Raw genomic sequence first — 53,111 nt, 5'->3', positions numbered from 1 at the left:
GTCGCCGCCAGTCCAGAGGACGGCGGGGTAGTGGAGGGCGACGAGCGTGACCAGCATCCCCGCCAGGTAGCCGAGGGTCGCGCCCCAGAAGACGCGGCGGCGCGTCGCCGTGGCGCGGCGCAGGCGGTGGCCGAGCCAGAGGAGCACGGCGGGGACGATGAACAGCCCCGCCACCAGAGCCAGCTTGGACCCCATCACGACCGCGCCCGCGGATAGAGCCACAGCCACAGACCGCTGATCACCAGCACGGCCAGCGCCACGGCGGCGATGTCGCTCAGCAGCGTCCAGCCGTCGCCGAAGATCGCGCCGGAGTGCAGCTTTTCCAGGAACACGTCGTTGCGCAGGCCCACGTGCAGCACGCGGCCGCTGGCCAGGTCAACCGTCACCTCGTGCACCTCGCGGTCGTCGAAGCGCACCTTGACGAAGCCGTCGCCGGGGCGCACGTCCATGCGGTCGATGCCGGTGGCCGCCACCTCCGGCCGCACGGCCCCTTCCGCGCGGGCGGCGAGTTCCGCGATGGGCAGCGAGGCGGGGAGCGCGCCGGGGGACTCGTTGGGGACGTCGGGCATCAGCCCCAGCGGGCGCTTGTGGTTCAGCAGCACACCGGTGACGCAGATGATGAGGACCAGGCCGGTGGTGATGACCCCCAGCCACAGGTGCGAATAGAACATCCACCGCGCCCAGCCGCGGGAGCGGTCCCGCGGCTTGCGATCGGCGGCGGCAACGGGACGGGTGCTTGCGGAGACGGGCATCCGGGTGCAGGCTAAGGGGACAACGGCCGTATACAGAATACGGGTGCGACGCTACACCGCTCGCCCGGCGGCGGCAAGTCCGCGCGGGGTGGCGAGAAACCTGCGGCGCCCCCGCGCACACCGTCCGGCGACCCCGCGCCGGAGGTGGCCCGCCGTACGTCCTTACCACCAGCCTGGATCCATGCACCCACTCCGCAGTGCACTCGTCGCGCTCGCCCTGCTCGCCGCGCCGTCCCTGGCGGCGCAGGTGGAGCGCAACACACCGCCGGAAGCCGACAGCGTGCGGTACCGCGGGCTCGCCTGGCGCAACCTGGGGCCCAACCGCGGCGGCCGCAGCATCGCCGTGGCCGGCAGCACCGCCCGGCCGCAGGAGTACTACTTTGGCGCCACGGGCGGCGGGCTGTGGAAGACCACGGACGGCGGCACCACCTGGCAGCCCACCACGGACGGCCGCATCGGCACGTCCAGCGTGGGCGCGGTGGAGGTGTGCCAGTCCAACCCCGACGTGCTGTACATGGGCACGGGCGAAAGCCAGCTGCGCGGCAACATCCAGGCGGGCGACGGCGTCTACAAATCGGTCGACGCCGGCAAGACCTGGACGCACGTGGGCCTGCGCGAGGCACGCAACGTGGGCCGCGTCCGCATCCATCCCACCAACTGCGACGTGGCGTACGCGGCGGCGTTTGGCCACTACAGCGAGGCCAACCCGGAGCGCGGCATCTACCGCACCACGGACGGCGGGCAGACGTGGACGCAGGTGCTTAAGCGCGACGAAAAGACGGGCGGCGTCGACATCTCCATCGACCCCCAGAACCCCGACATCGTCTACGCGGCGCTGTGGGAGGCGTGGCGCAACCAGTGGGCGATGAGCAGCGGCGGCCCCGGGAGCGGCCTGTTCCGCAGCAACGACGGCGGCGCCACCTGGACGGAGCTCACGCGCCGCCCCGGCCTGCCGCAGCAGGGCCTGGTCGGCAAGATCGGCGTCTCCGTGAGCCCCGCGGACCCCACGCGCGTCTACGCCATCGTGGAGCACGACAGCGGCGGCGTCTTTCGTTCGGACGACCGCGGCGACACCTGGGAGCGGGTGAACACCGAGCGCAAGCTGCGGCAGCGCGCCTTCTACTACACGCGCCTGCTGGCCGATCCCAAAGAGAAGGACCGCGTGTACGTGCTGAACGTTGGCTTCTACCGCTCGGACGACGGTGGCAAGACGTTCCCCACGGCCATCCGCGTGCCCCACGGCGACAACCATGACCTGTGGATTGCCGCGGACGACAACCAGCGGATGGTGCAGGGGAACGACGGCGGCGGCAACGTGAGCGTGAACGGCGGAAAGAGCTGGACGGACCAGGACTATCCCACGGCGCAGATCTACCGCCTGGCGCTGACGCACCACCAGCCGGCGATGGCGTGCGGCGGACAGCAGGACAACACCACCGTCTGCGTCCCTGTCCGCGGGTGGGGGCACCTGAACGCGGGCGGCCGCAACTTTTTCGCGGTGGGCGGATGCGAGAGCGGCTACGTGGCCCCGCACCCCTCCAACACCGACGTGTACTACGCGGGCTGCTACGGCGGCGCGCTGGACCGCTTCGACTACTCCACGGGGCAGAACCGGCCGGTGAACGTGTGGCCGGAGAACCCCATGGGCCAGTCCGCCAGCGACGTGCGCGAGCGGACGCAGTGGACGTTCCCCATCCTGTTCGACCCCATGGACCCGGCGGTCCTGTACACGGCCACGCAGCACCTGTGGAAGAGCACCAACGAGGGGCAGAGCTGGCAGCGCATCTCGCCGGACCTGACGCGCGCGGATCCCGCCACGCTGGGGCCGTCCGGCGGTCCCATTACCCGCGACCAGACGGGGGTGGAGACGTACGCGACCATCTTTGCCGTGGGGCCCAGCCCGCGGGAGCGGGGGTTGATCTGGACGGGCTCGGACGATGGCCGCGTGCACGTGACCCGCGACGGCGGCGGCAGCTGGACGGACATCACGCCGCCCGCGCTGCCGGAGCACACCAAGATCTTCACCGTCGAGGCGTCGCCGCACCGGCCGGGGACGGCGTACGTGGCGGGGAACCGCTACCTGCTGGACGACTTCCGCCCCTACCTGTTCCGCACGGACGACTACGGGCGCACGTGGACGAACGTCGGCGGCAACCTGCCGGAGGGCGAGAACCTGCGCTCCGTGCGCGAGGACCCGGTGCGGCCCCGGATGCTGTACGCGGCCACGGAGCGCGGCGTGTGGGTTTCGTGGGATGACGGCGGCAGCTGGGAGTCCATCCGCCTGAACCTTCCCGTCGTCCAGGTTTCCGACCTGGCCGTGCGGGACGCGGACATCGTGATCAGCACGCACGGGCGCTCGTTCTACGCGCTGGACTACGGCGCCCACCTGCTGCGGCAGATGCGCGACGTCCCCGCGCAGCCGGACGCCCCGGCCCGCACGCGGAACCGCGCCGCGGGTACGCCGCCGCGCCTGTACCAGCCGGCGGACGTGGCGCGCGGCGTGGACAACGGCGTGACGGTGTACTACCAGCTTCCGGCGGCGGCGCGGCGGCTTACGGTGGACTTTCTGGACGCGCAGGGGAACGTGATCCGCTCGTTCGCCAACGACACGCGGCCGGACTCGGTGCGCAACCCGCGGCGCGCGGGCGGTGGCGGGGACGATGACGACGAGGGAGAAGGCGGCGGGTGGGGAGGCGCCCAGCGGTACGCGCCCAATCAGCCGGGGATGAACCGCTACAGCTGGAACCTGCGCTACCCGGGCCCCACGTCGTTTCCGGGGATGATCCTGTGGGCGGCCAGCACCGAGGCGGGCCCGCGCGTGGTCCCCGGCACCTACACGGTGCGGCTGACGGTGGACGGCCGCGAGCAGCGCCAGACCTTTACCGTCCGCACCGATCCGCGGCTGCAGGGAGTGTCGCAGGCGGACCTGCAGCGCCGCTTCGACTTCGCCATGCAGATCCGCAACCGCACCAGCCAGGCGAACGACGCGGTGCTGCTGATCCGCGGGGTGCGGCAGCAGGTGCAGGAGCGGCTGGAGCGCACGCAGGACGCGGAGGTGCGTCGGGCGGCGGACTCGCTGCTGGCGCGCATCGGCGTGATCGAGGAGCGGCTGTACCAGGTGCGCAACCAGAGCAGCCAGGACCCGCTGAACTATCCCATCCGCCTGAACAACAAGCTGGCGGCGCTGATGGGCCACGTGGAAGAGGCGGAGAGCGCGCCCACGGAGCAGTCGTACCAGGTGTTCCAGGAGCTTTCCGGCCAGCTGGACCGCGAGCTGGCGGCGCTGGAGGCGCTGTGGACGACGGACCTGGAGGCGCTCAACCGCCTGCTGCGCGCGAAGCGGCTTCCCCCCGTCACCCGCACCCCGCTGCAGGTGGATACGGACGGGCCGGGGAACGGGCGCGAGGAGGAGACGGATGAGGAAGAAGGCGAGCACCGGCGCTGGTGACGGGCGCGTTGCGGGGCGGCGCGTGAGGGGGTGAACGGACGGGCGGGGCACGATGGTGTGCTCCGCCCGTCCGTACCAGCAGGATCCTTCTGGACGAGACTGCCACCCGCGTATAAATTGACCGTAGCGGGCGCTCGCCCGCCGCGCGCCGGATCGCCATCCGAAAGCCCCCCCGCGCAGTTCCCGGCGTTGCCGTTCCCAGCCCGGCCCGAGGCAGTGTCGCGTGCCAGCTCTTGCATCCACCGAATCCCCATCCCTGACCCCGGTGGCCGCCTGGCTGCTGGGCCGCGGCGACGCACCCCCCGCGGCGCAGCTTCGCGCGGCCGGCCTGGGCGCGTACGCGTACACGACGCTGGCCGAGGGCGATCCGGAGCGCGACCTGCTGCGGATGGACTTTGTGACCTCGGTGGCGCGGCGGATGGACATCCGCACGGCGCTGTTCCCCCTGCTGAGCGCGTGGCAGCGGGCGGGGATCCCCATGCTGCTGTTCAAGGGCTTTCACCTGTCGGAGTTCGTGTACCCCGTGCGCGGCACCCGCGCGTACGCGGACGTGGACATCCTGATCCCGCCGGAGCGCGCGGAGGACGCGCGCCGGCTGGCGGAGCAGGAGGGGTGGCGGGTGAACTACGATTCGGCTGAGGTGGGGCAGCCGCACTTTCACACCGCGTTCGAACTGGTGAGCCCCACCACGGGGATCTGCGTGGACGCGCACCGCTACGCGCTGGGCGCGCTTACGCCCGGGCTGCGGCTGAAGCGCCACGTGACCGGCGCGGTGTGGGCGCGGGCGCGGGAGCGCACGTGGGAGGGGCTGCGGGTGTGGGAGATGGACCCGGTGGACGCGCTGCTCGTCGGCCTGGTGCTGGGGCGCGCCTGGGGGGCGGACGGCTGGGGGGTAAAAGCGCACGACGCGCTGGACTGGCGGCTGCTGCGCCAGGAGGGCGGAATGGACGACGGCGAGCTGGAGGCGCGCTCGCGGGAGCTGGGGTGCGCGCGCACGCTGCGGCTGTTCCGGGAGCGGTTTGATCCGGAGCGCGGGCGGCTGGAGCTGGGCCGGCCGCCTCGCGCCTGGGTGCGCCGGGCGCGGACGCTCTCGGCCGCGGAGTGCTTTCACCTGGGCGCCACGGTGCTGCGCGTAGCCAACGCCCCGGGGATCGCGGCGGACGCGGCGGCCATGCTGCCGTACGTGGTGCGCGCGCGAAAGGCGCTGCGCGAGACGACGGAGCTGGGCGAGCTGCTTCCCGCGCTCACGCCGGCCGGCCCGGAGCCCGGCGCGCCGGCCACGCGCGTGAGCCGCTTTCGCACCACGCGCGGGGTGCGCTGGGCCTCGCGCCTGCTGCGCAGGGGCGGCGGCTGCGACTGCCTGGTGCGCTCGCTGGCGCTCTACGTGGCCCTGCGCGAGCAGGGGTGGCCGGTCTCGTTCGTAAGCGGGGTGCGGCTGGAGGACGGCCGGCCGGGGAAGCACGCCTGGGTGGAGCTGGACGGCCGCGTGCTTCCCGAGTTGCGCGACTTTACGGTCGGCGAGCTGTATCGCGAGACGTTCCGCTATCCATCGTCCTGAATCCGGCACATCACGTCCGAAAGCTGATCGGCCTCACACTTCGGTGTGGGGCCGATCGTTTGTCGCGAGCCGCAAAAGAATGGGGCCTCACACGGAGTCAACGGAGTCAACGGAGTTTTCTCGTGCCGGGTCGTCGTGCTTTCGCGATTCGACAAAGGGAATGGGTCTCACACAGAGTCAGCAGAGTCAACAGAGTTTTACGTGCCGTTCCCGCTGATTTCAGGATGTGAAGCCGGATTCCTGGTGCCGGGTGCGGGTGGAGGATGTCGACGAGACGGGATCTTTTGTGAGGGTGTCGGGAACGGGACGCAGATGGAATGCGGCAGGGGGCCATCCGCATTTTTTATTTTTTTGAAGAGGCATGTGGATCGGTGAATGCCCCGCCGGAGCGCACGAGAGCGGGCGGCCAGCACCACCTGATGCGCGATCCCGTGAACCGTCCGCCACCTCGACAGTGGAGGTGCGGAGGCGAGATCAGCCGAGAAGGGCGAGGAGGGGAACGAGGAGCAGGATGCCGATGCCCAGGAGCAGGGCCCATCGCGCGTCGCGCTGATCGGAGGGGACGATGGCGCCGGGCTGGCGCGACTCCGCGACCAGATGGGGATGGCGGATGCGGACCCAGAGCATCGCGGCTTCCAGCAGCGCGAGCATGGCCAGCAGGTAACAGAGGACGAAGGCGTCCAGCCTGCCGCGCACCCACAGCGCCGCCAGCTCCGCCGCGAAGACCGCGGTTGCCACTGCCAGCGGCTTTGCCCATCGCTCCACCTGCACCACCAGCGCCGCGCAGAAGCGGGGACCGTCACCCACCAGCCGCAGCACGCGCGCCGCGTCGTCGTTCATGGGGTCGATGCGCAGCGCCTCGCGCAGGTGCTCGCGGCTCCCCTCCAGGTTCCCCGCCGCCCGCTCGATCCACCCGGCGGACACGTGCGCTGACGGTGCGTCGGGGGCCAGGTGCAGCGTGAACCGGGCCGCCTCGCGGGCCATGGCCAGCCGCCCCATGCGCAAAAGCGCCTCCGCGCGCACCCGGGCGCATGCCACGCTCCCCGCGTCCACCGCCAGCCCGGCGTCGGCCGCGCGAAGCGCCTCGCGCGCGTGGGCCGGGCCCTGGTTCAGCAGCGCCGCGCCCAGAAGGGCGTAGTAGGGTGCATGGTACGGGTCCAGCGCCAGGGCTTCGCGCACGCTGCGCTCGGCCTCGTCGTGCCGGTCCAGGTGCTCCAGCGCCTCGGCCTTCATGGCGTGCGTGTACGCCCAGTCCGGCTCCAGCTTTACGGCCTCGCCCGCCGCGCGCAGGGCGTCCTCGCCGCGCCCCTGCAGCGTGAGCGTCCACGCCATCAGCGCGTGCCCGTACGCGTCTTCCGGGTGCATCGACAGCCAGCGGCCCAGCTCGCGCTCGGCCAGATCCAGCCGCCGCACCTCGATCAGCCGCTCGCACGCCTGGAGCAGCGAATCGTCGTCGTACAGGTCCATGGAACGATGGAGAGGGAACCGCCGGAGCGTGATGGGTGGACGAGCGGGAGCGCCGCGCTACTCCAGCAGGACGAGCATCGGCGCCAGAAGGAGCAGGATGGCGTAGTAGACCAGCAGCTGGCGCGCCTCCCGCGCCGCGGGATCGTCCACGCCGCCCAGGCGCACCTCCTCCACGAGCGCGGGGTGGCGGCGGTGCGCCCACCGCATGCGCCGTCCGGGCACCAGCAGCACGACCGTGGAGGCGACGAGCACCCAGGCGATGGTGGCGCCCCTCGCCCGCGGCAGCACCACGGCCAGCTCCGCGGCGTACAGGGCGAGAACCCAGCCCAGCGGCCGCGCCCAGCGCTGCGCCTGCACCAGCAGCCCCGCCGCGCCGCGGGAATCGTCCGTCGCCGTCCGCAGCGCCGTCCGCGCGTAGTCGTTGGCGGGGTCCAGCCGCAGCGCCTGCCGCAGAAAATCACCGGCGCGCGGCCGGGCGCCAGCCCCCATCTCCACCGTTCCCGCCGCCGCGTGCGCCAGCGGCTCTTCCGGCGCCAGCCGCAGCGCGTACGCCGCCGCCTCGCGCGCCTCGGCGTGGCGCCGCAGCAGGCTCAGAACCAGCGCGCGCACCCGTGCGCACCACGCGTCTTCCGGGTCCAGCGCCAGCCCCGCGTCCGCCGCGCGCAGCGCCTCGCGCGTACGGCGGCGGCCGCCCTGCTCGTACAGCGACGCGGCAAGGAGGGCGTAGCCGCGCGGGTCGTTGGGGTCCAGCCCCAGGGCCACGCGGGCGCTGCGCTCGGCGTCGCGGTTCAGGCCAAACTGCAGGCACACCTCGCCCAGCGAAGCGTGGACGTAGCTCCAGTCCGGCGCCAGCCGCACCGCCTCCCGCGCGGACGCCACCGCCTCGTCCGCCCGCCTGCGCAGGGCCAGGCACCAGCCCAGCAGCGCGTGCCCCTGCGCCGACCGCGGGTACGCCGCCAGCCAGCGGCGCAGCACCGGCTCGGCCAGGTCCGCCCTGCGCGCCAGGATCAGCTGCCGGGCCGCCTCCAGCGACGGGCCGTGCTCCTCCGGCGGAATCACGTGCCCCGCAGGTTCACTCCCCACGAGATCGCCACCACGCCCAGCAGCACGATGGTGGAGAGCGCACCGCCCAGCTCGCTCCCCTGCGCGTACAGCACCGTCGACGCCGCGGCTACGGCGTACAGTCCGGCCGTCACCAGCGACATTCCCCGCGTCGGCCGCCCGCGCGGGCCGCGGAAGGTGGCGGCCAGGGGGATGAGTAGCGCCGCGAACATGATGGCGCCTGCCTCCAGCCAGTTCGTCCCCATCGCCAGCAGGGCCACCGTCATGGCGATCGCCGCCGCCACCCCGGCCGCCATGAACCCGCCCGATCGCCGCTGCTCCGGGGAAAGGACGTATCGCCCGTCCTTGCTGGCCAGGAGGACGGCGTTGAACACCTGCGGCGCCGTCCAGGAGAGAAGGACAAAGGCGATGTACGCGATCATCAGCGGCATCAGCCAGGGCGCCAGCTCCGGGTTGGCGTCCGCCGCGCGCCGCACCACCTGGTAGCCGAACCATCCGCCCAGCAGCACCATCCACCGGGTGCGCGCGGGAAGGCGGTTGGTCCACAGAAAGTAGTGCAGCATCCCCGCGTAGAGGGGGTTGCGCGCCTTGAGCGCCTCTACCAGCCCCTCGCGCGCCCACTCGCTTTCCGGGTCCAGCCGCAGCGCCTCGCGAAAGTGCCCCAGCGCCGCCGCGCGGTCGCCGCGATGCAGCAGCGCCCATCCCTGGTTGGCGTGGGTGTGGCTGTTCTCCGGGTCGCGCGCCAGCGCCCCCTGCAGCGCCGCGCCCGCCTCGTCCTTGCGGCCCAGGTGCACCAGCGCGGTGGCGCGCAGGTTGGCGGCCCCCGTGTGGGTGGGGTCCAGCGCCAGCGCGTCGTCGGCGGCGTCCAGCGCCTCGCGCCAGCGGCGGCGGCCCAGAAACGCGGCGGACAGCACCACGTAGTGGCCGGGGTCGTCCGGGTCGATGCGGATGGCCTGCTCCGCCGCCCGCTGCGCGTCGTCCCAGCGCTCCGCCTCGATGTGGACGTGCGCTTCGGCGTAGTGTGGAAACGGATCGTCCGGGGCCAGGCCGACCGCCGCGCGCGCCTCCTCCAGCGCCTCGGCGCGGCGGGACTCATGCTCCGCCAGCACCAGGGCCAGCAGGGCGTGCGCGTCGGCGTCGTACGGGTCTTCGGCCAGGGCCAGGCGGTACTCCTGCTCGGCCAGCTCGGCCCGGCCCTGCTGCGCCAGCAGCCAGCCGCGCTGCCGGCGCGCGGCGGTGGGATCGCTCATCACTTCGAGAGGATGGGGGAGATCGTGATCATCGTCATGCCAGATCCGGAACGGGCCCGCGTCCGGCCAGGGGTGCCGCGCATCTCCAGCATGGCGTTGACGGAAGGTTCTACGGATCGCGCATCAGGGGGTGCGATCGACGTGCTCTCCCGCGGGTTCTGGAGATCATCCGCCGATCTGCATCCCCTCAAAAAAACGCGGATGGCCCCCTGCCGCATTCCGTCCGTCTACCGTTTCCTACGCACCACGCGGGCCCGTGCCTCGTCGACAGACGGGCGGGCCATGTCCGCTCACTCCGGCCGAGGCTCCTCGCCGCGGATCGGAGGAAACGGCACGAGAAAACTCTGCTAACTCTGAGTCCGGTCTAAGAAGTCACGAATGCCGTACTCCACGTCAACGTGGAGAAAAATGGGTCTCAAGAATGCTCTCAGACGGCCGATCGTGACTTCAGGATAGTGCGCAGGACCCTGAAATCTGGGGTGTCGACCGCCGATGCGGACTGTTAGACCGGACTCAACTCTGGTAACTCTGCGTGAGGCCCCATCTTTCAGCGGACCGCGATCAGGCCAGCCAGGGCTTCACGTCGTCGTACAGGCCGCCCTCGTTGGCGTACATCACGTAGTTGCGCGCCGTGGCGAACCACTCGCGGGTGCTGGGGCGCACGTCCTTGGCTCCCTTCAGCAGGTCGTCCGTGGTGATGGGCACGGGGCGGCCGGTGCGGATGGCGTCCGTCAGCTTGCGCTCGATCGCGAGATCGACGACGGCCTTGAGGTCCGCGCCGGAAAAGCCGTCCGTCTTGCGCGCCACCTTGTCGAAGTCCAGCCGGTCCGCCGGTTTGCCGCGGGTGAGGATCTCCAGGATCGCCGCGCGGGCGGGCACGTCCGGCGGGGGGACGAAGAGCACGCGGTCAAAGCGGCCGGGGCGGCGGAACGCGGGGTCCAGGTGCCAGGGCGCGTTGGTTGCGGCCAGCACCAGCAGCCCGTCGTTGCCGCCGTCGATGCCGTCCATCTCGCTGAGGAACTGATTGATTAGCGGCCGCCCGGCGCTCGTGCGAAAGTCGCTGCGGCGGCTGGCCAGCGCGTCCACCTCGTCAAAGAAGAGGACGCACGGCGCCTGGTCGCGCGCCTGCTTGAAGAGCTCGGCCAGGTTGCGCTCGCTCTGGCCGATCCACATGTCCAGCACCTCGTGGATTCCCACGGAGATGAAGGTGGCGTCCACCTCGCCCGCCGTCGCGCGCGCCAGGTGCGTCTTGCCGCACCCCGGCGGCCCGTACATCAGGATCCCGCCGCCGATGGGCCGGCCGTACGCCCGGTACATCTCCGGGTGCTTGAGGGGGTGGATGATCTTGAGCCCGATCTGCTCCTTGAGCGCATCCATCCCCCCCACGTCCTTGAAGCCGACGCCGGGACGCTCCACGTGTACCGCGCCGTCCGCATCGCCCGGAAGGTCCAGGGACGGCGCCTCCCGCTCCGCCGCCGGCCCGGTGCGCACGCCGCCCAGCCGCGCCGCCAGCTCCACGTCCGCCGCCGCGGGGTTCGCGGCCACGGCGACCTCGTACGCCTGCCGCGCGCGCGCCGTCTCGCCCGTCTCCAGCAGCAGCCGGGCGAGCAGCAGCTGCACCTCGGGCCCGCCGCGGCCGGCGCGCGCCTCTTCCTCCAGCACCACCAGCGCGGCGGAGAGCTTCTGCTGCGCGCGGAACGCCTGCACCAGCCCCAGCCGGGCCGTGGCGTCGTCCGGGTCCAGGCGCAGCGCGGCGCGGAACTCCGCCTCCGCCTCGTCGGCCGCGCCGTCCTGCAGCAGGGCGTCGCCCAGCAGCCGGCGCAGCGGCGCGTCGTCAGGTGCAATGCGCAGGGCCTCGCGCAGCGCGCGAACCCGGTCCGAGGGTTGAGACATGGGATCGATTCCGGTTCTACGGGAACGGCAGGAACCGCGAGAATAACGGACTTCCGCGCATCCGGTCAAGGCAAACGCCCCGATGCTGCGCACGGACGCGGTGGCGCTCGCCCGGCACCGGTGATGCAGCCGGCGATACGGGAACGTAGTTTCCCCGGTTGCGGACACCCAGTTGCCGGAGACGCCGCATGCCGCCGGGCCGCCGAGTCCGCGAAGGCGGACTTTGTGCCGTGCCAGCCGCGGTTTCAACCGCCCGAGACGGGTATCGGCCAGCGCACCTGCAGAGCCGGACGTAGCGTTCTGTTCACCACCTGGAGGATACGGATGAATCGATGGATGAGGGGCTCGGCGGCGGCGGTCCTGCTGCTCGCGGGGGCGGGATGCGGCGGTCTGGGCGCGGGGCAGAGAGCCTCCGCCTCCGCCGGTGGTGAGGCGACGCAGGGGGCGGCGGCGGGGGAGGCGGCGATCACGGCGGAGGGGCTGCTGCGCGACATCAGCGAGCTGGCTTCGGACCGCTTTCTGGGGCGCGCCGTGGCCACCGCGGGCGAGGACTCGACGGTGAACTACCTGGCGCGGCGCTTCCGCGAGATGGGGCTGGCGCCGGGGATGCCGGACGGAAGCTACCTGCAGCGCGTGCCCCTGATCGGCACCACGTCGCGCGTGGAGGCCACGGTGCGGGCCGGCGACACCGCGCTGAGCTGGCGGCAGATCGAGGAAATGGTGACGTGGTCGCATCGCCCCGACACGCTGGTCACCGTCGCGCCCAGCGACATCGTCTTCGTGGGCTACGGCGTGGTGGCGCCGGAACTGGGATGGGATGACTTCAAGGGCGTGGACGTACGCGGCAAGACGGTGGTCATGCTGATCGGCGACCCGCCCGTCCCCGACCCGCGCGACAGCACGAAGCTGGATCCGAACGTCTTTCGCGGCCCGGCGATGACGTACTACGGGCGGTGGACGTACAAGTTCGACGTCGCGGCGGAGCGCGGCGCGGCCGCCGTGCTGCTGGTGCACCAGACGGGCCCCGCCGGCTACCCCTGGAGCGTGGTGCAGGGCAACGTCCGCGAGCGCTTCGAGGTGGAGGGCGGGCCCCAGCATTCGCCCGTGGAAGGCTGGATCCAGCTGGAGACCGCGCGCGCCCTGTTCGCCGCCGGCGGCCACGACTTCGCCGCGCTGGAGCGCGCCGCCCGCACCCGCGAGTTCCGCCCCGTGGCCATTGGCGGCACGGCGGCGTTCCGCGTGCACAACGCCGTGCGCCGGGTGCAGTCGCGCAACGTGGTGGCGCGCATCGAAGGCTCCGACCCGGCGGTCCGCGACGAGGCGGTGCTGTTCACCTCGCACTGGGACAGCTTTGGCATCGGACGCCCGGTGGACGGCGACTCCATCTACAACGGCGCGCTGGACGACGCGTCGGGGGTGGCGTGGATGCTGTCCGTGGCGGGCGCGTACCGGGCCATGAACCCGGCCCCGCGCCGGACCCTTGTCTTCGTCTCGTTCACGGCGGAGGAGCAGGGGCTGCTGGGCGCCCGCTGGTACGCCGCGCACCCCGTCATCCCGCTGGACAAGACGCTGGCGGACATCAACATGGATGCGATGAACCCGTGGGGGCGCACGCGTAGCATGGTGAGCCTGGGCCACGGGCAGAGCTCGCTGGAAGACATGCTGGCCCGCCATGCCGCCCGCCAAGGCCGCACCGTGGTGCCGGACCCGGAACCGGAAAAGGGCTACTTCTACCGCGCCGACCACCTGGAGCTGGCGCGCGGCGGCGTTCCCGCGCTGTCGTTCCTCTTCCCCGGCACGGACTACGTGAACCCGGACCCGGGCTACGGCGAGCGGGTGCGCGGCGCCTACATTCGCGACGACTACCACAAGCCCAGCGACGAGGTAAAGCCGGACTGGGACATGGCGGGGATCGTGGACGACACGCGCCTGCTCTTTGGCGTGGGGCTGGAGGTGGCGAACGGCGACGCGTGGCCAACCTGGAGCCCCGGCTCCGAGTTCCGCGCCCGCCGCCCCACACCGCCGGGCGGCAGCCGGTGATCCGTACGCAGCGGAATAGGTGTGGGAACGCAGCGGTGTAGATGTCAGTGATCGGTTACATGCGATCCGCTGTTAGTGATCGTTGACATGAATGCGTCTGCCTGAGAGCGGGGGAGCGCCGCGCAACGCGTTCTCCGCTCGACGTGGTGGCGCTCAACCTAGCCGGGCGAACTCGAGGGCGCATCCATTGGCGCGCGCGGCCACGTCACGCCCGAGGCGCTGGAGATACTTCGCATCCAGCCGCTCCTGCTCGACAAGCTGCTCCACCACGCGGGGTGCCGCTTCTGCCACGCGTGCGGCGAGATCGCCCACCTCCCCGAGCAGCCTGCGCGGAAGCCGGCTGAGCTCCGCCTCCCGCGCCCACGCGGCGCGGTCGATGTCGCCGAGCACGGTCGTCCCGCCGATCGCCATGGCGATCCGAAGCTCGCGCCGTTGCCTGCTCCTGGTGATCAAGCCCAGCGCGCTGGCCACGTCGTACAGCGGCGCCAGCCGGCAATCCTCCCCCGGCTGGATCAGCAGCGAAAAGTTGCGCAGATGCGCATCGGTGCCGGCCGTGATCCATGCGTACGCCACGCCCAGGATGAACGCGTCGACGTCGTCCGAAGTCGCGTAGTCCCGCAGCAGGCGCACGATCTCGCGGATACCTGCGCCGCCCTCGCCCGCGTAACGCAGCGCCGGGTCCAGCCCAAGCGCCTGCGCCATGTCCTCCTGGTGCAGGCGGCGCACTTCGCCCCGCGCATCCGGGCGGCGGTCGTACCGTTCCACCGCAATGGCGCCCTGCTCGCCGACGCGCACCACGCGCGACGTGGCCGCCGCCAGTCCCGCCGCCCGCGCGAGCCTCAGGCAGAAGTGCTCGTTCTCGTTGTGTCCCACGACGCCGGGCAACGGCGGCTTGAGGATGTGGGTGCTCGCCCGCTGCCCGGAGGGCAAACCCCAGCGGTCGGTGTCCGGATCGCACACCAGGGCGACCTTGCCCAATGCGCCCGGCAGGCTGAACTGTCCCGTATGCGCCACGCGCAGGTCCGGGGACAAACGCGCCGCCACGTCGCGCAGCAGTCGCTCCAGCCGCGCATCGTCCAGCCACTCCACGCCTCCCAACGCCGCTCCGCGGACGATCGCCGCCACGCGTTCGGGTGTGGCGAACTGCACCGCCCCTACGCAGTCCTCGCCCACGTGGGCCAGCATTGCGTACGGGTCGTCGCGCGACGCTCCGAACTCGCGTTCAATCTCCTGCAGCCGGCCTTCGTTGTCGGGAAGCAGGCCGCGAAGCCAGTGGCGCACCGGCAGCCCCTCGTGCTCCGGCGCGGCGAGCGGAAGCGCCAGCGACACGGGGTAGGCATCGGCATCGCTCATCCACGCGTCGCTATAGCGCAGCCGGTACAGGCGGGACCCGGGCAAAGGCTCCACCTGCCCGACCACGGCGCGGTCCAGGAGAACGGCGAGCATCGGCGGGGTCTTCATTGGGCGCCTTCGCGCGCGGGCTCGTGCTGGCTGCGTGCATCCAGGCGCACGCCCAGGGCAGCGAGGGTCCGCAGCACCAGCGCGATCTCCAGGCGTTCGCTACCCGCCTCGAGCGCGGCCACCCACTGCCGTGAGCAGCCCACGCGCTCCGCCACGTCCTGCATGGTGAGCCCCTGGCGTTTGCGCTCCGTGCGCACCAGAAGCCCGATCTCGCGGGCTGTCCTGAGTCTCATCCCTTCCTCGACATCGAGAGTCGCTGCTTGTCATCATGTTAATGATCGGTAACAGATCCGCTAATGTCAATGATCGATAACATCATTCATTGTGTTATTCATCGTTACCACGGATTGGGTGGTGCGGTGAACATCCGAGCTCTGCGATCGCCGAGACGAGATCCTTCGTCGCGCGCAAGCATTTGAGCTACTTCAGGTTATCGAGGTGCGCTTCCTCAGGCTCAGGAAGTCAATTCTGGAGTCATTGCCGCGAGCTGAGTCACAGCGCGGCGGCGCTGTCAGCCATTCGTTCGGCGGGATGCCCGCTCCAGGCAAAGCTGAGGGTGGGTACAAAGGAAGAAGTGCGGCAGGGGGCCATGTGAATTTTTTTGGAGGGAGGCTCCTATGCTCATCCCGATCGTCAACTGGCGATAATGCCTGCTGGAAGCGCACCAGGCCCCGGCCTTCACGAACACCTGATGCGCGATCTCGCAAACTCTCGGATCGCGAGGAGGCCGGGTGTTCCCGCCGCGCTCGTGCGAGAGGACGGTTCACGGGATCGCGCATCAGGTGAAGCCGAATGGCAAATTGCGGGGCGTCTCCGAGGGCAATGGAGTTCCCGAAAAAAATTCTCATGGCCCCCTGCCGCGCTTCCATCCCTTTGCCGTTTCCGACGCTTCCAGGGAAGCTTTGTGCGCCCCGCCGCGGCAGACGTGCACGGACACCGTGGTGCGCATGCAGACTCGCACCGTTTCCGGCGATGCGCGACGTGCACGCCGAACCCAGAACGAGCGGGGAGCGTCGATGCCGACGCTCCCCGCTCACCCGTCGTGACCCGATGGCTCCGCTACAGCGCCGGCGTGATGACGATGGCGCCGTTCAGGTGGCCCGCGCCAAAGCGGAACTGGGCCGCAGCGGGGCGCAGGTACTGGATGGCGCCGATGTCGTTGGTGGACATGCCGCGCAGGGCTTCCAGGCCGCCCAGCCGCAGCGTCTCGAAGTACACGACCACCCCGTCGCGGCCGCTGAGCGTTTGCGGGCGCCCGGCCAGCAGCCAGCGCGGCCGCAGCGCCTGAACGGCCGTGAACGTGTCGCGCGAGCCCAGGCGCACCAGCTCGGTGCGCTGGATCGGCGCGTCGCCCCCCGCGCGCCGCGGCGTGGACGCCGACGAAGGCGGGAGACAGGCGGAAAGCGACAGGGTCGCGGCCAGCAGCAGGAATCGTGTTTTCATGGGAGGTGGATCGGCGGGGACAGGAACGGCGGGAAACACGCGGTGTCCCTCCATACTATGTCACCCTCGCCCCGCTCCACAAGTCTTTTGTTTCCGCACGCGGAAGCACCAAAAAGAGCCCCCCGGCCCGGATGGGCCAGGGGGCTCGTCTACCTCCCGCCGAACGGGTGGATGCGGATCAGCGCTGTCCGCAGCCGGCCTGCCAGGTGGGCGCCGCGGTGGGGTTGCGGTCCCACCAGATGCGGGTGGTGAACGCGTCCGGCCCCTGCCGCGTGATCGCCGCCTGCACGTTGCCGGCGTTGACCGCGCGCTCCACCGTGGAGTACAGCAGCCGGCGCGGCACCTCGTTCTGCGTGGCCTCCGGGCCGGGGCGCACGTTGAACGGCTCGCAGGTGCGGCGCCACTCGCTCCACGCCTGGATGCCCTCGGTGTACAGGGCGACCCACTTCTGCCGCGCGATCTGCCGCAGCCCCGCCTCGCCGCCCTGGTAGGCGACGCCCGGCTGCGCCAGGTAGTCGTCGATCGCCGCCTGGTCCGTCACCCCCCACTGCTCCATGGAGGCGCGGATGCCGGCCTCGTAGAAGCCCGCCGCCTGGGACGGCGACAGCCCGCCCAGCCCGCGCTCGGCCGCCTCGGCCTGGATGAACCGCACCTCGGCGTGGGTCAGCAGGTACGCGGGCAGGTTGGCCGCGTAGGTGAGCTGCCCGGGCTTGGAGGTGGTGGTCACCTGCACCACCGCCTCGCCGTGGCTCAGCGCGTTGGGCAGCCCGCGGTACACCGTGGGATCGTCCTCGGTGGGCTGCGCGTACGCCGCCAGCCGCGGGTCGTCCGTCGCCTGCAGCAGCTCCGTCAGGCGGGTGCTTACCCGGTGGTCGTCACGCGTCTGGAAGTTGACCGCCCACGGGTTGTCGTACACGCCGTTCCCCGGCCAGGGGAACCGCGCCGAGTGGGCGTTGCTGGTGAACACGCCGCCCGGGGCGCTGAACGCCGCCCGCAGCTGCGCGTCGGCCAGCGCCGGATCCACGTTCACCACGCGCAGCGCGTGGCGCGCCCGCAGCGAGTTGCTGAACTGCTGCCACGAGGCGCGGTTGCCGCCGTACAGCGGGTCGGCCCCGCCCAGCGACGGCCCGCCGGCCTGCGAGAGTGCCGTCGTGGCCTGCTCCAGCGTGCGGAACAGGTCGGCGTAGATCTCCTGCTGCGCGTCGTACGCCGGCTGGGCCGCGTTCGCCGCACCCAGCGAGTCGCCCGCCAGCGCGCTGAAGTACGGCACGTCGCCAAACAGGTCCGTCAGCACGCCGAACTCCCAGCTGCGCATCACCAGCGCCGGGCCGTACCAGCCGGGCGCGCCGGCCTCCATCCCCTTTTCGACCACCTGCTGGTAGTCCTTGAGCTCCTGGTAGTACGCCTGCCCGAAGTTGTTCTCGGTAAAGGTAGCCGTCAGGCGCTGGTACGCGTCGGTCTCGGGGTACTGCACCTCGGCCATGTGCTGGGCCAGCACCTCGAACTGCCGCAGCCCGGCGTCGCCCAGCCAGCGGCTGGCGCTGAGGCGCGTGGCGTTTACGAACAGCGTGGGCGCCGGAACGTCCTCGGGGCTGTTCGGGTTCTGGTTCACGTCCGTGAGCCCGTCGTCGCACGCCCCCGCGCCAAGCGCGAGGACGGCGGCGAGCCCCGGGGCAAGGAATCTCTTGTAGCTCATCTTGTTCAGCATCTCCTGCCGCTCAGGGGTTCACGCGAATGGTCACGCCCACGCTGCGCGGGTTGGCCGGCACCGCGTACTCGATCCCCTGGAAGTTGCCCGAGCTGTAGGCAAACTCGGGGTCGATGTTGGGCACGTCCGTCCACGTGAACAGGTTGCGCCCCGTCAGGGCGACGTTGACGTTGCCGGAGCCCAGCCGCCGCGTCCAGCGCGAGGGCAGGTCCCATCCCAGGCGCATCTCGCGCAGCTTTACGAAGCTGGCGTCGTACACGTAGGGCTCGATCACCGGGAAGTACCCCTGGAAGTACTTTTCCGCGGAAACGTTGACCGTGTTGGGCAGCCCCGTCTCCGTGTCGATGCCGTCCACCACGATGCCCGGGTTGTTGAAGTCGGCCTCGCGGCCGCGCAGCGACCCTTCCAGCACGCCGCTGTACTCGCCCACCGCGTTGGTGTAGCTGACGATCTTGCCGCCGCGGCGGATGTCGAACAGAAAGCCGAACGACAGGTTGCGCCAGGTGAAGTCGTTGTTCCAGCCGCCCGTCCAGTCCGGCTGCACCGCGCCCAGGTAGTGAAACTCGCCGTCGCTGAACGGCAGGCCGTCCTGGGTGAGCAGCTTGCCCGTGGCCGAGTCGCGGGCGAAGGTGTTGCCGTAGATGGCGCCCAGCGGCTTGCCCACCCGCGCCTCCACGCGCGAGTCGCCGAACAGCCCGCTGCCCAGGATGAACGTTTCCGTCCCGGGGAACAGCTCCTTTACCTCGCTGCGGTTGCGGCCGTAGTTGAAGGTGGTGGTCCAGCTCAGGCCGTTCTCGTTGCGGACGGGGGTAAGCCCCACCAGCGCCTCGAAGCCGTGGTTGGTCACCAGCCCCGCGTTCACCGCCTGCGACGAGAATCCCGACGCCGGCGACACCGGCACCGTGAAGATCTGGTTGCGGGTGCTCTCGTCGTACAGCGTGGCGTCGACGAAGAAGCGCGAGTCCATGAACTCCAGCTCCACGCCCACCTCGCGCGAGCGGGTGATCTCGGGCTTGAGCGCGGCGTTGGACAGCACGTCGCCCAGGGTGAACTGGGCCTGGCCGTCAAACTGCTGCGACACGCCCGTGTAGGTGGTGCGCAGCTGGTACGGCGACGCGTCGTTGCCCACCTGCGCGATCGAGGCGCGCACCTTGGCAAAGTTCAGCACGTCGCTGCGCAGCGAAGGCAGCGCGTCGGTGATCACCGCCGAGGTGCTGATGGACGGGTAGAAGTACGAGTTGCTTCCCTCCGGCAGCGTGCTGGACCAGTCGTTGCGCCCCGTGCCCTCCAGGGTAAGCCAGCCGTTCCAGGTAAGCGCCAGCGACCCGAAGGCGCTGTTCACGTGGCGCTCGCTCACCGACTGCCCCAGCGTGGGCGTGACCGCCGCGTTGGAGACGTTGTAGATCCCCGCCACGGTAAGGCCGTTGGTGGCCTGCGTGCGGCTGCGGAAGTACTCGCGGCGAATGCCGCCGCCCAGCAGCGCGTTCACGTTAAGCCCCGGCACCACGTCGCGGTCGGCCGTAAGCAGCAGCTCGCTGTTGTGCTCGTTGCTGTAGTCGTCCACGAACGAAAAGCCGCCGGCGTAGATCGGGTTGGTGAAGCCGATGTAGCCCGGGGCGTACAGCTGCTCCGCGCCAAACGTGTACAGGTCCGACCCGCTGCGCAGGGTGGCGTTCACCCCGTCCGCCAGCGAGTAGCTGGCCGTGCCGCTCACCAGCAGCCGGTCGCGCGCGTCCTCGATGCGGTTGGCGTTCTGGATCCAGAACGGGTTGTTGTGATAGTTGTAGTTCCAGTTGAACTCGCGCGCCGCCGGGCCGCCGTTCACGGCGCCGCCCCGCTCGTAGTCGCGCAGCGACTCGATGTCCACCTGGCGCCCGAACCAGAAGAACTGCTCCATGATGGACTGGTTGTAGCCCGTGCCCGGCCGGTTCACACCCGTGTTGCGGATGTAGTTGATGGTCGCGTTCACGTTCAGCCGGTCCGTCATCTGCACGGCACCCGTGAGCGCCGCCGAGAACTTTTCGAAGCTGTTGTTGGGCACGTAGCCCGACACGTTGTCGTAGCCGAACGAAAGGCGCGCGTTGGCGCTCTCCGTGCCGCCCGAAACGGCCACCGTGGTGGACGACGTGGCGCCGGTCTCGAAGAAGTTGCTCACGTTGTCCGGGTGCGCCACCCACGGCGTGGGCGTGCACGCGCCCGCCTCGTCGCGGGGGCTGTCGTGCTGGCAGATCAGCCGCCCGTCCAGCTGCGGACCCCAGCTCTGGTCGCTGCTGGCGAAGTAGTTGCCCGACGTGCCCTGGCCGTAGCGGTCCTGAAAGTCGGGGAGGATGGAGGGCCGCTCCAGCGTGTAGCTGGTGGTGACCTCCGTCTTGATGCCGCCGTCGGCGCTGGCGCCCTTCTTGGTGGTGATGACCACCGCGCCGTTGGCCGCGCGCGAGCCGTACAGCGCCGCCGCGTTGGGCCCCTTGAGCACCGTCACGGTGGCGATGTCCTCGGGGTTCAGGTCGCTGATGGCGTTGCCGTAGTCGTAGCCGCTCGACAGCCCGCCCCCGCGGTTGCGGTTGCTCACCGGCACGCCGTCCACGATGAACAGCGGCTGGTTGTTGCCGGCAATGGAGTTGGAGCCGCGGATCACCATGTTGTTGGAGCCGCCCTGCGTGCCGCCCCCGGTAATCTGCACGCCCGCCACCTTACCCTGCATCTGCGTCACCACGCTCTGCGTGCGCGTGGTGTTCAGGTCCTCGCTGGTCACGGCCTGCTGCGCGGTGCCCAGCTCGCTGCGATCGCGCTCCACGCCCATGGCGCTCACCACCACGTCCTGCAGCAGGATCACCTGCGCCTGCAGGGTAAAGTTCTGCGTAAGCGCGGCGCCCGGCGCCAGCGTCACGCCGCGCGTGACCGTGGCCAGCCCCTGGCGGGTGGCCGTGATCTGCGCGGTGGTGCCGGTGCCCACGCGGCTGGCGGGAACCGCCAGGCGGTAGGCGCCCTCGGCGTCGGTGGTGGCGCCCACCCCCAGCGCCTCGATCCGCACGCTCACCCCGGCCTCGGGCGAGCCCTGCGCGTTTGTCACGCGTCCGGTCACCGTCGCTCCCTCCTGCGCCGCCAGCGCGGCGGGTGCAAGAACGGCGATGGCCAGCGCGATGAGTCGACCAAGTCTTCTCATTCCCCTCGTTACTCCTTTGCCCGGCGGCTCCCCCCGAGCCGCCGGATGGCGTACGTCCCTCGCGAGCGGGGTTCGGCCCCCCTCGCGCCCTTGCACCCGGGCTCCCCCGGCCCGGCTGCCCGCATCCCGCCCCCGCGGGCGGGTACCAGAACGCCAGCACTCCAACCCCGGCGCATCCATCCTCCCCGCGCCTGAGCGATACCTTAGCGCCAATGCAGAGATCGACCGGCCAACGAACGCCGGTTTCGTATTCTGTATACCGGCGCGATGGAGACCGCTTATCTGCATCTCCTGCATAACGTTGTGGTGGGGGAATTGTACTACGGAGCGGATATTTGTTCCATAGCTGATTTCGTTCGCTTTGTAATAATGTACTTTTACCGCAAATAAGTGATATTTATGAGAGTGCTACTCGCGCGTGTCGGCGACCGAACGCTCGGGGGATGTGTGGCAGGTGAGGGATGTAGCAGAAGGCGGAGCCGAGCCACACGGGAGGAGAGATGCCGGCGGGGAGATATAAAGGTTGTTTGCACAACTATTGTTGAATGATGCATCTGTGGCAGATGCGTGTGGAGTGGCGGATTCTGGATTGCAGGTTCTCGCGCGCATGCTTCGCCCGCGAGCGAAGCTGAAGATGATGCGCGACTGCTACGTACGTGCTACGTCAGAAGATTTTTTCTTATGAACGTACGTTCTGGAGCACATGGACGGTGGCGTCTGTAGCAGCGGCATGTGGACGTTTCTTCGTGTTACGCCTGGAGAGGATCGGACGGGGGCAGCACGATGGGACGCAACGCTTGTGATTGGACGGGTTTGATGGTTTATTTAGGAACGCTCCACTCAGGCGCGCGCACCATCTCCCGCCCAAGCTGGTTCTTTCGATGTCCTGGTCTGCCACACGCACGATTTTCGGGCTTCTTCTCGCCACCGGCGCGCTGACGGCGGTGCTGATGGCCCGCGGCATCGCCGGCGAGGAGCCCGTGGTGGATGCGCTGCGCCCGGTGGACGGCGAGGCGCCGGGCACCGCCGCCGAAAGGGCCACGGCTGATTCGGCGCGCCCCGCCAAGCCGAAGCGGCAGATCGTGCCGGACGTGGAGGTGGTGGTGAACATCCCCAGCGGGCGGCTGCAGCTGGTGCAGGGCGACAGCGTGGTGCGCACCTACCCCGTTTCCGTGGGCTCCGCGCGGTACGCCACGCCGGTGGGCGACTACCTGCTGGCCACGGTGATCTTCAACCCCTGGTGGCATCCGCCGGAGAGCGAGTGGGCGCGCAACCGCAAGCCCACGCCGCCGGGGCCGGGCAACCCCATGGGCCGCGTAAAGCTGCACATGGATGACCTCATCTACATCCATGGCACCACGTCCGAGGGGCGGCTGGGCGCGCCCGCGTCGCACGGCTGCATCCGCATGAGCAACACCGACGTGGTGGACCTTGCGCGCCGGCTGCACCGCATCGCCAACCCGTCCATGGGCGACGGCGAGCTGGACGCCATGTCGCGCGCCGGCACCACGCAGCGCCACACGGTGATGTCGCGCTCCATCCGCATGCGGGTAAGCTACCAGGTGGCCGAACTGCGGGGTGACCGGCTGCACGTGTTCCCCGACGTCTACGGCAGATCCGATGGATTAGCGGCGCACGTAAAGCGCGAGCTGGCGCGCGGCGGCGTGGACACCGCGGCGATCCCGGCTCCCGCGATGGCGCGGCTGCGGCAGGGTGCCGCGCGTGGCGGCGCCTCGTTCGCGCTTGCCGACATCCCCACGCTGCAGCCGCTGCCGCCCGAGCCGCCCCGCGAGCAGGGGCCGCGCGTGCTGGGCGACCCCGCGCCCCTGCGCGAGGTCCCGCGCGACACCATCGTCATCGGCCGCGTGCCGGAGCCCGTCTCCGAGCCCGCCATCGACGACGCGCCCGTGGACGAGCCCGTCACCGAGCCGGCCAGCGACGAGCCCTGATCCTGAGAAGAGGATGAGGTACAGAGGAACAGAGAAAAAGGAGAGATGCAGAGGAAAACGGATCCTCTGCATCTCTCTTTTTCCCCCTGTTCCTCTGTACCCCATCCTCTGTTGGGGACGTGCTCAGGCGCTTGGTCAGCCAAAGGCGCGGAGCTCGGCGGCGCGGGTAAAGGCGGCGTAGGCCTGGGCCAGCGCGCGGTCTGCTTCGGGGCCGCCGGCCTCGGGCGGCAGGGGGCCCAACTGGCGCAGGACGGCATCGGGCACGGCGGGCGCGCGCGGCGAAAAGGTGAGCGACGCCATCTCCGGCCCGGCGCGCCAGAAGCTCGCCGCCACGGGTGGGTCTGTGGAATCCGGCTCCGCATCCGCCGGCGCGCCCTCATCCACCCCTTCGTTCGCCTCGACCGGCTGGGCCGCGCGAAGCTCGCGGAGCCGCGCCAGCAGGTCGTCGCGGGGGCGGCCGCGCCAGGAGAGCACCAGGAACGGGTCCGCGTCGAACGCCTCGGCCAGGATGTAGTAGGTGGCCGCGACGTGCTTGCACGGGTTCACCGGGTCCGGGCACGAGCACTCCGACCGCAGCTCCTCGCGCCGCGTGGGAAAGAGCGACAATCCGGCGGCGGCGAACGCCTGCTCCACGTCGCGCGGCATCTCGCCCGCCAGCAGCGCCGCCAGGAACAGCGCCTGGTCCGCCAGCGCCGCCTCGGCCCGCGCCCACTCGGCGTCGGTGAACGGCACCAGGCCCAGGCGCACACCGTAGGGCTTCGGCCGCGACCCCTGCACCGCGGCGGTAACACCGCCGGGCGTCACCCGCAAGTCCATCACCTGACCGCTGCGGGCGTAGCTGCGGCCGCGCGTCAGCCGCCCGGCATCGGCCACCTCCTTGAGCGCGGCGATAAAGCGCTGGCTCCACCACGTTTCGCCGATCTCGCCGCGGGTGCTGCGCGCCTTGATGCCATCCCTGGCGGCGCGGCGCGGCCCCGTCTCCCAGTCCCGCCAGTCGGTCATCGGCCGCTCCTCACTCCGCCACCGCGTCCGCGGAGAGCGCGACCACGCGCCGCAACTCGTCCGTGGACATCTCCGTCAGCCAGGCCTCGCCCGTGCCCAGCACGCTGCCGGCGAGCGCCTTCTTTTCCTCGATCACCTGGTCGATGCGCTCCTCCAGCGTTCCCGCGCACACCAGCTTGCGCACCTGCACGTCGCGCCGCTGGCCGATGCGAAAGGCACGGTCCGTCGCCTGGTCCTCCACGGCGGGGTTCCACCACCGGTCAAAGTGGATCACGTGGTTGGCCGCCGTAAGGTTGAGCCCCGTACCGCCGGCCTTGAGGGAAAGGAGCAGCACCGGCGGCCCGTCCGCGCCCTGAAACCGCGCCACCAGCGCGTCGCGGTCCGCTTTGCGGGTGCCGCCGTGAAGGAACGGGATCTCGCGGGCAAAGCGCTCCTGCAGGCGCGCCTGCAGCAGGTGTCCCATCTCGGCGAACTGGGTAAAGACCAGCGCGCGGTCGCCCACCTGCATCACCTCGTCCAGCAGCTCCTCCAGCCGCTCCAGCTTGCCCGAGCGCCCGGCCAGCGCCGAGCCGTCGCCCAGCAGCTGCGCGGGATGGTTGCACGCCTGCTTGAGCCGCAGCAGCATGGAAAGCACCAGCCCGCGCTGCTGGATGCCGTCGCTCCCCTCGATGCGGCGCAGCATGTCGTCCACCACGGCCTGGTACAGCGACGCCTGCTCGCGGGTAAGGTTGCAGAAGACCTTCATCTCCTGCTTGTCGGGCAGGTCCTGGATGATGCCGCGGTCCGTCTTGAGGCGGCGGAGGATAAAGGGCCCCGCCAGCCGCTTGAGCTGGGCGGCGCGGTCCGCGTCCCGGTAGCGCTCGATGGGCAGGGCGAATTTCGCGCGAAAGTCGCGGGCCGAGCCCAGCAGGCCGGGGTTCAGAAAGTCCAGGATGGACCACATCTCCGACAGCCGGTTTTCCACCGGCGTCCCCGTGAGTGCAATGCGGCGCGGGGCGCGGAAGGATCGCACCGCCTGCGCCTGCCGCGCGGCCGAGTTCTTTACGTTCTGCGCCTCGTCCAGCACCACGCGCCCCCAGTCCACCGCGCCCAGCTCGTCGCGGTCGCGCGCGGCCAGGGCATAGGTGGTGATGACCAGGTCGCTGCCACGCACGGCCCGGCGCAGCGCGGCCCCGCCCAGCCGCTCGCCGCCGTGGTGCACGTGCACGCGCAGCCCCGGGGCAAAGCGCGCCGCCTCGCGCTGCCAGTTGCCCACCAGCGACATGGGGCACACCAGCAGCGTGGGCAGCGTCTTCTTTCCTTTCGCCGGGCGCAGCGGCCGGGCAAGCAGGAGCGCCAGCAGCTGCACCGTCTTGCCCAGTCCCATGTCGTCCGCCAGGCAGGCGCCCAGCCCCACCCCCTCCATGAACGCCAGCCACGAGAGCCCGCGCGCCTGGTACGGCCGCAGCGTCCCCGTGAACGACTCGGGCACCGCCACCGGCTGCACCCGCGCGTCGGCGGCTGACGCCAGCAGCTCGCCCAGCCATCCCTCCGCCTCTACCTCGTCCACGGGCAGCGCGGTGCCGGCGCCGTCGGCGCCGGCAGCCAGGCGCAGCAGCTCCGCGGCGGACATCTCGCCGCTGGCGCCCTGCTCGAACAGGCGTAGCGCGGCCGTCATCTCCTCCGGCCGCAGCTCCACCCACTGCCCGCGAAAGCGCACCAGCGGCACCTTGGCCTGCGCCAGCGCCAGGAACTCGTCCGCCGTAAGCGGCTGCCCGCCGATGGACACGCGCCAGTCGTACGCCAGCAGCGTTTCCAGCCCAAAGCGCCCCTCCGCCGCGCCGGCCGGGGCGGAGGTGGAGCGTGCCTTCAGCTTGAGCCCCAGCCGCGCGGCCGGCCCGTTCCACCAGGGCGGCACCCGCACGCCAAAGCCGGCCTGCGCCAGCAGCGGCGCGTCCTCGCGCAAAAAGCGGTAGGCGCCCTCCGCGTCCAGCGACATCCCCGTGGGGCACGCGCCCCGCAGTGCGGGCTGAAGGCCGGGGACCAGCCGCAGCGCGCGTCCCAGGTCTTCCAGCAGGCGCTCCTGCGGCTGTTCCAGCGTGCGGCGGAACACCTGCAGCGCGCCGCGCGCCCGCCACACCTCGCCCGCGGGCACCAGCAGGCTGGGATCGTCCACCGGCTGCAGCAGAAAGTCCAGCCGCCACGCGTCCACCTTCGCCCCGCGTTCCAGCTGTTCGGCCGCCGCGTCCGCGTCCGCGACGGGATCGACGGGCGGCGTGAGTTGAAAGCAGGTGCGGATGCCGCTTGCCGCCGCGGGGGCCAGCGTGCGGCTCCACGCGGCCAGCGCGGCGTGCATCCGCTCCCACCCGGCCCCGCCCGCGCGCGGCGTCGCCTCCGCCGCGAACAGCGCGTCGCGCCACGCCTGCGCCGGCTCGCGCGGCTCGCTTCGACGTGGCGCGGGGATGGGGATCTGCTCCCCCCCCCGCCGCACGCACGCGTCCGTCAGCGCGTCCAGCGCGCGCCCCGCCGCGTCGTCCATGGCCGTCGGGGGCGCGTGCGCGGCACAGGCGCCGGGCATGGCGCGGCGCAGCGCGGCCACCCGCTCCCCGTCCGCCTCGGCGGCCAGCAGCGGCCGCCAGCGCGCCACCCAGCGCCCGCCGTGCGCCGGCTCCAGCAGCGGCAGCACGCGCCCGCCCGCCACCAGCTCCAGCGCCAGCGTGGCCACCTCCGCGAACCAGCGCACGCTCTGGCCCAGCACCACGCCCGGCGCGTCCGCGGGGAGCGCGAGCAGCAGGTCCAGTGCGTCCGCCGCCTGCATCGACAGCACCTCCACCGTCCACGCCGCCGTCGCCCTGCCCGCGCCGCCCTCGTCCGGCGCCACGTGCCCCAGGTGCGGCGACGCCAGCGGCACCCGCGCGCCAGAGGGCAGGTGCAGGGTGATCTCCCCCGCGCCGGCGCCGGCGGCGGGCCTCTGCTCGCCCAGCGCCTCGCGCAGCGCTGCCGCGGTCGCGGCGAACGGATGCGGCCGTGGCGGACGGGGCCTGCGCCCGCGCGAAGGCTCCAGCGCGGCGAGGCGCTGGGACGATTCACCCCACAGGTGCAGGCCGAACGGGCTCCAGCAGGCGTGTACGGCGATCACGCGGATTTCATGCGAGGAATACCTGCCGCAGGGCGGGTCCCGCGGCTCGCGCACAATGTACACTTGTAGGGGCGGAAGATGAAGCGGCTCGCTCCCCAACGATGATCGAAGCAGCGGAAAGAAGGGGTCTCACACGGAGTGAACGGAGTCTACGGAGTTTTCTCGTGCCGTTTCCCGGACGCTCGTGCCGATCCGCTCACCGGAATGGCCTCACACAGAGTTAACAGAGTCAACAGAGTTTCACGAGGCGTTTCCCTGGCTTTCACGATCTGAAGCCGGATACCTGGTGTCGGGTGCGGGTGGGGGATGTCGACGAGGCAGGATCTTTTGTGAGGGCGTCGGGAACGGGAGGTAGATGGAATGCGGCAGGGGGCCATCCGCGTTTTTTGAGGGAGGCATGCGGATTGGTGGATGATCTCCGGAGCGCACGAGAACACGTAGATCGCACCACCTGATGCGCGATCTGGAGAAGCATCCACCCACCCCGCGCTAGCGGAGACACTGAGAAAACGATGAGGCGCGGAGAACGACTGACGTTCTCCGCGCCTCCGCGTGAAGCCGGCGGTCAACCCGCCGGCGGAGCAGGTCAGAGCCCCAGTACCTCCACGCCCTGTTCAAAGACCACGTCCACGGGGATGCCGGCGCCGGCCAGGCGGTCCAGGTCGCCCTGCAGCTCGGCGTCGATCACGCCGTAGCGCTCCATGAAGCCCTGCACGCCCGCGTAGTCGCCGTCGCCCTGAAAGCGCAGGATCTGCGCGGAAAGGGCGTCCATCGCCGCGCGCATGCGCACCGGGTCCACGCGGTAGGTGCCGGTGGCGGCGTCGCGGGCAAAGGCGCCGCGCTCCTTGAAGTAGTTGAATCGCGCGATGTTGGCGCGGCCGTGCGCGCTGCTGGCGCCAAAGCGCACCGAGCGGAAGATGCTGGCCAGGAAGGTGACGTAGCTGTCCATCACGTCGCCCTGAAGCTCACCCATCTCCTGCAGCTGCACCTGCATGAACAGCCCCAGCACGTCGGCCTTGCCCTCTTCCAGCGCGCTGGCCTGGTCGCGCAGCGACTCGCGCACGGTGCCGCGGCCGTTGATGGTGTTCTTGATCCCCAGCCCGTGCGCCACCTCGTGGAACATGGTGTTGCCGAAGAACGCGTCGAAGGTGATGTGCCGCCGCTGGTCCGGCGCGATCAGCATCCCCGCGATGGGCACCAGGATGCGGTCGTACTTGGCGCGCATGGCGTTGCGAAGCTGCAGGCGGCGCGTGCCCTTTTGCAGCTGCACCTGCTCGTCGTTGGGCAGGTTGATGGCGATGGTCTTGCTTCCCGCGTTGCTCTCACCCGCGTAGTACACCACGTCGTACGCGTTCAGCTCGCTGTCCATCCCCGGAGTCTCGCGCCTGTACTCCTCGGGCACCGGCAGGCTGCGCTGCAGGTTGGGGAGCAGCGTGGCGTAGCGGGAAAGGCGGCGGCTCCACTCCTGGTCCTTGATCAGCACGTACGCCTCGTACGACGCCTTGTAGCCAAAGAGCGCGTCCTCGTACGTCTCGATGGGGCCGATCACCACGTCCAGCGGATTGCTCTTCATGTCCAGCCACGCCAGGTCGCTGGGCTGAAAGTCGTCCGTGAGCAGCGCGTCGGCGCGCAGTTCCAGGTAGCGGCGCAGCCCGGGATCCTGCGCCAGCGCGGCGGCCTGGCGCAGCTTGTCGGACGCGCGCTGCAGCCGCGGCCGGAACGCCTGGTGGTACGGCACCGCCGTCAGCCGCCCGCCGGGGCCGCGGCGCACCAGGGTGTACAGCCCCTTCAGCGAGTCCGCGCGCGCGCCGCCGGCGGCCGTCTGCGCCTCGAACTCCTCCTTCGTCATGTCCGCCGGATACGACGTCCCGCCGTCCGGCTTGGCGCCTACGCCGGGAAGGAAGGGCGCGTTCCCCGCCAGCCGGTCCCACGGCCCGTAGTTGATCTCCGCGTAGCGCCGCACGCGCGGGTCGCGGATGGAGGCCAGCAGCGAGTCCAGGTTGCCGTACGCCTGTAGCTTGAAGATCTCGTCCATCTCCCGCGCCGCGTCGATCAGCAGCGGGATCATCCGCCGGTCGGCGGCGCTCAGCGGCAGGTCGGTGGTAAGGCGCACCGGCGTGTACCGCGCCAGCTTGATGTCGATGGAATCCTGCGCCGCACCGCCCGCCATGCTTGCCGGAGCGGCCATCTCGGGCGCGGCCGACGGGGACGCCGTGGCGTTGGGGGCGTTCTGGACGGTAGCGGGCGCGCACGCCGCGAGCGCCGCAAGGCTCGCCGCCGCGCACCGGTGCCGAATGGTCATGGGAAATTCTCTGGAAAGGTGAACCTGGTTCAAACGCGGCGCACGATACTTCGCGTGCAGCCCATCCGGCAAGCGGCAGGGCGCCGGCGGGATCCAGCAGGCGTGGGCCCGCATCACGTCGATGCAGTCCACTCACGGATTACGGCTGTACGGAGGCGGAGGCGCGGAGAACGCGGAGAACGCGAGGAGTTCTCCGCGCCCTCCGCGTCTCCGCGTGAGCCGCTTTTCGTCCGGACGCTGATCTACCGCGGCGGCTCCAGTTCAAAGAGGCCGATGGGGCGGGGTGCATCGTCGCGGCCGATGCTCCACTTCGTCATCCCGATCTTCCACCCCTCCGCCTCCATCGCCTCCAGCAGCCGCAGGCTGGGTGCGCGGAAGGGGTCGGAGAGCAGGATGCGGCCACCCGGCGCGAGGTTGGAGTCGAAGATGCGGCGCAGGTGCGGGTGCATCGACTCGCCGTACAGGATGTCGGAGCCGATGATCCAGTCGTAGCGCGCCTCGTCCGTCCAGTCGACCCAATCCACCAGCCGGTGCTCGATGGAGCCCACGCCGTTGCGCTCCACATTGCGCTTGCAAACCGACATCGCCATCTCCTGCTTGTCCGTCTGCACCACGTGCGCGCCGAGAGACGCGGCCACGATTCCCGGCAGCCCCGTCCCCGCACCCAGCTCCAGCACCCGCTTGCCGCGCATCTCGTCCGCCCGCGCCGCCACCTCGTGCGCCAGGCCGATCGCCGCGGGCCACAGGACCACGCCGTACGGCAGGCGCTCCCGCAGCTCCATGAGAAAGTGCGCCTCGTCGTCGCGGCTCAGCACCGATTCGGAGTGCAGAATGCTCCACGTGCGCCCGCCCAGCCCCAGCCGGTACTCGTGCAGCGGAAAGTCCCCGGCGGTGGTGTGCAGCACCTCCGCCTGAACGGTGGATTCGCTCATCGTGATCTATGGATGGATGATGCGCGCCGGATGCACACCATGGGCGTTCGGTGGATGCGGATCGATGCGCATCCGCCTACAAGAATGCTGCCGGTCGCTGAACAAGCACGGGGCGGCACGCGTCGATGCGTGCCGCCCCGCGCCCGATGTGTGGATCCAGATGCGGCGGTTACGATCAGATACCGCCGGTGGGGAACCACTCCGCGAACGTCCAGCGCTGGCCGGGGCTCGCTGGCCGATCGTCTTGGTCAAACAGGGCAAGCTCCTCGTGGTCCGGATCGTCTCCGCCCGCGCACGCCGTGCGGCACGCGATCCCCGGCTCCCCCGCCGCGTACAAGTCGCCGCCGATCGGCTGGCACACGTCCCACCCGCAGCCGTCCGGGTACGTCACCGGCAGGCCCAGCGCCAGCACGCCGTCGTCGGTCACCGCGTCCACGCAGTCCGCGCGCGGCACGTCGAAGCCCTGCAGGTGCGGCCGGCGGTCGGGGCGCAGGTCGAACAGGCTGTGCGCCTCGCCGGTGAAGTTGTCGTGCGCCTGCAGCGCCGCCATACGGATGGTGCGGTTGAGGTACAGCGTCCGGTGCGCGCCAGGCGCGTTCCAGCGCCCCCCGCGAATCTGCGAATGCGAGGTGTCCGCGCAGTCCACCCATCCCGGCTTGCACACGCGATAGTAGACCCCCCCGCGGCCAACCCGCCTCATCGCCCCTCGAACGAGTAGAGGCGGGCCAGGTACGCGCGCACGTGCTCGGTGCCGTGGGGCTGCGCCAGCACCTGAAGGATGGAGCGGTCGCCCAGCCCGCGCGCGGAGTTGCGGACCACCTGCGGAATGCGCTCGGGGATCAGCTCTTCGTACAGCACGCGCGCCACGTCTCTGGCGCGCTCCACGTCCGCCACCCGATCGGCGGGAACGCCGTTCTTGCGCCACTGGTCAACCGCCTGCCGGGTGACGCCGAACAGCGCCCCCGCCTCGGCGCTGCTCAGCCCTAAGGTCTGCTGGATCTCTTCGAGTGCGCTCACGCTGCCGGTTACGCGCAGGACCTCCTGCGTTAGGGTGACCAGGAAGCCCGCCGTAATAACCAGCCGCGCGCGCGCCTGGCCCGCGTGCGGACGCGGCGCACGAATGGATTCCACCCAAACGCCACACGACGTGGCCAGGTCGCGCAGCTCGTGGGCGAGCGCCCACACCAGCCATCCGCCCGGCGCGTCGTCGTCCACGCCGAACGAGAGCCCCGCGTCGACGATCTTGATCCCCGCCATCTGCAGCGCGTTGCCGCGAACGTCGTCGGGGAACTTCTGGTGGACGATCTCGTGGGCCAGTGAGTAGCAGGAGCGGGCGTACGCGCTGGCGTCGCGCACCGCACCAGTGCGCTCGAACCGGTCCATCGCGGCCTCCGCGGCCCCGATGCGCGGATCGCTCGCGACCTCCTGGATCTCACTTCGTGTTCCTGTCAGCAGCGCCGTAGCCATCATCCCTGTTTCTCCCATTGGTGGGTACGGGAGCGTAAAACATCTGCAAGCAAAATGCAAGTGCATGTGCAAGGTAAAAACAACCGAGGTGTTGCCGTCCCTGGGGCTCGCTGGCTCCACAACAACCTGATCCCCCTGCGGGTAAACGAACGCGGGGAGCGCCAGCCGGTGCTCCCCGCATCTTCCGTCAGCCCTCCGCCGTCAGCGGCGCTGCAGAAGCTGGTCGATCTTGTGCCACTCCTGCGTCAGGTCTGCCCGGTCCTCCGCGTCCAAGGGTTCGCCGTCGCCGTCCTTCAGCAGCTTCATCAGCCGGTCGCGCCGCTGTTCAAGCTTCGCGCGTTCCGTGTCGGACAGGTTGTTCGGGTCTGCCATCGGCGGCTCCCTTTGGGTGGATGCGTATCGATCCCCTTGCGGCTGTGCTCCAGTACCCGGCTGCACGCAAAGCGGTCACGTCCACCCTCTCGCCTGCCTCCATCCTCGTGCTGGCGGACGGTTCTCCCGATCGCGCATCAGGTGGTGCGATCGACGTACTCTCGTGCGCTCCGGACGCCCATCTACCGATCCGCACCCCTCTCAAAAAAATTCTCATGGCCCCCTGCCGCATTCCACCTACCTCCCGTTTCCGATGCCCTCACAAAAGTGTGTGCCGCGTCGACAGCCAGAAGGCTATCCGACACCTGGAATCTCGGCTCTGCATCGCAGGCGCAGAGGAAACGGCACGAACAAACTCTGTTGACTCTGTTAACTCTGTGTGAGGCCTATCCGTTTTGAACGCGATGGATCCAGAGGAAACGCCACGAGCAAACTCCGTTGACTCCGTTAACTCCGTGTGAGGCCATCTCTTGTCTGTTCTACAAACGAACACGAGCGCCGGCTCCCCGAAAGGAACCGGCGCCCGTGGTTTTCTCCAACCGCTCGCACGGAACGCCGCCGGGTTACCCCGGGCGACGCCCCCTGCTCACGACAGCATCAGGAGCCGACGCGCATCACGTTCTCGGCGGCCGGACCCTTCGGACCGTCCACGATGTCGAACTCCACCATCTCGCCCTCGGTGAGCGACTTGAAGCCCTCGGCCTTGATGGCCGAGAAGTGGACGAACAGGTCCCTGCCACCCTCGCGTTCGATGAAGCCGAAGCCCTTGGCGTCATTGAACCACTTAACCTTCCCGGTCGAACGGGACATCTCCTACTCCTGCTGCTGCGGTGAGCATGTGTTCCCGGCGCGGACGGAGCCGCACCGTGGGGTTCCCCGCACCGGACCGTCCGGCGCGCGGGCAATGCGCCCCTGGGGCGCAATGTTCTGCGGCAATCCGGGCCGGACGCACGTGTGCGCACCGGGGTCCGGGCCTCTCCGTGGGGTGGTCGTGCTGATCCTGCGGAAACCGGTCGTACGCGGGGAGAGGAAAGCTCTGTCGCGCGGGGGCTCGCGGGGCCACGTGCGGAGGATGTTGCCGATGTTGGCGCCCTAGATAAGACGCTCCCACGAGAATGTCAAGAAAAATCTTGCTCGCGGGAGCGTTGTCGCTCCTCAGGGGACATTCGCGGGGATGCGGATCTCGATCCCGGAGCCGCCCAGCACGCACACCAGCCGCTGCCGCACCTCGCCCCCCATCTGCGAAACCAGCCAGGCTACGACACCAGGGCGCCACTCGTCTTCCCCCGCCACGCGGCGCGCGGGGGGGCCGGCCTCGCCCGGCGCGCGGCCGTCGTCCTCCACCCCCAGCACCAGAAATCCGCGCCCATCCGCCTCCTCTTCCGTGCGCAGCTCCAGCAGCACGCGGGTACGCGCGCGGCGGGCGGCGCCGGCGAGAAGATTCGCCGTCAGCCGGGACAGAAAGCTTTCCCGCCCGGGCACCACCGTCCCCGGCGGCAGGTCGCACACCAGGCGCACCTCCACCTGCGGGCCGCTCAGGGGGAGAAAGCGGCGCACGGCGCGCTCCACCGTGCCGCGCGGCTCGTACGCCACCTCCGGGCTTAGCGCGGCGCCGCGAAGCACGTCCATCACGTCACGCAGCATCGCCCGCATCTCCGTCCCCGCCTCCACCGTCCGCTGCAGCTCGGGGAGCGGCGAGCGGCCGTGGCGTGCGTCTTCCGCCGCCAGCCGCGCGCGCTGCTCCAGCGAATACGCCGCGTCGGCAAGGTCGTGCAGCAGCTCGGCCGAAACCTGTCCCAGCGCCTCCATCCGTTCACGCACCTCCATGATGGAGCGGCCGTTCTCGCCGCCGGATGCGCCCTGTGGTCCGGGCATCATGCTCGCCTTCCTTTCCTTCGGTTCACGCCCCCGCCCCGGCCAGAACGCCGGAGTGCGCAAGCGGCTCCCTGCCACGCGCCGGGAGCTCCGCCCCCCGCGCCTCCGTCTCCGCCTCCGCCCGAAAGCGGCCCGCCAGCGCGTCCAGGGTGGCCGCCGCCGCCGCCGTGCGCTGGCTGGTGGCCGCCAGCGATTCCATCGCCACCCGCTGCTCGCCCGCGGCCCCGGCACTTCGCCGGGCGCGCGCCAGCGACGCGTCGGAAAGGGTGCGGATACGCCCCACGTCCGCCCGCAGCGCCTCCATGGCCGCCGCCTGCCGGTCCACGTCGCCCGTAATGCGCTCGATGAACTGCACCGTGCGCGACAGTCCCTCCACGATGATCCCCAGCGAGTCCTTTCCCGCCCCCGCCACGGCGCCTACGCCGCTGATCCGCGTGGATCCCGCCTCCAGCCGGCCGCGCACCTCCGCCAGCGCCGCCGCCGTTTCCTCCACCACGCCCGACACCTCCAACGCGGAGGTGGCCGCCTGCGCGGCCAGCTGCCGCACTTCTCCCGCCACCACGGCAAAGCCGCGCCCCTGCTCGCCCGCGCGGGCGGCCTCGATGGCGGCGTTCAGCGCCAGCAGGTTGGTCTGCTCCGCGATCTCGCCGATCGCCGTCACAAAGCCGCTCACCCGCGCCCCCGCCGCCTCCAGCGCGTCCACGGCCGCGGCTAGGCGCCGGTAGTCGTCCGTCAGCTCCACCAGCATCGACCCGGCGCGCTCCACCCGCCGCGCGTGCTCCTCCGCCTCGCCGCGCAGCCCGCGGGCGGCCTCCATGCTGCGCGCCGCCTCCGCGCGCAGGTCCGCGCTCTCGCGCGCGATCCCTTGCACGGCGGCCTCGCCGCTGGCCACCAGCTCCAGCTGCTGCCCCGCCTCTTCCGCCCCCTGCGTGGTCGCGTCGCCGATGGTCCGCGCCGCGGCCTGTACCTCTTCCGCCGTGGACCGCAGCGTGTCGGAAAGGGAGGCGAGCGAGCGGGCGTGCGCCTGGATCTGCCGCACCACCTCGCCCACCGCGTGCGACATCCCGTTGACGGAAACGGAAAGAAAGCCCAGGTCGTCCAGGTGGCGGTCCGGCAGGCGCCCGGTGAAGTCGCCCTCCTGCGCGCGGGCCAGCGCCTGCCGTACGCGCCGCAGCCGGCGGGTGTACGCCATGGGCCCGATCGCCGCCAGCCAGGCGGAGCCCAGCAGGAACAGGCTTTCCAGCCCGATCAGCGGCCAGTTGACCGGGGTGTCCGCGACCCCGAACCCCAGGGCGCGGCCCAGCGGGTACATCAGGAACATGGCCGCCCACTGCGTGCGCGCCGCCCGCGGCATCCCCAGCGCGTATCCGCCCACGATAAAGACCAGCACCGGCATCACCAGGTACCCGTGCACCCCCAGCGCCGCGGTAAGGCCCGTGATCATCACCGCGTCCGTCAGCATCATCCCCCAGAACTGCCCGGGGGCGAACCGGCCCGCGCGGTGCAGCGCCAGGGCTACGGCGTTCGCCACGAAGCTGATGCCGGCAAACCCCAGCGCGATGGGGACGGCGATGTCGAAGACGTGCGTAAAGATGCCGGCCAGGGCCATCACGATCGACAGCGTGGTGATGGCCCAGCGCTGCTGGATGGCCTGCCGGTGCCGCTCCTGCATGACCAGGAGCCGCTCGCGGGCAAAGAGCTCGGCAAAGTGGGCGGATGAGCCGTTCACGGCGACCTGCACTGCGGCGGTATGGCGAGGAGGGGGGCGCGTTCCGTCCGTGGCGTGAATGGATATTGTTGCGGTGCAGCCCCCGATAAGTCAAGCACTTGCGTGCATGGAGGCCGCGGTTTCGCGCAGCAGCTCCCAGGCGGCGCGCACGTGCGCCTCCGTCGTCCGCAGGTTGCCGATGGCCAGCCGCAGCGCCAGCCGGCCGCGGATGCGCGTGTGGCTCAGAAAAGCGCGCCCGGTGGCGTTTACCGCCGCCATGATGCGCTCGTTGTGCGCGTCCGCCGCCTCGCCATCCATCCCGGCCGGCGCGTGGCGAAAGACGACCAGGCTAAGCGGCACCGGTGCCATCGTCTCCCACCCCGGCTCCGCATCGACCCACGCCGCGAGCTGCTTCGCGAGCCGCACGTGCTCGCGGATGCGCGCCGCCATCCCCTCCGCGCCAAAGTAGCGCAGCACCATCCACAGCTTGAGCGCGCGAAAGCGCTTTCCCAGCGCCGGCCCGTAGTCCATCAGGTTGGTGACGGACGCGCCCTCAGGGGTGATCAGGTACTCCGGCACCAGCGAGAACGCGCGGCGGATGATCTCCGGCCGGCGCGAATACAGCACGGAGCAGTCGACCGGGACGAACATCCACTTGTGCGGATTGACGACCAGCGAGTCCGCCCGCTCCGCGCCGTCCAGCACGTGCCGCAGCTCCGGGACGAGCGCCGCGGAGCCACCGTACGCCGCGTCCACGTGCAGCCAGACGCCGTGCCGTTCACAGACGTCCGCGATGGCGGCAACGGGGTCGATGCTGGTGGTCGACGTGGTCCCCACCGTGGCCACGACGCACAGCGGGTGAACGCCGGCCGCGCGGTCTTCCACGATCGCCGCCTCCAGCGCCGCCGGGTCCATGCGGAACTCCGCGTCCGTGGGGATCTTGCGCGTCCCCGCCATCCCGATCCCCAGCGTGATCCCGGCCTTGTCGATGGACGAGTGCACCTCCTGGGAGGCGTAGACGCGCAGCCGCGGCAGGTCGCGCCCGCTCATCCCCTCTTCGCGCACCCCCAGCCCCGCCGCCTCGCGCGCCGCGGCGATGGCCACCAGGGTGCTGATGGAGGCGGTGTCCTGGATGGTGCCGTGGAAGCCCTCCGGCAGCCCCATCAGCTGCCGCAGCCAGTCCAGCGTGCGCTCCTCCAGCTCCGTCTGCGCGGGGCCCGTGCGCCAGAGCATGGCGTTGGTGTTGAGCGCCGCCGACAGCATCTCGCCCAGGATCCCCGGCCCCGACCCCGTGATGGCGAAGTAGGCAAAGAAGTCCGGGTGATTCCAGTGCGTCACGCCGGGGACCACGACGTCGCGGAAGTCGCGCAGGATCTCCTCCACCCCCTCGCCGGCTTCCGGAGCGGACGCCGGCAGCCGCGCCGCCACCTCGCCCGGCTGCACCTGCGCCAGCACCGGGTACTCGCCCACGTTCGCCAGGTAGTCCGCCATCCAGTCCACCACGGCGTGCGCGTGCCTCCGGAACTCCTCCGGCGGCATGTCTCCGGACGCGGCGCGGGCGTGCGGCTTCTGCGAGATATCGGTCATGTTCGTCAAAGGCGGATGCGGTGTGGCTTCTACGTCGGAAGGGGGATGATGCGCCTGCGGGAGTGGCGGCGAAAGGGGCCGGCTGCGAATGCGGGCGGGTGGCATGGATCACGGCTTTTGCTCCCGGGGAGCCGTCGAATGCCGCCTGCGGTAATCGCGATCCGCGTGAACCTGTTCTTTTCAAGGCACCAGCAGGAAAGCGCGGCTGATGTCGATGCAGATCAGCGCTCCGCGCTGACGACGCCGCGGGCAACAACAGGGCGGACGGAGCCCTGCCTGGCTACGTCCGCACTCGCGCTCCACGGATGGCGCGCGACAATAGGGTCGATCCGCGCGCGCTGGCGAATGGGGAGCGCCGTGCCCGGTCCAGCGCAGGGGGCAGACGCGAAGAGGCCGGCCCCGCCGGGGCCGGCCTCTTCGTCACCGTCCTTCATCCCGCCGGGATCCGGCGATTCCGGATCAGAACGAGAGCGTCGCCACCAGGGGGCAGCCCAGCGTGCCCGGGGGCGGCGTGGCCACCTGCTGCTGCGCTGTGCCCGACCGCAGGAGCACCTGCGACGACGCGCGCACCCGCAGCTGCACGATGCCGTTGCCGTTCGTCCACCCGCCCGTGCCGCCCGCGTAGCTGATGCCCGCCGCGTTCACGAACTCGTTTGTGCGCGGCGTGGCGGTGCCCGCGAACAGCACCTGCACCGAGATGCACTCCGGCGGGAACGGCACGTCCACGTTGCGGCGCGGCGCCAGCGTCCCGACCGTGGTGTTCTGCGTGGTGGGCGTGACCGTGACCTGTCCCTCTTCCACCCAGATGCCCTGCAGCGCGTCGAAGCGCCACAACGGGCGGGTGCCCGGGGGGGTGCCGCCGCTCGCGGGGAACTGCAGGGCTGCCTGCTGCCCCGGCGACAGGTCCAGCTGCTGCCCCTGCGGGTCGCGCACGTCCACGGTCAGCATGCCGTACGACTGGATCTGTACGAGGGTGTTCGCGAAGGTGCGGCCCGTAAAGTCGCCCGGCGCGGTGCTGAACTGCACCGGGTTGCCGGGGTCGATGTAGGTAGCGCGCACCGTTACCGGGGTGGCCGGCGGGACCGGAAAGGCGTTGGCCGGGATGATGACCTGCCCGCCGCCCGCGATGGGCACGGTGCCGCCCGCGCCCGCGGGAAACACCACCGGCGGCGCCAGCGGCTGAATGCGGATGGGCCGCGTGAGCAGCACGCCCGCGCGCACCTCGTAGATCGCCGTGGTGCCGTCGTACCCCGGCGCGTTCACCGACACCGCCAGGCGCGACGTGGGCGGCAGGCCGTTCAGGACGAACGAGCCGGACGTGTTGGTGGTGGTCTGCGCGCCGTTGGGCGTGCTCACCAGGGCCCCGGCCACCGGCTGCCCCTGCAGGTTCACCACCGTCCCCCCGATGTCGCCGCCGCTGGCCACGCTGGCCGAGGGCTCGAACTCCGGGCTGGCCACCTGCTCGCAGGCGGCGGCGCCGCCCAGCAGCAGCGCCCCCAGCGCGAGCACCCGCGCCGCATTCCGCTGGCCGTCACGTCTCCAACTGATCTTCATGGGTCCCCCGAGGAGTGGGATGTGAAGAGTGGGATCGCACGGCCAGATGGGTGGCCGCCGAACCAGGAGAGGCTACGCCTGTTCAGGTGAATACAGGCGCAAAAAGAGTATAGCGATTGGCAGGCAAATGCACAATATGCGTCCTGAAATGCGCGGTAACTGTGCGCCGTAGGATTCCTCCATACCGCGCTGTGACCGGAGGATAGGGTCACTCCCCAGAGCCGGAAACGTTGAAAAAACGCCATCGGCCTTGTAGCCGGGCGGCGTTCTCGCGCCCTTGTATCAGATTTCGGCCGCGGCGGCTATTTGAGACGAGGCCGGCTCCGGAGTGCTTCCGGAGCCGGCCTCGGCGTCATGGGCGGGTGCGTCAGCGGCGCGCTAGATGTGCAGCGCGTGGCCCAGGCTGGCCAGCGCGGCCTCGGCGACGGCTTCGGAGAGGGTGGGGTGCGGGTGCATCGCCCGGTCCATCTCCTCCATCGTGGTCTCCAGGTGGCGGCCCACCACGAACTCCGCGATCAACTCCGTGGCGTGCGGGCCCACGATGTGGGCGCCGACTACCTCGCTGTACTTCTTGTCGCGGATCACCTTCACGAAGCCGTCCGTCTCACCCGCCGTGAGCGCGCGGCCGTTGGCGGTCCAGGGGAAGGTGCCCACCTCGATGTCCAGCCCCTGGGCCCGCGCCTGCTCCTCCGTAAGCCCGACGGACGCGACCTCGGGGTGGCAGTAGGTGCAGTTGGGGATGTTCTCGTAGTTGATGCCGGCGTGCGGGTCGCCGTGAATGGCCTCCACGCACGCCACGCCCTCGTGGCTGCCCTTGTGCGCCAGCAGCGGCGGGCCGGCCACGTCGCCGATGGCGTAGACACCCTCGACGTTGGTCTTCATCTGCCGGTCGACGGCGATGAAGCCGCGGTCCGTCATCTTCACCCCCGCCTTTTCCAGGCCGATGTCCTCCACCAGCGGCGCGCGGCCGATGGCGCTCAGCACCCGCTCGGCCTCCACCGTCTGCGTCTTGCCCTTGGCGTCGGTGATGGTCAGCGTGACGCCGCCCTTGCCGATCTCCGCCTTTTCCAGCTTGACGCCCGTAAGGACGTTCATCCCCCGCTTGCGGTAGCTCTTCTCCACCACGGCGCTGCAGTCGCGGTCTTCCAGCGGCAGCACGCGGTCGGCCATCTCCACGATGGTGACCTGCGTGCCGAACGCGGCGTACACGTCCGCGAACTCGCAGCCGATGGCGCCGGCGCCGATGATGGCCAGCGTCTTGGGCGCTTCCTTCGACATCATGGCGTCCGTCGAATCCCAGACGCGGTCGTGGTCGATCTTGAGGAACGGCAGGTCGCGCGGGCGGCTGCCGGTGGCGATGATGATGTGCTTGGCCTGCACCGGCTGCGCCTTGCCGTCCTTGCCCGTGACCTCCACCTGCCCCTTGCCGGCCAGGCGGCCGCGTCCGGCGATGTGGGTGATCTTGTTCTTCTTGAACAGAAAGCCGATCCCCTTTACCAGCCGCTCGCTCACCTGGCGCGAGCGCTTGACGGCCTGCGCCATGTCGGTCTTGATCTCGCCCACGGTCACGCCAAACTCCTTGGCGTGCCCCAGGTGCGTGATCATGGCCGCGCTTTCCAGCAGCGCCTTGGTGGGGATGCAGCCGATGTTCAGGCACACCCCGCCCAGGTTGCCCTCCTCGACGCACGCCGTCTTGTATCCAAGCTGCGCGGCCTTGATGGCGGCCACGTAGCCGCCGGGCCCGGCGCCGATCACCACGATGTCGAAGCTGTTGTCCGCCAACGCTCACCTCAGCAGATGCGAGTTCGCTCTTTAATCCGGCGCCCGGCACATGCATCGAACGTGCACGGCCGGGCGGCGGGCGGAGCAAACTACGCGGGGCGAGGCGGGGGAGCAACGCCCCGCCGCGCGGGCGCCTCGGTTCGCGCGTCGATGCACACGCTCGTGCGGGCGGACGGTTCGCCAGATCGCGCATCGGATGATCGTGACGGCGGGGTGCGGTGCGCCCCGGCGGTGATCGAGGGTTTCCGAAAAGAAAATTCCCATGGCATCTTGCCGCGCTTCCATCCCTCACCCGTTTCCGACGCTTCGCCAGAAGTGCGTCGCGATCCCCGCCGCCCGCGATGCCGACACCGTTTGCCCGCTCGATGATCTGGTCAGCGCCGGCGGTCCGAGCGTTACGCACGTGCCCGTGCGGGGCGGACGGTTCGCCAGATCGCGCATCGGGTGATCGTGACGGTGGGGTGCGGTGCGCCTGGCGGACATCGATGGTTCCCGAAAAAAATTCTCATGGCATCCTGCCGCGCTTCCACCCCTCACCCATTTCCGAGGCTTCGCCAGAAGCGTGTCGCGATCCCCTGCGGCCCCGAATGCCGACACCGTCTGCCCGCCCAACGATCTGTCCCGCCGTGGATGATGAGCGGCGGTATCGCAGGATGGCTCTCTCTATGGCGCGGGCTTCTCTGTTGATTCGGTGTCATCTGATAGCGGACGCTCCGGTGCCTGGAACGCCGCACACGGCCCGGCCGCCGAGTCCACGAAGGTGGACTTTGTGTAGTTGTTGCCGCGAATTTATTCGCCCCGGCAAAGGGTGGCGGCACGTTCCCAGATGATTGCCTCCGTACCTCCGTACCTCCGTACCTCCGTACCTTCGTACCTCCGTACCTTCGTACCTCCGTACCTTCGTACCTCCGTACCTTCGTACCTTTCAGTCATCCGAGCCACCCCGCCCGCGGAAGCCGTTCTCGATGCGGATCTCCAGCTCGTCGCGGGCGGACGACTGCGCCAGGTTCAGCACGTTGTTGCCGTTGCGGAAGAGGATGGCCGGGTCCAGCAGCACGTCCACGCTGCGGCTCTCCCCAACGCCCACCACCAGGCGCGGGCTCAGCTCCGTCTCGATCTCGATCTCCGCCTCGACAAAGGCGCGAAAGCTCTGCGGCGCGCCGCCCGTGGGCGTAAAGGTGCCTACCACCAGCAGGCTGGCGCCGCGCGGCCAGTCGGGGAACTGCGCCAGGATCTGCGCGCGAAGCTGTTCGATGCGGGCACGCTCCGCGGGGTTCTCCTCGTCGTCGTCCAGGTCCTCCACCTCGAACTCCACTTCCTCGTAGGTCCCCGCCGGCACGTTGCCGCTGCTTACCGGAACAGGGCCGCCCGTCAGCGGAAAGTCGATGAACATCGGCCCCGCGTTGAAGTCCTCGCAGTCGTCCGCGGCGCCGGCGTCGTCGCTGCAGCGGTTCACGTCGTCATCGCCGTCCAGCTCGAACTCGGCCATCACCATGCGCAGGTCGTCAATGCGCAGCGTGCCGTTGGCGCCGGTGATCGTAAGCTGCTCCGTGCCGCTGGTCTGGAACCGGCCGGCCGAGGCGAGCGCCTGCCCGCCCGCCACGCCAAAGCGCAGGCGGACGGTATTGTCTCCGCCGCCACCCGCGGCGGGGTTGTCGGCGCAGGCGGAAAGAGCCAGCAGCGCGGCGGCGGCGAAGGTGCGGTGGATCGACATCTTCCGGACTCCCTGTGTCGGTTTGCGGGGCGCCGGAGAAACATCCGGCGCACTCTCGGGCACCGGTAAGGCAGGGGTGATGCCGATGGTGATCCGCCCCGTCAACATCCCGGCAAACCCGCGCCGCGACTGGGGATCTCACCCTGTCGAGTGCCGGGCTGGCGTCGCGGAGCCGGTGGATGTTATTGTCTCGAATCGCTACACTTGCGCATTGTGTGTCGTGCGGACCATCGTTCTGAGGTCAGTTCCTCCGTTTCTCGCGGCAACCCTCTTCGTTGAGCAATCTCGCCGTCGTCGCACGCAGTGACTCCTTTTCCACCCTGTGGCCTGAACTGGCCGCGGCGGTGGGCGCGCACGCCGTGGTCGCGGAATCCGCGGGCGAGCTGGGGCCCGCCGGGGACGCCGTGGCCGTGCTGCTCTCCGTGGCCGGGGTAGAGGAAGAGGCCGAGGCGGTGCTGCGCGAGATGGCGGCGGCCGGCGCCCCCGCTCCCCTCGTCATCGGCGCGCGGGCGGACCACCGGCTGGCCGTCGCGCTGGTACGCGCCGGGGCCGCGGACTACTTCGCGCTGCCGGGCGACGTGCAGGCGCTGCGCGACGAGGTGGGCGAGCGGGCGCGCCGGCGCGAGGCACAGGCGGCGGGGGGGCGGCTGGCGGCGGCGGAGCGGCAGGCGTTCGACTTCAGCCGCATCATCGGCCGCAGCCCGCAGCTCAAGGCGGCGCTGGACCGCGCGGCCCGCATCATCCCCCACGGCAAGGCCACGGTCCTGGTGACCGGTGAGACGGGGACGGGCAAGGAATTGATGGCGCAGGCCATCCACTACAACGGCCCGCGCGCCGCCGCGCCGTTCGTGGACCTTAACTGCAACGCCATCCCCGCCACGCTCATCGAGACGGAGCTGTTCGGCCACGAAAAGGGCGCCTTTACCGACGCGCGCACGGCCAAGCCCGGCCTGTTCGAGGCGGCGGACGGGGGGACGCTCTTTCTGGACGAAATCGGCGACCTGCCGCTGACGCTGCAGGGAAAGATCCTGCGCGCGCTGGAGGAAAAGGAGGTGCGCCGCGTGGGCGCCATGCGCGCCCGGGCCGTGGACGTGCGCATCATCGCCGCCACGCACGTGGACCTGCAGGGCGCCGTGGCCAAAGGGGAGTTCCGCGAGGACCTGTACTACCGGCTGAGCGTGATCCCCATCCAGCTGCCCCCCCTGCGGGCCCGGGGGGACGACGTCATCCTGCTGGCGGAGCACTTTCTGCGCACCCTCGCTTCGCAGTACGGGCTGGACGTGCCGGTGGTGACCCCGGAGCTGCGGCGGGCGCTGCTGGCGCACGGGTGGCCGGGGAACGTGCGCGAGCTGCGCAACGGGCTGGAGCGCGCGCTGCTCCTGGGCGACGGCGGCATCAGCCCCGACGACCTGTTCCACGGCGCGGCGCCCTCGGCCCAGGCACGCGGCGGCGAGAGTGGCGCGCTGCCGTTCCCCGCCACGCTGGACGAGATCGAGCGGGCGGCGGCCTTCGCCATGCTGGACCGGGTGGATGGAAACAAGAGCGCGGCCGCCGACGCGCTGGGGATCAGCCGGTCGCGGCTGTACCGGCTGCTGGAGGGAACGGATGACCCGGAATGATACACCCGTCCCGGCAGGCGACACCTGTTCTCGGCAAAAATCCAGCATCCATGCGGCTTTCTTCCCGGCCTGGGGGTTGCTTCAGAGTACGGCGGAACGGCGATCCGCATCTCCTCCGTTGAAGCGAATCTCATGCACATGAAGCTATGTTTCCGGTTTGCGCTCCTGGCGCTGCTCCCCGCGCTGGGCGCATGCGAAGACCCCGCGGGGAACCGGCGCGTCCCCGGTGAGGACCTGGTGTTCCTGCGCCCGGCCGCCGATGCGCCGCCGCTGGCGGTGGACCAGATCTCGTTCGTGGCGGTGGCGGGGCAGGACCACGACATCCGCATCGACTACGAGAACGGCGACGAGTGCCTTCGTTTTCGGCTGGATGACGACGCGCTCACCCGCCGGCCCAACGGCACGCGGATGAACGAGGGCGACACCATCACCATCACCATCCGCGTGGTGGACGAAGGGTACTTCAACTTCGAGTTCCAGCCCGCGGGGCTGCGTTTCGCCGAGCCGGCGGAGCTGCGTGTGAACTACCAGTTCGCGCACCCCGACTTCAACGGGGACGGCGAGGTGGACGACGACGACGAGGACTTCGAGTTCGGCTGGTGGCGGCAGGAGATGCCCGGGCAGCGCTGGGAGAACATCGCCAGCGCGCGGGTGCACGACGCCACCGAGATCCGCGCCGACATCGACGGATTTACCCGCTACGCCCTGGCGGGCGGAACCTGACACCCGCGCCCTCGTGACGGCCAACGCGCCCGCCCCGCCCGCACCCCTCACGCTGGAAGACGCCCGCATGCTGCGCGCGGCGGGAGACTGGCGCACGCTCGTTGCCCGCGGTGCGCTGCTTTCCGCGCAGGAGCTGCAGGCCGAGCCGGAGCTTGCCTACGCCTACGCCGCCGCCTGCCGGCAGCTGGGCGACACGGCGCGCGCGCTGCAGGTGGCCGCCTGGGCCGAGGCCGAGGCGCGCCGCCGCGGCGACCGCCGCCGCGCGGCCGAGGCGGTGAACCTGCTGGGCAACGCGCTCTTCGAGGAGGGGCGGCTGGAAGAGGCCGAGTCGCGCTTCGGCGAGCTGCTGGCCTACGCGGCGGAGTGGGGCGACGAGGAGTTCGCGGCGCGCGCCAGCAACAACCTGGGCATTCTCTCCAACGTCCGCGGGCGGCGCGACCTGGCGCTGGCCTCGTACCAGCGGGCACTGGCCTCGTACCAGCGGCTGGGCAACGTGCTGGGGCTGGCGCAGACGCACCACAACCTGGGCATCTCGTACCGCGACCTGGGCTTTGACCGCGAGGCGGACGGGCACTTTCGCCGCGCGGTGGACCTGGCCAGCGCCGAGGGCGAGGTGGCCGCCGCGCGGGCCGCCGAGACGGACACGGAGACCGTCATCGCCGTCTCCGAGACGGAGCGCGCCATGCTGCGGGTGCGCAGCGGCGACGCCCCGCTGGCCGAGGCGCTGGCCACCCGCGCGCTGCAGCGCTTCGAGCGCATCGGCGACCCGCGGGGGCGGGCGGACGTGCTGCGGGTGCTGGCCGCGGCCGCCCGCGCCGGCGGCCGCGACGACGACGCGGCGCTGCGCCTGGAAGACGCGCTCTCCACCGCGCGCGCCCAGAGCGACCCGCTGCTGATGGCCGAGGTGCAGCGCGACCGCGGCCTTCTCCTCCGCGACCGCGGCCACCCCGACGACGCCCGCGCGGCGCTCACCGAGTCCGCCCAGCACTTCGCCCGCCTGGGCGCCACCGCCGAAGCCGAAGCCGTCGCCGTCATCGCGCGCGAGCTGTAGCGGCAGGCGCCCGGCCAGTCCCGTGCCAGCCGCAGGGCTCCCGGAATTGTCCAGACAGTGTCTGGACAATTCAAAGACAAACAGAATGGGGTACAGAGGAGCAGAGAACAGCCAGAGGAACAGGGGGAACTGATTTTCCTCTGTATCTCTGGCTGTTGTCTGTCCCTCTGTACCCCCCCCTTTTATGGCCTTGTCGATTCGTGCCGTTGTAAGTTGTTTTCTTGTTGTAGTTTATGCGATTTTTTGCTTGGTGGGCGAATTGTCCAGACGGTGTCTGGACAATTCGGGAACCTCCTTCACTCACCCGAAGGAAGCTGCGGATCCTCTTCCCCAAGCGTGAGTTCCGGCGGACTGACGTCGATCCGGGCGCGGGCGGCGGCGATGGCGGAGTGCAGCTTTCGCCCAAGTACCTCCATGGGCGGCAGCTCGGTGACGTATTCGGCGACGCGGATGCTGCTCTTGTCCAGTTCCAGCAGCTCCACGTGCTCCTGCGACTTTCCCGCGCACAGGATCAGCCCCAGCGGCGGCTCCTCGCCTTCGTGCCGGTCGTGCTTGTCCAGCCAGCGCAGGTACAGCTCCATCTGCCCCTTATCCCCCGCGTGAAAGCGGCCCAGCTTGAGGTCGATCGCGATCAGCCGCCGCAGCCGGCGGTGAAAGAAGAGCAGGTCGAGCCGGTAGTCCACCCCGTCGATCGTCATGCGCTTCTGCCGCGCGGCAAAGGTGAAGTCGGTTCCCAGCTCGCGGATGAACGATTCGATGTCGCGCAGGATGGCTTCTTCCAGGTCGCGCTCCCCGTAGGTGTCTTTCAGCCCCAGAAAATCGAGCACGTAGTGGTCGCGAAAAACGAGGTCCGCGCTCATCCGGTCTTCGTCGCGCAACGCCTCGAGCTCCTGCATGACCACGGACCTGGGTTTACGGGAGATGGCGGTCCGCTCGAAAAGCATCCCCTGGATCTTCTGCCGGAGCGTGCGTGCGCTCCACCGCTCGGCGACGCTCATCCGCGCGTAGAACTCACGCGCGAGTGGATCTTCGACGTAGATCAGGTGGCTCACGTGCGTCCAGCCCAATTGTCCAGCCAGTGACTGGACAATCCCGAAATCCGGAAAAACCTCGGCGAACCGGAGCATGTTGAACAGGTTCGTACGAGAAAAACCGGACCCGTACTCAAGGGTCAGGTCGGTTGCCAGCTGGGCGATCACCTGCTTTCCGTATTCCGCGCGCTCCTGCCCCACTATGTCGCGCCTGATCCGGTCGCCGACGCTCCAGTACGTGACCACCATCGCCGAGTTGACGAACTGCGCCACCTGCCGGCGTGACGCTTCGATCAGGGAGCGGATGTCGCCCAGCAGCCCCGCATCCACGAGCGCGGGCGGTGGGTTGTCGGGCGCCGGGAGATTGGCGGGGGTGCGGGGCGGCTTTCTGCGGGCCATATCCAAAGCTCGCCGGACAGAGGGAAGGAGATGAATAGGTATCGGCAGCAAAGGTGTACAGAGTGATCGAGGTTGGCAAGGGGGAGGCGTGCCCCGCAAAACAACAGGGTGTCCCGTGGCGGGACACCCTGTTTTACATCCATCTAAAAATCGAATTTCCGTAAGTTGATGCCGCGCAGCGGTTAACCCACGGCTGGGCCGATCATCCCCACAAGGAGCCGTGCTTGCCCTGCAGCGGGGCATGAGCACGCGCATCCGTCCCCGCCAATCGAACCGTCGATCCGTCCGCGGATCAGGGCGCCACGTCATGGAACGCGATGCCTTTTTCGCGGTCGATGGTGGTGCGCATGGTCCATTCGCTGTCGAACAGCACCAGGGGCTTCTGCTTGGCGTCGTACACCAGGATGCGGCCGTGGCCGCCGGCCAGCCGGTCGATCTCCGCGCGCGGCGCCTCTACCCAGCGCGCGGCCACGTACGGCATGCGCTCCAGCCGCGCGCGTACGCCGTACTCGTGCTCAAGCCGGTGCAGCAGCACGTCGAACTGCAGCTGTCCCACCGCGCCCACGATGGGCGCCGGGCCGGTAATGGACTCGGCGTAGAACACCTGCGCGGCGCCCTCTTCGGACAGCTGCTGCAGCCCCGTGTCCAGCTGCTTTCGCTTGAGCGGGTCGGTGATGAGGATGCGGGCAAAGTGCTCGGGGCTGAAGCGCGGGATGCCGCCGAACTCCAGGTCGCCGTCGGCGCTGAGCGTGTCGCCGATGCGCAGGTTGCCGCGGTCGTGGATGCCGATCACGTCGCCCGGCCACGCTTCTTCGATGAGCGTGCGCTCGCGCGCCATGAACTGCGTGGGCGAGGCCAGTCGCAGGGGCTTGCCGCTGCGCACGTGCTTCACCTGCATCCCCGCCTCGAAACGTCCCGAGCACACCCGCACGAAGGCGATGCGGTCACGGTGCTTGGGGTCCATGTTCGCCTGGATCTTGAACACGAAGCCGGTGAACTCGGGCTTGAGCGGGTCCACCGTCCCCGTGCTGGCTTCACGCGGCGCCGGCTCCGGCGCCAGCTCCAGAAAGCGCCGCAGAAACGGCTCCAGCCCGAAGTTGGTGAGCGCGCTGCCAAAGAAGGCGGGCGACACCTCGCCGGCGAGGAACGCCTCGCGGCTGAACTCGGCCCCCGCCATCTCCAGCAGCTCCAGGTCCTCCAGCAGCTGGTTCATGGCCCGCTCGGGCACCGCCTCCTGGATGTGGTCGTCGTACAGCGAGCCGGAGTGCGTGTCCACGCGCGACTGGCCGTGGTCCTCGCCGCGGTGGAACAGGTACACCTGCTCGTCCAGGCGGTCGTACACGCCCACAAAGCGGTCGCCGTCGATGATGGGCCACATCACCGGATAGCACTTCATCCCCAGCTCGCGCTCCACGTCGTCCATCAGCTTGAGCGGCGACTCGCCGGGCCGGTCGCACTTGTTCACAAAGGTGAACACGGGCGTTTTCCGCAGGCGGCAGACCTCGAACAGCTTGCGGGTCTGCTCCTCGACGCCCTTGCGGTTGTCCAGCAGCATGACCGCGCTGTCCGCCGCCATGAGCGTGCGGTAGGTGTCCTCGCTGAAGTCCTGGTGGCCAGGGGTGTCCAGCAGGTTGATGGCCTTGCCCAGGTACTCGAACTGGAGCACGGAGCTGGTGACGGAGATGCCGCGCTCCTGCTCCATCTGCATCCAGTCGGACGTGGCGTGCCGCGCGGCGCGGCGCGCCTTGACGCTCCCCGCCAGGTGGATGGCCCCGCCGTACAGCAGCAGCTTTTCCGTCAGCGTGGTCTTGCCCGCGTCGGGGTGGCTGATAATGGCAAAGGTCCGCCGGCGGCGGACCTCGTCGCTCAACCTGCTCATGGTTCTTCGCTCATCGGGTTCCGTGATCAACCCGGAAATCTAACACCGGCGGGCGCATGCTTCAACGCGTCCGCCGACTGTTCGCGGGCGCCGGCCCCACGCCGCCGCCCTTTACACCCCCACGGGAGGCTATGCTCATGACCAGGATCCATCGTCCATTCCCGCTGATTGGCACCGTGCTGCTGGCCGGAACCGCGCTCCTTGCCGCCTGCAGCGGCGGCGGAGGGGGTGGCGGGGGCGGCGGTGGAGGAGGCGGCGGGGGTGGAGGTGGAGGCGGGGGCGGAACGACGCCGCAGTTTGGCGTGGTGGCGGGGCAGGTGACGGCGGGCGGGACGGGGCTGCAGGGGGTAAACGTGACCATCGCCGGGGTGGGGAGCGCGTCGACCAACGCAACGGGCAACTTCTCCATCGCCAACGTGCCCGTAGGCTCGCCCAGCGTGGTGATTACCGTGCCCAACGGCTACATCACCGCCAACGCGGCCGACGCGACGTCCAAGACGGTGGCGGTGGCGGCCGGGCAGACGGCCAGCACCTCGTTCGCCCTCAAGCGTGGGATGCAGGTGTCGGCGAGCGGGACCAGCTTTGCGCCGGAGAACCTTACGGTGGCGCAGGGCTTTACCGTCCGTTGGGTGAACAACGGCGGCGACCACACGGTCACTCCCAACGCGGGCGCCCCCGCCGGCGGGTGGAGCAGCGCGATCCTGCCGCCGGGCGCCTCGTTCGAGCACACCTTTGGCGCGGCGGGGACGTACAACTACCACTGCCAGCCTCACCAGTCGCTGGGGATGACGGGCTCCGTCACGGTGACCGCGGCGCAGTAGCGGCGGCGGGAGCTCACGCGGAGACGCGGAGGACGCGGAGAACAGATCTGCTTCTCCGCGTCTTTTGCGTTTTGTCCGCACCCGCACGTGGTTCCGATCCCGCAACAGAATGGATCTCACACGGAGTCAACGGAGTTAACGGAGTTTTCTCGTGCCGATCCTCCCAATCTGTCGTGTGCGAAGAACAGATTGGCCGCACACAGAGTTAACAGAGTCAACAGAGTGAGTTTCCGTGCCGTTTCCTATGCGCTGACGCGGTGAAGCAGAATCCCAAGTGTCGGGTTCGGGAGAGGGCGGGTCGGCGAGGATGGACTTTTGTGAGAGTGTCGGGAACGCGGGAGAGGTGGAATGCGGCAGGGGGCCATCCGCGTTTTTTAGGGGAGGGATGTAGATCGCTGGATGATCGCCGTGGCGCAGGAGAGCATGCCGATCACACCACCTGATGCGCGATCTTGAAGACCTTCCCCCCGCACCATGGTCGAAGGGAATGGCGTGCGGATCGGGCGAACGCGAAGGCCCCGCCCCCGGAACTTGGGGGCGGGGCCGACGTGCGCTGGCGAATCAGCGCGGACGAGCGCCGCGGATCAGTACCGGTTGCGGTCGCGGAAATTCTCGTCGTACCGCCCACGGTTGCCCATGCCGCCGCGGTTGCCCTCCACCACGCGGATGGGGGTGCGGTTCTGGCGGTCGCCGAACGGATCGCCGTTGTCGATCTGCTGGCGGCTGCGGTATCCGCGGTCGCTGTCCATGTCGGCGCGGTCCATCATCCCGCGGTCGTAGTCGGCGCCGTAGCGGTTCATCCCGCTCTGCATGCCGCCGCCGTACCCACCCATGGCGCTGTAGCCGCCGCGGTTCATGGTGTCCGCGGACGTGACGCCGTAGTGGCCCTCGTCATCGCGGTAGCCGCGGACGCCGGTGTCGCCGCGCGCGCCGTACTCGCGGTCGTAGTTGCCGGCCCAGCTGGTGCCGCCCCGCATGGACCCGCCGCCCATGTGCATGCCGCGATCGTTGTCGTCGCGGTCAAAGCGGTCTTCCACCTGGTCCCACCCGCGGCGCAGGGCGTTCTGCGCGCGGTCAAGAAAGCCCCCGCCGCGGTTCATCCCGCCGCGGTCCAGGTCGCGGTCGTAGTCCATCCCGCGGGCCGCGTAGCCGCCGCCCGTGTTGCCCGAACCCAGGTTGCCGGAGCCCCAGTTGTGGCCCCAGTCGCCGCCCTCCAGGTTCCAGTTGTTGCCGCCGCGGTTCATCCCGCCGCGGTTCATCCCCGTTCCGCCCGACATGCCGCCCGCGCGCCAGCCGGCCTCGCTGGGGCGGGTGTCGTTGTCATAGCGGCCACGGCCCTGGCCCAGGTGCCAGTCGCGCTCCGTGCGGTCCGCGGCGTCGGCCGTCCACGCGCCGTCGGAGAAGGAGTTGGACCACAGCCCCTCGCGCTGGCGGCTCGTGTTGCCCTGACCCCGGTTCATGCCCCGCGGGTCGCCGCCGCTCTCGTACGAGCGGCCGTCGTAGCCGCCGGCGCGGAAGCCACGGTCATTGTTGTTGCGGTCGAACAGCCCCATCTGGACCTCCTGGAGTTCGGGTCGTATCGCCCGCACCGGGTGCGGGAAGGTTCCGAATCTGGGGCGCGCAAGGGGTGCAATCTCCGTTCCAGCAACGACTTGGTGCGCGGACGGGCGGCGGCGCCGCGCTTGATCCGCCCGCGCACTGTCGCTACGTTGCGGCCTGACGGGGGGATTTGTTCTGAGGCTGCCGCAATCCGGTGCCTCCGCCTCATTCCGGCGGTTGGGTGAATGACGACGACAGAGCTGATGACGACCGACGGTTCCGTGTTCGACGTGCTGCGCGCCCAGAGCGCCCTGCGCGGGCTGAGCGACGACGAGGTGCGCGTGCTGGCCGAGGGCGCCGAGACGCGCGCCTGCCCCGCCGGCGCCTACCTGTTCCGCGAAAACCAGCCGCGGCGCGCGTTCGGCGTGCTGGTGCGCGGGCGGGTGCAGATCATCAAGGGCGACCGCACCAACGTGCTGCACGTGCTGGGCGGGGGTGAAAGCTATGGCGAGGGGAGCTTTCTGGACGACTATCCCCACAGCACCAGCGGGCTGATCACGGAAGACGCGGAGCTGGTAGAGGTGCCGCGCACGCGCATCGCCCAGTTGGCCGAGGCGGAGCCGCGGCTGTACGGCAAGCTGGTGATGGCGGCCGCGCAGGTCATCTCGTCGCGGCTGCGCATGGCCAACGCGCTGCTTTCCGGGCGCGGCTCCGGCTACCTGTCGGGCGAAACGCGCACCGAGCACGACCTGCTGGGCGAGCGCCTGGTTTCCGTCGACCTGTACTACGGCGTGCAGACGCTGCGGGCCACGGAGAACTTTCCCATCACCGGCATCCCCATCGGCCAGTATCCGTACCTGGTAAACGCGCTGGCGGCGGTCAAGGAGGCGGCGGCGCTGGCCAACCAGGAGCTGGGGCTGCTGACGGACGAGGTGGCCGATTCGGTGGTCCGCGCCTGCCGCGAAGTGCGCGACGGCAAGCTGCACGAGCAGTTCGTGGTGGACGTGGTGCAGGGCGGGGCGGGGACCAGCACCAACATGAACGCCAACGAGGTGATCGCCAACCGCGCGCTGGAGCTGCTGGGCCACCGCAAGGGCGAGTACGAGGTGGTGCATCCCAACAACCACGTCAACCTCAGCCAGTCCACCAACGACGTGTATCCCACCGCGCTCAAGATCGCCGGCAACTGGGCGATCGACGACCTGGTGCGGGCGCTGGGGGAGCTGCGCGAGGCGTTCATGGAAAAGGGGCAGGAGTTCGGCGCGGTGCTCAAGATGGGGCGCACGCAGCTGCAGGACGCGGTGCCCATGACGCTGGGGCAGGAGTTCACGGCCTACGCCGTCACCATCGGCGAGGACATGGACCGGCTGCGCGAGGCGGCGGCGCTCATCCGCGAAACCAACATGGGCGCCACGGCCATCGGCACGGGGATCAACACCGAC

General features: G+C 70.2%; 37 protein-coding genes. 9 read left to right on the top strand and 28 right to left on the bottom strand.

All coding sequences use genetic code 11. From position 1 onward, the window contains the following. Positions 1–195: hypothetical protein (locus tag ACOJUJ_RS21810; RefSeq protein ID WP_420129030.1), on the bottom strand; the 195-nt coding region annotated here is incomplete at its 3' end. After that, positions 195–752 (bottom strand): PepSY-associated TM helix domain-containing protein, encoded by a 558-nt coding sequence (locus ACOJUJ_RS21805; protein ID WP_420129029.1) that lies wholly within the window; start codon positions 750–752, stop codon positions 195–197. The genes ACOJUJ_RS21810 and ACOJUJ_RS21805, both read right to left, overlap by 1 nt. Before the next feature lie 181 nt (positions 753–933). Between ACOJUJ_RS21805 and ACOJUJ_RS21800 the strand changes: the two genes are divergently transcribed. After that, complete coding sequence (locus tag ACOJUJ_RS21800; RefSeq protein ID WP_420129028.1) at positions 934–4,200, top strand: WD40/YVTN/BNR-like repeat-containing protein; 3,267 nt, start codon at positions 934–936, stop codon at positions 4,198–4,200. Between the two features lie 265 nt (positions 4,201–4,465). After that, positions 4,466–5,758: a lasso peptide biosynthesis B2 protein gene (locus ACOJUJ_RS21795; RefSeq protein WP_420129027.1), complete on the top strand. Its 1,293-nt coding sequence runs from the start codon at positions 4,466–4,468 to the stop codon at positions 5,756–5,758. A gap of 474 nt (positions 5,759–6,232) precedes the next feature. Here the strand turns inward: ACOJUJ_RS21795 and ACOJUJ_RS21790 are convergent, their stop codons facing one another. The 4 genes from ACOJUJ_RS21790 to ACOJUJ_RS21775 all read right to left on the bottom strand — a co-directional run bounded on the left by ACOJUJ_RS21790 (position 6,233) and on the right by ACOJUJ_RS21775 (position 11,430). Beyond that, a complete protein-coding gene (locus ACOJUJ_RS21790; protein WP_420129026.1) occupies positions 6,233–7,225 on the bottom strand; it encodes a tetratricopeptide repeat protein in 993 nt (330 codons plus the stop codon). 57 nt (positions 7,226–7,282) lie between these two features. Continuing rightward, entirely contained in the window at positions 7,283–8,284 is a 1,002-nt protein-coding gene (locus ACOJUJ_RS21785) for a hypothetical protein (RefSeq protein ID WP_420129025.1), read from the bottom strand. Further along, positions 8,281–9,537 (bottom strand): tetratricopeptide repeat protein, encoded by a 1,257-nt coding sequence (locus tag ACOJUJ_RS21780; protein WP_420129024.1) that lies wholly within the window; start codon positions 9,535–9,537, stop codon positions 8,281–8,283. Before ACOJUJ_RS21780 ends, ACOJUJ_RS21785 begins: the two co-directional genes overlap by 4 nt. 561 nt (positions 9,538–10,098) lie before the next feature. Next, the gene (locus ACOJUJ_RS21775; protein WP_420129023.1) at positions 10,099–11,430 is read right to left on the bottom strand and encodes an AAA family ATPase; all 1,332 of its coding nucleotides are present in this window, start codon (positions 11,428–11,430) and stop codon (positions 10,099–10,101) included. A gap of 324 nt (positions 11,431–11,754) precedes the next feature. Between ACOJUJ_RS21775 and ACOJUJ_RS21770 the strand changes: the two genes are divergently transcribed. Further along, the gene (locus tag ACOJUJ_RS21770; protein WP_420129022.1) at positions 11,755–13,470 is read left to right on the top strand and encodes a M28 family peptidase; all 1,716 of its coding nucleotides are present in this window, start codon (positions 11,755–11,757) and stop codon (positions 13,468–13,470) included. A 153-nt stretch (positions 13,471–13,623) separates the two neighbouring features. Here ACOJUJ_RS21770 and ACOJUJ_RS21765 read toward each other — a convergent pair whose 3' ends face one another. The 5 genes from ACOJUJ_RS21765 to ACOJUJ_RS21745 all read right to left on the bottom strand — a co-directional run bounded on the left by ACOJUJ_RS21765 (position 13,624) and on the right by ACOJUJ_RS21745 (position 21,245). After that, positions 13,624–14,931, bottom strand: coding sequence for a HipA domain-containing protein (locus tag ACOJUJ_RS21765; protein WP_420129021.1), 1,308 nt, complete (start codon positions 14,929–14,931; stop codon positions 13,624–13,626). Next, complete coding sequence (locus tag ACOJUJ_RS21760; protein ID WP_420129020.1) at positions 14,928–15,164, bottom strand: helix-turn-helix domain-containing protein; 237 nt, start codon at positions 15,162–15,164, stop codon at positions 14,928–14,930. The genes ACOJUJ_RS21765 and ACOJUJ_RS21760 overlap by 4 nt, the downstream gene beginning before the upstream one ends. Positions 15,165–15,990: 826 nt before the next feature. Then, positions 15,991–16,374 carry a hypothetical protein gene (locus tag ACOJUJ_RS21755; protein WP_420129019.1) on the bottom strand — a complete coding sequence of 128 codons (384 nt, stop codon included), beginning with the start codon at positions 16,372–16,374 and terminating at the stop codon, positions 15,991–15,993. Between the two features lie 178 nt (positions 16,375–16,552). Then, positions 16,553–18,070 (bottom strand): SusD/RagB family nutrient-binding outer membrane lipoprotein, encoded by a 1,518-nt coding sequence (locus tag ACOJUJ_RS21750; RefSeq protein WP_420129018.1) that lies wholly within the window; start codon positions 18,068–18,070, stop codon positions 16,553–16,555. A 22-nt stretch (positions 18,071–18,092) separates the two neighbouring features. After that, positions 18,093–21,245 (bottom strand): SusC/RagA family TonB-linked outer membrane protein, encoded by a 3,153-nt coding sequence (locus tag ACOJUJ_RS21745; protein WP_420129017.1) that lies wholly within the window; start codon positions 21,243–21,245, stop codon positions 18,093–18,095. An 881-nt stretch (positions 21,246–22,126) separates the two neighbouring features. Here ACOJUJ_RS21745 and ACOJUJ_RS21740 point away from each other — a divergent pair. Beyond that, positions 22,127–23,194 (top strand): L,D-transpeptidase family protein, encoded by a 1,068-nt coding sequence (locus ACOJUJ_RS21740; RefSeq protein ID WP_420129016.1) that lies wholly within the window; start codon positions 22,127–22,129, stop codon positions 23,192–23,194. A gap of 135 nt (positions 23,195–23,329) precedes the next feature. Here the strand turns inward: ACOJUJ_RS21740 and ACOJUJ_RS21735 are convergent, their stop codons facing one another. The 14 genes from ACOJUJ_RS21735 to ACOJUJ_RS21670 form a co-directional block, all read right to left on the bottom strand. Beyond that, on the bottom strand, positions 23,330–24,196 hold the full coding sequence (locus tag ACOJUJ_RS21735; protein ID WP_420129015.1) for a hypothetical protein: 867 nt from the start codon (positions 24,194–24,196) through the stop codon (positions 23,330–23,332). Positions 24,197–24,206: 10 nt separating this feature from the next. Beyond that, entirely contained in the window at positions 24,207–27,314 is a 3,108-nt protein-coding gene (locus ACOJUJ_RS21730) for an SNF2-related protein (RefSeq protein WP_420129014.1), read from the bottom strand. 586 nt (positions 27,315–27,900) lie between these two features. Then, positions 27,901–29,616, bottom strand: coding sequence for a dipeptidyl-peptidase 3 family protein (locus ACOJUJ_RS21725; RefSeq protein ID WP_420129013.1), 1,716 nt, complete (start codon positions 29,614–29,616; stop codon positions 27,901–27,903). Positions 29,617–29,858: 242 nt separating this feature from the next. Beyond that, positions 29,859–30,548 (bottom strand): class I SAM-dependent methyltransferase, encoded by a 690-nt coding sequence (locus ACOJUJ_RS21720; RefSeq protein WP_420129012.1) that lies wholly within the window; start codon positions 30,546–30,548, stop codon positions 29,859–29,861. Between the two features lie 175 nt (positions 30,549–30,723). Then, positions 30,724–31,248: an RES domain-containing protein gene (locus ACOJUJ_RS21715; protein WP_420129011.1), complete on the bottom strand. Its 525-nt coding sequence runs from the start codon at positions 31,246–31,248 to the stop codon at positions 30,724–30,726. Continuing rightward, positions 31,245–32,018, bottom strand: coding sequence for a hypothetical protein (locus tag ACOJUJ_RS21710; RefSeq protein ID WP_420129010.1), 774 nt, complete (start codon positions 32,016–32,018; stop codon positions 31,245–31,247). Before ACOJUJ_RS21710 ends, ACOJUJ_RS21715 begins: the two co-directional genes overlap by 4 nt. A gap of 198 nt (positions 32,019–32,216) precedes the next feature. Further along, positions 32,217–32,387: a hypothetical protein gene (locus ACOJUJ_RS21705; RefSeq protein WP_420129009.1), complete on the bottom strand. Its 171-nt coding sequence runs from the start codon at positions 32,385–32,387 to the stop codon at positions 32,217–32,219. A gap of 597 nt (positions 32,388–32,984) precedes the next feature. Next, positions 32,985–33,197, bottom strand: coding sequence for a cold shock domain-containing protein (locus tag ACOJUJ_RS21700; protein ID WP_420129008.1), 213 nt, complete (start codon positions 33,195–33,197; stop codon positions 32,985–32,987). A 345-nt stretch (positions 33,198–33,542) separates the two neighbouring features. Beyond that, positions 33,543–34,265, bottom strand: a complete 723-nt coding sequence (locus ACOJUJ_RS21695; protein WP_420129007.1) for a hypothetical protein — start codon at positions 34,263–34,265, stop codon at positions 33,543–33,545. A gap of 22 nt (positions 34,266–34,287) precedes the next feature. Then, on the bottom strand, positions 34,288–35,991 hold the full coding sequence (locus ACOJUJ_RS21690) for a methyl-accepting chemotaxis protein (RefSeq protein ID WP_420129006.1): 1,704 nt from the start codon (positions 35,989–35,991) through the stop codon (positions 34,288–34,290). A gap of 90 nt (positions 35,992–36,081) precedes the next feature. Further along, positions 36,082–37,557, bottom strand: a complete 1,476-nt coding sequence (locus ACOJUJ_RS21685) for a pyridoxal phosphate-dependent decarboxylase family protein (RefSeq protein WP_420129005.1) — start codon at positions 37,555–37,557, stop codon at positions 36,082–36,084. 459 nt (positions 37,558–38,016) lie between these two features. After that, on the bottom strand, positions 38,017–39,111 hold the full coding sequence (locus ACOJUJ_RS21680; RefSeq protein WP_420129004.1) for a carboxypeptidase-like regulatory domain-containing protein: 1,095 nt from the start codon (positions 39,109–39,111) through the stop codon (positions 38,017–38,019). Between the two features lie 378 nt (positions 39,112–39,489). After that, positions 39,490–40,893: a dihydrolipoyl dehydrogenase gene (lpdA, locus tag ACOJUJ_RS21675; protein ID WP_420129003.1), complete on the bottom strand. Its 1,404-nt coding sequence runs from the start codon at positions 40,891–40,893 to the stop codon at positions 39,490–39,492. Between the two features lie 925 nt (positions 40,894–41,818). Next, positions 41,819–42,607, bottom strand: a complete 789-nt coding sequence (locus ACOJUJ_RS21670) for a hypothetical protein (RefSeq protein ID WP_420129002.1) — start codon at positions 42,605–42,607, stop codon at positions 41,819–41,821. A 275-nt stretch (positions 42,608–42,882) separates the two neighbouring features. Between ACOJUJ_RS21670 and ACOJUJ_RS21665 the strand changes: the two genes are divergently transcribed. From ACOJUJ_RS21665 to ACOJUJ_RS21655, 3 genes are all read left to right on the top strand, one after another. Beyond that, the gene (locus ACOJUJ_RS21665; RefSeq protein WP_420129001.1) at positions 42,883–44,226 is read left to right on the top strand and encodes a sigma-54 interaction domain-containing protein; all 1,344 of its coding nucleotides are present in this window, start codon (positions 42,883–42,885) and stop codon (positions 44,224–44,226) included. A gap of 138 nt (positions 44,227–44,364) precedes the next feature. Continuing rightward, positions 44,365–44,949, top strand: a complete 585-nt coding sequence (locus ACOJUJ_RS21660; RefSeq protein ID WP_420129000.1) for a hypothetical protein — start codon at positions 44,365–44,367, stop codon at positions 44,947–44,949. A gap of 13 nt (positions 44,950–44,962) precedes the next feature. Continuing rightward, entirely contained in the window at positions 44,963–46,000 is a 1,038-nt protein-coding gene (locus tag ACOJUJ_RS21655; protein ID WP_420128999.1) for a tetratricopeptide repeat protein, read from the top strand. Positions 46,001–46,296: 296 nt separating this feature from the next. Here the strand turns inward: ACOJUJ_RS21655 and ACOJUJ_RS21650 are convergent, their stop codons facing one another. After that, complete coding sequence (locus ACOJUJ_RS21650; RefSeq protein ID WP_420128998.1) at positions 46,297–47,430, bottom strand: PDDEXK nuclease domain-containing protein; 1,134 nt, start codon at positions 47,428–47,430, stop codon at positions 46,297–46,299. 292 nt (positions 47,431–47,722) lie between these two features. Further along, positions 47,723–49,309 carry a peptide chain release factor 3 gene (locus ACOJUJ_RS21645; protein WP_420128997.1) on the bottom strand — a complete coding sequence of 529 codons (1,587 nt, stop codon included), beginning with the start codon at positions 49,307–49,309 and terminating at the stop codon, positions 47,723–47,725. Between the two features lie 137 nt (positions 49,310–49,446). Here ACOJUJ_RS21645 and ACOJUJ_RS21640 point away from each other — a divergent pair, with 137 nt between their 5' ends. Then, a complete protein-coding gene (locus tag ACOJUJ_RS21640) occupies positions 49,447–50,130 on the top strand; it encodes a plastocyanin/azurin family copper-binding protein (RefSeq protein ID WP_420128996.1) in 684 nt (227 codons plus the stop codon). A gap of 584 nt (positions 50,131–50,714) precedes the next feature. On the opposite strand, the gene ACOJUJ_RS21635 is transcribed toward ACOJUJ_RS21640, so the two are convergent. Further along, positions 50,715–51,683, bottom strand: coding sequence for a hypothetical protein (locus ACOJUJ_RS21635; RefSeq protein ID WP_420128995.1), 969 nt, complete (start codon positions 51,681–51,683; stop codon positions 50,715–50,717). Between the two features lie 231 nt (positions 51,684–51,914). On the opposite strand from ACOJUJ_RS21635, the gene ACOJUJ_RS21630 reads away from it, so the two are divergent. Beyond that, on the top strand, positions 51,915–53,111 hold a 1,197-nt coding region (locus tag ACOJUJ_RS21630; RefSeq protein ID WP_420128994.1), incomplete at its 3' end, for a lyase family protein.

The organism is Longimicrobium sp., from assembly GCF_048594345.1.
In the GTDB taxonomy this organism is placed as follows: Bacteria; Gemmatimonadota; Gemmatimonadetes; order Longimicrobiales; family Longimicrobiaceae; genus Longimicrobium.
Note: the sequence above shows the minus strand (reverse complement) of the source record. Positions and strands in the feature narration are given on the sequence as shown.

Coding starts and splice junctions, on each gene's coding strand:
- ACOJUJ_RS21805 (WP_420129029.1), bottom strand. CDS start 752: ATGCCCGTCTCCGCAAGCACCCGTCCCGTTGCCGCCGCCGATCGCAAG.
- ACOJUJ_RS21800 (WP_420129028.1), top strand. CDS start 934: ATGCACCCACTCCGCAGTGCACTCGTCGCGCTCGCCCTGCTCGCCGCG.
- ACOJUJ_RS21790 (WP_420129026.1), bottom strand. CDS start 7,225: ATGGACCTGTACGACGACGATTCGCTGCTCCAGGCGTGCGAGCGGCTG.
- ACOJUJ_RS21780 (WP_420129024.1), bottom strand. CDS start 9,537: ATGAGCGATCCCACCGCCGCGCGCCGGCAGCGCGGCTGGCTGCTGGCG.
- ACOJUJ_RS21775 (WP_420129023.1), bottom strand. CDS start 11,430: ATGTCTCAACCCTCGGACCGGGTTCGCGCGCTGCGCGAGGCCCTGCGC.
- ACOJUJ_RS21770 (WP_420129022.1), top strand. CDS start 11,755: ATGAATCGATGGATGAGGGGCTCGGCGGCGGCGGTCCTGCTGCTCGCG.
- ACOJUJ_RS21765 (WP_420129021.1), bottom strand. CDS start 14,931: ATGAAGACCCCGCCGATGCTCGCCGTTCTCCTGGACCGCGCCGTGGTC.
- ACOJUJ_RS21760 (WP_420129020.1), bottom strand. CDS start 15,164: ATGAGACTCAGGACAGCCCGCGAGATCGGGCTTCTGGTGCGCACGGAG.
- ACOJUJ_RS21755 (WP_420129019.1), bottom strand. CDS start 16,374: ATGAAAACACGATTCCTGCTGCTGGCCGCGACCCTGTCGCTTTCCGCC.
- ACOJUJ_RS21750 (WP_420129018.1), bottom strand. CDS start 18,070: ATGAGCTACAAGAGATTCCTTGCCCCGGGGCTCGCCGCCGTCCTCGCG.
- ACOJUJ_RS21745 (WP_420129017.1), bottom strand. CDS start 21,245: ATGAGAAGACTTGGTCGACTCATCGCGCTGGCCATCGCCGTTCTTGCA.
- ACOJUJ_RS21740 (WP_420129016.1), top strand. CDS start 22,127: ATGTCCTGGTCTGCCACACGCACGATTTTCGGGCTTCTTCTCGCCACC.
- ACOJUJ_RS21735 (WP_420129015.1), bottom strand. CDS start 24,196: ATGACCGACTGGCGGGACTGGGAGACGGGGCCGCGCCGCGCCGCCAGG.
- ACOJUJ_RS21725 (WP_420129013.1), bottom strand. CDS start 29,616: ATGACCATTCGGCACCGGTGCGCGGCGGCGAGCCTTGCGGCGCTCGCG.
- ACOJUJ_RS21720 (WP_420129012.1), bottom strand. CDS start 30,548: ATGAGCGAATCCACCGTTCAGGCGGAGGTGCTGCACACCACCGCCGGG.
- ACOJUJ_RS21715 (WP_420129011.1), bottom strand. CDS start 31,248: ATGAGGCGGGTTGGCCGCGGGGGGGTCTACTATCGCGTGTGCAAGCCG.
- ACOJUJ_RS21710 (WP_420129010.1), bottom strand. CDS start 32,018: ATGATGGCTACGGCGCTGCTGACAGGAACACGAAGTGAGATCCAGGAG.
- ACOJUJ_RS21705 (WP_420129009.1), bottom strand. CDS start 32,387: ATGGCAGACCCGAACAACCTGTCCGACACGGAACGCGCGAAGCTTGAA.
- ACOJUJ_RS21700 (WP_420129008.1), bottom strand. CDS start 33,197: ATGTCCCGTTCGACCGGGAAGGTTAAGTGGTTCAATGACGCCAAGGGC.
- ACOJUJ_RS21695 (WP_420129007.1), bottom strand. CDS start 34,265: ATGATGCCCGGACCACAGGGCGCATCCGGCGGCGAGAACGGCCGCTCC.
- ACOJUJ_RS21685 (WP_420129005.1), bottom strand. CDS start 37,557: ATGACCGATATCTCGCAGAAGCCGCACGCCCGCGCCGCGTCCGGAGAC.
- ACOJUJ_RS21680 (WP_420129004.1), bottom strand. CDS start 39,111: ATGAAGATCAGTTGGAGACGTGACGGCCAGCGGAATGCGGCGCGGGTG.
- ACOJUJ_RS21670 (WP_420129002.1), bottom strand. CDS start 42,607: ATGTCGATCCACCGCACCTTCGCCGCCGCCGCGCTGCTGGCTCTTTCC.
- ACOJUJ_RS21660 (WP_420129000.1), top strand. CDS start 44,365: ATGAAGCTATGTTTCCGGTTTGCGCTCCTGGCGCTGCTCCCCGCGCTG.
- ACOJUJ_RS21650 (WP_420128998.1), bottom strand. CDS start 47,430: ATGGCCCGCAGAAAGCCGCCCCGCACCCCCGCCAATCTCCCGGCGCCC.
- ACOJUJ_RS21645 (WP_420128997.1), bottom strand. CDS start 49,309: ATGAGCAGGTTGAGCGACGAGGTCCGCCGCCGGCGGACCTTTGCCATT.
- ACOJUJ_RS21640 (WP_420128996.1), top strand. CDS start 49,447: ATGACCAGGATCCATCGTCCATTCCCGCTGATTGGCACCGTGCTGCTG.
- ACOJUJ_RS21635 (WP_420128995.1), bottom strand. CDS start 51,683: ATGGGGCTGTTCGACCGCAACAACAATGACCGTGGCTTCCGCGCCGGC.